A 56761-nucleotide genomic window follows, 5' to 3' on the forward strand; every position below is an offset into this window, starting at 1 on the left:
ATTTGGGCCGGTGGCAGCCCGCGCAGCCAAGATCGTGGAACAGCGCCTTGCCGCGCAGAACCGGCGGTGCCGCCGGATCGCGCCGTTCGGGCACGCCAAGGCTGCGGGTGTAATAGGTGACCAGATCTAGGCTTTCGGCATCCACCTCAAGCCCGTCGCGCAGGCCCGGGTCTTGCCCGTGCGGCGCGGCGCGGCACTGCGCCTGCGCCGGGGTGCAATCGCCCCAGGGGGCGGGGCGCAGGGGGTTTGACAGGCCCAGATCGTTTCCGAAGGCATCAGCCGCCTGTTCGCGCAAGGTCGGCATCGCGGCCTTCCAGCCGAAGCGGCCCAGCATGGGCGCCCCGGTTTCCGCCGAAGGCACGATCTGCGCGCGCCCCGAAATGCCGTCGCCATCGGCATCGTCGGGGTCGGCCCCGGCCAGGATGTCGGCCTCGGGGATGGCTTCCAGCAGGCCCAGCCCGATCATCTGCGGCGCCACCCGCGCTGAGAGCATCAGGCCGGGCGACAGCGGCCCGTAGGCGGGGGCGCCGATGGCATAGGAAGGTTTGCGCAGCGAGATCCCGGTGCCGTCGGCCAGTGTCACCGGCACCTCGTCATAGGCAATCTCCAGCCGCCCTTCGGCCGGGTGCCCCGGTGCGGCCAGATCCTGCAACTGGCGGCCATAGGCCGGGTCGGGCCGGGTGGCCAGCCAGTCGGCAATTCCTTCCGGCCCGGCGCCGCCCGGCAGCGACAGGCGCAGAACCATCGACACGCGGCCATCGTCCGGCGCTTCGGGCGGGTGGCCGCGCCCGTCGCGGATGTGGCAGTCGCGGCAGGCGCGGGCGTTGTAAAGCGGACCCAGCCCGTCAGAGGCGCGGGTTGATGACGGCGCGGCGACCCAGAGCTTGCCGAACAGCGCGTCGCCCAGTTCGAAGCGCATCCGGTCTTCAAAGCCCAGCGTGGCCGAGGGCAGGCCGAAGGCATCGGCACCGGGAAGGGCGGGCACCGTGGCCGCGCCGGCGGGGCGGGCCTCGAACGGTTCGGGTCTGGTGAAATCGGTTACCGGCGCCAGCACCGCCGCCACCTTGGCCGCATCTTCCGGGCTGCGGGCGGGGGCGTCCGGTCCGCCGGCCAGCACCGCGCTGCCACCCAGCACAAGGGTGGCCAGCAGCAGCGGGCGCGGTGAACAGCGGCGGATGGGCTTGGCAGGTCCGGTCATTTCTTCCGCCGTGCAGGGCGATGCGGCCCGCAGGGGCCGGTTGCCCCTGTAATCCGACAGTTTTTGTCGGGTGTAAAGCCCCGCCTCAGCCCGCCGCGTTCACGGGGCCGAGATGCGGGGACAGCAGCGCCCGGCAGGCTGCGCGTGCCATCGCGGCGGTCATCAGTTGCGGCTCGACGCAAAGCTGCACCCCGATGCCGTCCATCAGGCAGATGAAGGCGGCCGCCAGCGCCTCGGCATCAATGGTTCGCCCGTTGCGCGCGGCTTCATCCCGCAGGGCCGCCGCCACCGTGGCGCGGTATTCGCCGTAAAGCGCCCGATGCGCGGCGGTCAGCACCGGATTGGTCGCCACCTCGCCCCAGAGCGTCAGCCAGATGCCTTGCACCGCGCGATCGAACTGCGGCGGGGTCAGCAGCGCCTCAATCAGCGCCTCCAGCGGTGACAGGCCGGGGCGGGGCACCGCCAGCGCGGCGATCGAGTCGCGATACATCCGCGTGTAGACGGCGACCAGCAGCCCATCCATCGAGCCGAAGTGATGCAGGATCAGCCCGCGCGACACGCCGGCCTCGGCCATGACCTTGTCCACGGTGAAGGCGCGGATGCCGCCGCGCGCGATGCAGGCACAGGCCGCCTCTTCCAGCGCCGCGCGCCGGGCGTCGGGTGTCAGACGCACCCGTGTCTTGTCGGAGGGGTCGCGTGTCATCAGTTCATCGGAGCCCCGCCTTCGGCCTTGCGGCGGGCGACATAATCCGACAGCGCCTCATCCACCGCCGGGTCAAGGGCGGGGTCTTCGGCCTCGGCCAGCATCTGCTTCCAGACCGCATTGGCCCGTTCCCGCGCGGTGATGCCGCCCTTGTCCAGCCAGGAGGTGTGATTGTCCCAATTTGCGACCATCGGATTGTGGAAAGCCTTTTCATAACGCGCCATGGTATGCGCCGTTCCGAAGAAATGCCCGCCCGCGCCGGCTTCGGCAATGGCCTCAAGCGCCAGATCGTCCGGCCCGGTGGGGAAGGGTTCGAAATAGGCTTCCATCATCTGCAGCATCTCGGCATCGAGGATCAGCTTTTCGAAACTGGCGGTCAGCCCGCCGTGCAGCCAGCCCGCCGCATGTTCCAGAAGATGCGCGCCGCCGGTCAGCGCGCCCCAGAGCGCCATCTGCGATTCCCAGGCCGCCTGCGCATCCACCTCATTCGCCGCGGTCACGTTCGATGACCGGAACGGCACCCCGATATGGCGGGCCAGTTGGCCCGAGACCTGCGCCGCGCGGGTATATTCCGGCGTGCCGAAGGCAGGGCTGCCCGAGCGCATGTCGACGTTCGAGGTGAAGCCGCCATACATCACCGGCACCCCCGGCCGCACGATCTGGGTCAGCACGATACCGGCCAGCGCCTCGGCATGTTGCAGCACCAGCGCGCCCGCCAGCGTGACCGGCGCCATGGCCCCGGCCAGCGTGAAGGGGGTGATGACGTTCACCTGCCCATGCGCCGCCATGGTGATCAGCCCTTCGGCCATGGGCACATCCAGTTGCAGGGGCGAGTTGGTGTTGATGATGCCCAGCAGCACCGGCCGCCCGGCCAGCGCGTCGGGCGTGGTGTCCAGCATGATCGCCGCCATGGCGATGCCGTCCAGCGTGCGGGCGCGGCCCAGCGTCTGGGTCTGCCAGCTTTTGTCCAGATGGCGGATCTGGGCGTGGAAGATGTCCAGATGCCGGGTATGGGCGGGCAGGTCCATCGGTTCGAAGGGGCAGCCGCCTTCCTGATGGATCACGTTCAGCGATTGCACCAGACGCAGGAAATCGACCATCTCGGCAAAGGTGCCGTCCCGGCGGCCACGGTCATTGTCCATCACATAGGCCGGCCCGCCGACCGAGGCATAGATGCAGAAACCGCCGCCCAGTTTCAGCGATTTCGCGGGATTGCGCGCCTCCAGCGTGAAGCGGGCGGGCACGGTGGCCAGACGTTCGGCCACAAGGCCGGGGTCCAGCCGAACCGTCTGATCCTCGACCCGTGCCCCGGCAGCGGCATAAAGCGCCTGCGCTTCGGGCGACAGGACACGCATCCCTTGCGTTGCCAGCAGCGTCAGCGCCGCGTCGTGGATGGCCGCGACCTGATCGTCGGAGATCACCCGCGCCGGGGCGAAGGTCCGTTCGACCTGGCCAAAGGGGCGCTGCGGCACGCCCTGCGCGGCGCCCCGCCGCCGCCCGCCCGGCCGGCTCATTCCGCGGCCTCAAGGCCCGGCGGGGCAAAGGGGGCGTCGCGGCGGGGCAGGGCGGCCTGCCCGCCCAGTTCGCGCGCGGTGCGGTGGCCGCTGTAGACGGCATGGACAATCGCCCCCGGGGCCAGAGCATCGCCGGTCAGGTGCAGCCGGTCGGGGGGCATGTCCTCCCTCAGCGCCTCGAACAGGGCGCTGCCGCTTTCGCGGGCGCCGACGATCACCACCGACCGCGCCTCGATCCGGCGTTCTTCCCCGGAAAACACCTGCGCCAGCCGCAATTCGGCCCCGTCGAAGCCGGTCACACGTTCCAGCGTGCGCAGGGCAATGCCCTTGGCGGCGAAGGACTGGTGCACCAGCGGCTGTTCGTTGGTCATGATCCCCCATCCTGCCGCCGCGCCGGCCGGGGTGACATAGGTCACGGCCAGCCCCTTCAGCGCCAGATGTTCTGCAATCGCCGATCCCAGATAGTAGCTGTCATAGTCGAACACCGCGACCGGCCCTTCGGGCAGCACGCCCGCCGCAATGTCCTGCGGGGTGTAGACCCGCGGCGCCAGCAGCGGCCCGGTCGGCAGTTCGCCGGCGCCCAGCAGATGCGGCAGCCAGCGCGCGCCGGTCGCCACCACCACATGATCGGCGCCGAAATCGCGCACATCCGCCGCCGACAGGTCGCTTTCCGGGTAAAGCGCCACATTCGGCAGCTTGCGCAACTGGCCCAGCCGGTAATCCACCACGCGGAACCACTGGTTCAGCCCCGGCAGGGCAGATTCCCACCGCAGCCGCCCGCCAAAATCACGCGCGCGGTCGGCCAGCGCCACCTCATGCCCGCGCCGGGCCAGCGTCAGCGCCGCCTCCAGCCCCGCCGGCCCGCCGCCCACCACCAGCACGCGGCCGGTTCCGTCCTTGCGCAGCACCTCGGGGTGCCAGCCGCGCCGCCATTCCTCGCCCGCGGTGGGGTTCTGCGTGCAGCGCACCCAGACGCCATCATGCCAGCTTGAGATGCACAGGTTGCAGCCGATACATTCGCGGATGTCCTCGACCCGGCCTTCCTCGATCTTTCGCGGCAGGAAGGGATCGGCGATCGAGGGGCGCGCGCCGCCGATCAGGTCCAGCACGCCGCGCCGGATCATTGACACCATCGTGTCGGGGCTGGTGAAGCGGCCCACGCCGACCACGGGCTTGTCGGTCAGGGATTTCACGAAATCCACCACCGGCTCATGGCTGCCTTCGGGCGTGTAGCGGCTGGCGGCGCAGTCGCTGGCCGAGGTGTCCATCTTCACATCGAACAGGTCTGGTGCATCGCGCAGCAGGCTGATCACCTCATGCGCCTCGGACGGGGCCACGTCGGACAGTTTCGCCCGCAATTCCTGCAACGAGATCCGCAGCGCCACCGCGCAGCGCCCGCCGGTCGCCTCGCGCACAGCGTCGATCAGTTCCTCGGTCAGCCGCACCCGGTTGCGCACCGATCCGCCATAGGCATCGGTGCGGCGGTTGGTCTCGGACAGCAGGAACTGATGCGGCAGGTAGCCCATGCCGGAATAGACATAGAGGATGTCGAACCCCGCCTGTTCGGCCCGCACCGCCGCCTCGGCGTGCCAGCGGATCAGGTCGCGGATGTCGCCCGCATCCATCACCTTGGGCCGGGCCGAGGACATGAAGCCCGGATGGCCCGGCATCCAGGCCACGCCCGATGGCGACAGGGGGGCGTGGCGGGTGGTGCGGTTCACCGTGACCGCGCCGCCGTGCCACAGTTCGACCGCGGCCAGCGCGCCGTGGCGGTGCGCGGCTTCGGTCATCAGCGCGTGCGCCCGCACATCCGCCGTGTCCCACAGCGTTGCGCAGGGGAAGGGGCTGTCATCCGAGGACGGGTGCACCGAACAGGCCCCGGTGGACACCACCGCCCAGCCGCCCTCGGCCTTGGTTTCGCGGAAGGCGGCCCGCACATGCGGCGCGGCATTGGTCATGCCCGAGGCGTGCGGAACCTGGAAGAAGCGGTTGCGGGCGGTCTTCGGCCCGATCTGCACCGGCTGGAACAGGATGTCATAGCGGGGATCGCGGGGCATGGTCGCTCCTTGCTGAACGACCGTATAGTAGCAGGGGCGGCGATTCGGGCAAGCCGGCGTTTCCGGCGGGGGGGGACGGCGCCACGAAAAAGCCCCGGAACAGACCGGGGCCAAGTCTTGGGGCCAAGTTCGGGGCCAGGTTTGGGGACGCGCGGGGGGCGAGGGCGGTCAGACGGTCAGGCGGATCGTGGTGTCCTGAAGTTCGGCCACCAGCCGGCGGCCCTGCGCGCGCAATTCCTCGGGCACCAGGGCGAAATGCACCTGGGCGGCCCCGATTTCAGCCGGGGGGTGGCGTTCACTCAGCATCTCCCACAGGGCGGGGTCGATCTTCAGCCGCGCGGCTTCGGCCTGCATCCGCCAGCCGCTGTCGCCCCGTTCGATCCGCACCTTGCCGCCATAGGGCATGGCGGTTTCCAGGCATTGCAGCAGCAGGAACACCAGCTTGACCTCGCGCCGCGCCATTTCGCCGGGGCTTTGCCAGTCGATCACCAGCCGCCCGCCGCGCGTCATGTCATTCAGGATGGAAACCACCTCGCCGCGCGCGATCCGCTGGTCGCCGCCGGCGGCCCCGAAGGCCACCCGGAAATAGCGGATGCGGGCATTGGCATGGGCCACGCTTTCGGCGATCAGCGCCAGTTCCGGGCTTGCCGCCGCGCTGCGCTCCATCATCATCAGTTCGACCCCATTGCCGATGGCGCCGATCGGGCTGATAAGGTCGTGGCAGATGCGCGAGCCGATCAGGGCGGCAAGGTCGGGTTTTTCCTGCATGTCTTTGGGGCCTTTGTCAGGGGACGTTTCGATGAACTCGCTCTTGGAACCCGGCATGTTCGTGCGCCATCCGGACAGGCCGGACTGGGGCCTTGGGCAGGTGCAATCGAACATCGGCGGCCGTGTGACGGTGAACTTCGAACATGCCGGCAAGGTTGTGATCGACAGCAGACACATCACGCTTCAGCCTGACTTCGGCGCCTGACACGCATAGTGGGTATCGCTTCGAGAAATGCAACCGCAAGCTGCATCGCGCGTGCAACGGGTCCGGTTGCAACCGTTGCATTGCGGTCGCAGTCTGTCTAAGTCCTGACCGTCGGCCGCACGCCTTGCTGCCGCCGCCCGATTGTGCGCCCGGAAAGAAGATGCTGGACGAAGACCCGATCTATGCCCTGCGCCTGGCCACCGACGCCAATGACCTGCGGGCCGCGCAGCGCCTGCGCTATCGTGTCTTCGTGCAGGAACTGGGGGCCGATGGCCCGCTGGTCGATCATGCGCAGGGGCTTGAGCGCGACGAATTCGATCCGCTGTTCGATCATCTCATCCTTGTGGACCAGCGTCTTGACCCGGCCGGGGGCAACCATGTCGTCGGGGCCTACCGTCTGTTGCCGTCAACCCGGCTTGGCCCGGACGGGCGGTTCTATTCCGAGGCCGAATATGACCTGACGCGCCTGCGCGCCTCGGGGCGGCGGCTGGTGGAACTGGGGCGGTCCTGCGTGGACCCCGACCACCGGGGCGGCACCGGCATGTTCCACCTTTGGAACGGTCTGGCCGAATATGTGCTGGAGCGCGGGATCGAGATCCTGTTCGGCGTCGCGTCCTTCCACGGCACCGACGTGCCCGCGCTGGCGCCGCAGCTTGCCTGGCTGCACCACAACCATCTGGCCCCGCCCGACATGCGCGTGACCGCCCGCCCGCCGGGGCGGGTGGACATGAACCTGATCCCGGTCAACCGGCTGGACCGCAAGGCGGCGATGGCCGGGATGCCGGCGCTGATTAAGGCCTATCTCCGCCTTGGCGGCTGCGTCGGCGACGGGGCCTATCTGGACCGGCCCTTCAACACCACCGATGTCTGTCTGGTGATGGACACCGGGCGCATGTCGGCCAAGCACCGTGATTTCTACCTGCGCAAGAAAGGCCCGGCGTGACCGACGACTGGATGACCGCGCCCGCGCTGCACCGCCCCATCGGCGCGATGGGCTGGCTGCGCATTGCCGCGAAGGGCGGGCTGCTGGCGCTGGTGACCTTTGGCTGTTTTGCCGTCTTTCTGCTGGTCCGGCTGGTCGAGGCGCCGCTTCACCGCCCGTCGCGGCCCTGGACGCCCGTCATCACCCAGTTCGTCTGCCGGTCGGCGCTGGCGATCATCGGGCTGCGCTACCGGCGGGTCGGGACACCGATGCACGACCTGGGCGCCGTGGTGGCCAACCATTCGTCCTGGCTTGACATCTTCAGCCTGAATGCAGGGCAGCGCATCTATTTCGTCTCGAAGGCCGAGGTGTCAGACTGGCCTGCCATCGGCTGGCTGGCCCGGGCCACCGGCACGGTCTTCATCACCCGCAAGGGGGCCGAGGCGAAGCGGCAGCAGGAGGTGTTCGAGGACCGGCTGCGCGCGGGCCACCAGTTGCTGTTCTTTCCCGAAGGCACCAGCACCGATGCCGTGCGGGTGCTGCCCTTCAAGTCCACCCTGTTCCAGGCCTTCTACACCCACGGGCTGGAACGGGTGATGCACATCCAGCCGGTCACGGTGATCTATCACGCCCCGCCGGGCGAAGATCCGCGCTTCTATGGCTGGTGGGGCGACATGGGCTTTGCCCCGCATCTGCTGGAAATCCTGGCCGCGCCCCGTCAGGGCGCGGTCGAGGTGATCTATCACGCCCCGGTGCCGGTGGACGGCTTTCCCGGGCGCAAGGAACTGTCGCAATACTGCGAGCGGGTCATCCGCACTTCGCATCGGCTGGCCGAGGCCTGAGCACCGCGGCGGTGCCGGCCCCGGCCGCTGCGGCCGGCGTCAGCCGCCCAGGATGCCGGGCAGCCGCAGGTCCATGGCCCGGGCGTGGTCGCGGGCGATGGGATAGCCCGCGTCGGCGTGGCGCATGACGCCGGTCGCCGGGTCGTTCCACAGCACGCGCTCCAGCCGGCGGGCGGCATCTTCGGTGCCGTCCGCGACGATGACCATGCCCGAATGTTGGCTGAACCCCATGCCCACGCCGCCGCCGTGATGCAGGCTGACCCAGGTTGCCCCCGAGGCGGTGTTCAGCAGCGCGTTCAGCAGCGGCCAGTCGCTGACCGCATCCGATCCGTCCTGCATCGCCTCGGTTTCCCGGTTGGGGCTGGCGACCGAACCTGAATCGAGATGGTCGCGCCCGATCACGATGGGCGCCTTCAACTCTCCGCTGGCCACCATCTCGTTGAACATCAGCCCGGCACGGTGCCGGTCGCCAAGGCCGATCCAGCAGATGCGGGCGGGCAGGCCCTGGAAGGCGATCCGCTCGCGCGCCATGTCCAGCCAGCGGTGCAGGTGGGCGTTGTCCGGGAACAGCCGCTTCATCGCGGCGTCGGTCTTGTAGATGTCTTCGGGGTCACCCGACAGCGCACACCAGCGGAACGGGCCGATCCCCTTGCAGAACAGCGGGCGGATATAGGCCGGCACGAAGCCCGGGAAGGCGAAGGCATTGTCGAAGCCTTCGTCCTGCGCCACCTGCCGGATGTTGTTGCCGTAATCCAGCGTCGGAACGCCGGCGTTCCAGAAGCCGACCATCGCCTCGACCTGCGCCCGCATCGAGGCCTTGGCGGCGGTTTCCACCGCTTGCGGATCGGTTTCGCGCCTTGCGCGGTGTTCTGCCACGGTCCAGCCCGCCGGCACATAGCCGTTGAGCGGGTCATGCGCCGAGGTCTGGTCGGTCACGATGTCGGGGCGCGGGCCGCCGGCCTTCATCCGGGCCAGCAGTTCGGGAAACACCTCGGCCGCGTTGCCCAGAAGCCCGACCGATTTCGCCTCGCCCTTCGCGGTCCAGTCGGCGATCAGGGCAAGGGCTTCGCCCAGGGTGCGGGCCTTGGCGTCGAGGTAGCGGGTGCGGATGCGGAAGTCGATCCGGGTCTCGTCCACCTCGACCGCCAGGCAGCAGGCGCCCGCCATCACGGCCGCGAGCGGCTGCGCGCCCCCCATGCCGCCCAGGCCCCCGGTCAGAATCCAGCGCCCCTTGAGATCGCCGCCGTAGTGCTGGCGGCCGGCTTCGGCGAAGGTCTCGTAGGTGCCCTGCACGATGCCCTGGGTGCCGATGTAGATCCAGCTTCCGGCGGTCATCTGGCCGTACATCATCAGGCCCTTGCGGTCCAACTCGTTGAAATGCGCCCAGGTGGCCCAGTGCGGCACGAGGTTCGAGTTGGCGATCAGCACGCGGGGCGCGTCCTTGTGGGTGCGGAAGATGCCGACCGGCTTGCCCGATTGCACCATCAGCGTCTCGTCGGCCTCAAGATCCTTGAGCGCGGCGACGATGCGGTCGAAATCCTGCCAGGTCCGGGCGGCGCGGCCGATGCCGCCATAAACCACCAGTTCATGCGGGTTTTCGGCCACGTCGGGATGCAGGTTGTTCATCAGCATCCGCATCGCGGCCTCGGTCAGCCAGCTTTTGGCGGTGATCTCGGGGCCGGTGGGGGGGAAGATGTCGCGGCTGTTGTGGCGCGGGTCGGTCATGGCGGGGCTCCTTGTTCGGGCTGCGGCGCCGGGGGTTTTGCACCCCCGGACCCCCGCAGGGTATTTGGGCCAAGATGAAGGTCAGAGGGTGGGCAGGTTCAGGGTGCTGGCGCGGGACAGGGCGCCGCCGGCCACAAGGCGCGCGGCGGCGGCAAGATCGGGGGCGAGATAGCGGTCATCGCCCAGCGGCGCGATTTCCGTCCGCAGCGCGGCAAGGGCGGCCTGCAACGGGGCCGAGGTTTTCAGTGGCGCGCGGAATTCGACGCCCTGCGCCGCACAGAGCGCCTCGACCCCGAGGATGACGTTCAGGTTCTGCACCATCCGGCCCAGCCGGCGCGCGCCATGGGCGGCCATCGACACATGGTCCTCCTGATTGGCGCTGGTGGGGGTGCTGTCGATCACCGTCGGATGGGCGAGGTGCTTGTTCTCGCTCATCAGGGCGGCGGTGGTGACCTCGGCGATCATCAGGCCCGAATTCAGGCCGGGTTTCGGCGTCAGGAAGGCGGGCAGGTCGAAGCTGAGCGTCGGGTCCACCATCAGCGCCACCCGGCGCTGCGCGATGGCGCCGATCTCGGCCACGGCCATGGCGATCATGTCGGCGGCAAATCCCACCGGCTCGGCATGGAAGTTCCCGCCCGAGACGATCTGGCCATCCGACAGCACCAGCGGATTGTCGGTGGCGGCATTCGCTTCGGTTTCCAGCGTGCGGGCGGCCATGCGCAGCACGTCCATCGCGGCGCCGGTCACCTGCGGCTGGCAGCGGATGCAATAGGGGTCCTGCACGCGGGTATCGCCGTCGCGGTGGCTTTCGCGGATTTCCGACCCGTCCAGCAGGGCGCGCATGGCGGCGGCGGTGGCGATCTGGCCGGGCTGGCCCCGCAGGGCGTGGATCTCGGCTTCCAGCGGGGCGGTGGAGCCCATGATCGCATCGGTCGAAAGGGCCGAGGTGACCAGCGCCTCGCGTGCGGCGGTCCAGGCCTGGAACAGGCCGGCCAGCGCATAGGCGGTGGAGAACTGGGTACCGTTGATCAGCGCGAGGCCCTCTTTCGGGCCAAGGATGACCGGGGTCAGACCGGCGGCGCGCAGGGCTTCGGCACCGGGAAGGCGCGTTCCGGCGTGCCAGGCCTCGCCATGGCCGATCATCACGGCGGTCATATGGGCCAGCGGGGCAAGATCGCCGCTGGCGCCGACAGACCCCTGGTCGGGGATCACGGGGGTCACGTCGCGGGCAAGCATCCCTTCGATCAGATCGACCACCGCCAGACGCACACCCGAGGCCCCGCGGCCCAGCGACAGCAGTTTCAGCGCCATCATCAGCCGGGCCGTGTCGCGCGGCATCGGGTCACCCACGCCGCAGCAATGACTGAGGATCAGGTTTTCCTGAAGTTTTGCGGTGTCTTGCGGTGCGATCTTCAGGCTTGCCAGCTTGCCGAAGCCCGTGTTGACGCCATAGACCGGCGTGGACCCGGCGGCGGCGGCGGCGATATGGGCGGCGGCGGCTTCGATGCGCGGGCGCGCGGCCGGGTCCAGCCGGGCGGGCAGACCCTCGCGCCACAGGCGTTCCAGATGGTCCAGCGGGGTCTGGCCGGGGATCAGGGTCAGGGTTTCAGACATCAAGGCGGCCTCCGAAGATGCGGGTGGCGAGCTTCGGCCCGCCGATGCGATAGGACAGTTCCGCGGGATGGCTGGCGTCCCACAGGCAAAGATCGGCGCGCTGGCCCGCCACGATCTGCCCGCGGTCGGACAGCCCGAGCGCGCGGGCGGCGTGGACGGTGGCCCCCAGAAGCGCCTCTTCCGGGGTCAGCCGGAACAGGGTGCAGGCCATGTTCATGGCCAGCGGCAGGCTGGCCATAGGCGAGGTGCCGGGGTTCAGGTCGGTGGCCACCGCCATGGCCACCCCGGCGCTGCGGAAGGCCGCGACCGGCGGAATCTGAGTTTCATGTAGGGTGTAGAAGGCGCCGGGCAGCAGCACGGCCACGGTGCCGGCTGCGGCCATGGCGGCCACCCCGTCGGGGCCGACATATTCGACATGATCGCAGGACAGCGCGCCATGGGCCGCGGCAAAGGCCGCGCCATGCTGGTCGGTCAGTTGTTCGGCGTGCAACTTGACCGGCAGGCCAAGCGCCTGTGCCTCGGCAAACAGCGGGGCAAGGTCGGTGGTGGAAAAGGCGATGCCTTCACAGAAGGCGTCAACCTGATCGACCAGCCCCTCGGCCCGGGCGGCGCGCAGCGAGGGCAGGGCCACATCGGCAATATAGGCGGCGTTGCGGCCGCGATATTCAGGCGGGGTCGCGTGGGCGGCCAGATGGGTGGTGACAACCTGCACGGGCCGGTGCCGTGGCAAGGCCCGGGCGGCGCGCAGCATCTTCAGTTCGTCTTCAACCGTCAGCCCGTAGCCGGATTTCACCTCGATCGTGGTCGCGCCGCCGGCGATCATCTGGTCCAGCCGCGGCAGGGCGGCGGCGACAAGATCGTCCTCGGTCGCCGCGCGGGTGGCCGCGACGGTTGAAAGGATGCCGCCGCCGGCGCGGGCGATCTGTTCATAGCTGGCCCCGTTCAACCGCGCCTCGAATTCGCCGGCGCGTGTGCCGGCCCAGATCGCATGGCTGTGACAGTCGATCAGGCCGGGGGTCAGCAGGCGGCCGCCGCAGGGGTGGCGGGGGAACCCCTGAAACTCTGTCGGAATGGCGTCTTGCGGGCCGACCCATGCGATGCGGCCCTGATGGATGGCGACCGCGCCGGGGGCGATCAGCCCATAGCCGCCCTGCATGGTGGCGATCACGGCATCGGTCAGAAGAATCGTCATTCCCGGCTTGCCTTTCCTCGTGCTCTCGGGTTAATATGTATATACATAATTACCGTGTCAAGCGAGGAACCGAATGCTGCTTCATGCCGATCAGGCGTTGCTTCCCGAAGGCTGGGCGCGCGATGTGCGGGTGCGGGTCGAGGGCGGGCGGATTGCCGAGGTGCTGCCCGGCGCCGCGCCGCAGGGCGAACGTGTGGCCTGCCTGCTGCCTGCGCCGGCAAACCTTCATTCCCACACGTTCCAGCGTGCCATGGCCGGCATGACCGAGGCGCGCAGCGCCGGGCAGGACAGTTTCTGGACCTGGCGCGCGCTGATGTATCGCTTTCTGGATCGGCTGACGCCCGAAGACGTGCAGGCGATTGCCGCGCAGGTGATGGTCGAGATGGCGGAGGCGGGCTTCGCCTCGGTGGCCGAGTTCCACTACCTGCACCACGCGCCGGACGGCACGCCCTATGCCGACCGGGCCGAGATGGCCGGGCGCATTGCGGCGGCGGCGGCCGAGACCGGGCTGGGGCTGACGCTTCTGCCGGTGATCTATGAGCGCGGCGGCTGTGACGGGCGTGCGCTGGGGCCGGGACAGCGGCGGTTCGGCAATGATCCTGACGGATTCGCGGCGCTGATGGCGGCGGCCGAGGGGCTGTTGAAGGTGCTGCCCGGCGATACGGTTCTGGGCGTGGCCCCCCATTCGCTGCGGGCCGTCACCCCCGAGACGCTGGCGCGGGTGCCCGGCATGACCGCCGGCCCGCTGCACATGCATCTGGCCGAACAGCAGGCCGAGGTGGACGAGGTGCTGGCGGCAACGGGTGCGCGGCCGGTGGAATGGGCGCTGGCAAACCTGCCGCTGGACGGGCGCTGGTGCCTGATCCACTGCACCCAGATGACCGAGGGCGAGACCACCCGCCTTGCGACCAGTGGCGCCGTGGCTGGCCTGTGTCCGATCACCGAGGCAAACCTTGGCGACGGCATCTTCCCGGCCACCGGCTGGCGGGCGGCGGGCGGGGCTTGGGGGGTGGGATCGGACAGCAACGTCCTGATTTCGCTGGCCGAGGAATTGCGGGTGCTGGAGTATTCGCAACGTCTGCGCGACCGGGCGCGGGCGGTTCTGGCCGAGCCCGGACTGTCTGTCGGGCGCGTCTTGTGGCAAGAGGCGGCGCGGGGGGGCGCGCAGGCGGCAGGGCGCGGGGCCGGGGCGATTGCCGTGGGGGCCTGGGCCGACCTTCTGGCGCCCGACATGGAGGCGACCGTGCTTTACGGCCGGCAGGGCGATGAGGTGCTGGATGCCTTTGCCTTCTGCGGAACAGCGGGGCTGGTGAACCGGCTGTGGTCGGCGGGGCGGCCGCTGGTGCGCGACGGGCGGCATGTGTCGCGCGACGGTGTTACCCGCCGTTTCCGCAGCACGCTGGCCGCGCTGAAGGCGCGGGCATGATTCGCGGCTGGGAAGAGCTGCGGGCCGACCTTCTGGCCCGCATCCGGGCGCGGGAATGGCCGCCCGGCGGCCTTGTTCCCGGCGAGGAACAACTGGCCCATGACTATGGCGTGGCCCGGGCCACCGTGAACCGCGCGCTTCAGGCGCTGGCCGAGGCGGGGGTGGTCGAGCGGCGCAAGCGCGCGGGCACGCGGGTGGCCGCCCTGCCGGTGCGCAAGGCGCGTCTCGACATTCCGGTGATCCGGCGCGAGGTCGAGGCGCGGGGACAGGTCTATTCGCATGTCGTGCTGGCGCAGCAGGTTGTGGCGTTGCCGGCGGGCGCTGCGGCGCGGATGGGGCTGGCCGCGGGCAGCCCCGCCGTCTGGCTGGAAACGCTGCATCGGGCGGACGGGCAGCCCTTCGCCCATGAAACGCGCTGGCTGAACCTTGCCGCGCTGCCAGACCCGGTGCCCGATTTCGGCACGGTGTCGGCCAATGAATGGCTGGTGGCGAACCTGCCCTTCGTTTCTGGCGACATGAGCTTTGCCGCCGAGGCCGCAGGGCCGGCCGAGGCGAGGGCGCTGGAGATCGCCGAAGGCACGCCGCTGATGGTGATCGAACGGTTGACCCAAGGGTTGTCCGGCCCGATCACCTTTGTCCGGCTGTGCCACCCGCCGGGGCATCGTGTCGTGCTCAGCCTTTGAAGCCCAACTGGCGCGAGACGATCCGCGTCAGGCGGCGGTGCAGCCGGGCGGTGCGGTTGCGCAGGTGCATCGCGGCATACACCGGCTGGGCCAGCACAGGCGCATCTTCCACCAGCCGGAAGCGCCCGCCGGCCACCATGGCGCGCGCGGCCGGGTCCAGCACATAGCCCGCGCCGCCCATGGCTTCGAGCAGCGACACGACGGCGGCAGTCTGGCCGACCGACAGCGGCGCCTCGGACAGGTGCGGCAGGGCTTCGCGATGCGCGCGTTCGAAGGCGGGCGAGAAATGGGCAAAGACCGTCCGGTCGGGTGTGACGCCGGCCAGATGGGCGGTGTCGGAACTGACCATGCGGTAGGCCAGTTCGCCCACGGTCTGGAAATACAGGTCCGGGTGCGGTTTCGGCGTGTAGAGCAGCGCGAAATCCAGCGCGCCCGAGACCAGATCCAGACACATCTGCGCCGAATAATCCGGCTCGATGTAGAAGGCGGTCTGCGGCAGGGTGCGGCGAAATTCGGCCACCAGCGGGCCGAGATGGGCCGAGGTCAGGTCGTTCTGGATGCCCATCCGCAGGGTCAGCGCCGCCTCGCCCGAGGGGGAAACGGCGCGGCGGGCGGCGGTCCATTCCTGCCGCAGCATCCGCGCATGGGTTTCGAACCGCAGCCCTTCGGTCGTCAGGTCGGTGCCCGAGCGCGACCGCTGGAACAACCGGGCTTCCAGCGCCTGTTCCAGCGCCTTGACCCGCGCCGAGACGGTGGATTGCGTCACCCCCATGCGGTCGGCGGTGCGGTTGAAGCTCTTGGTTTCGATCAGGTCGAGGAAGGTGTCGATAAGGTCGATCTGCATCCGGTTACCGTTGCGATTGGGGGGCGGGCCGGGGCGCTGCCCCGGACCCCGGGGTATTTGGACCAAGATGAAGCCCTGATCGGATTATCCGATCAATAGGTGGGCTTCAGCCGAATTGAAAGCGGGAAGATTTCATCGCTATTGTTCATTTGAGCAAGGGAGGACCGCATGGCGGAATTTGCAAGCGCGCGGGTGGCGATCATTGGCGGCGGGGCGGTCGGCGTCTCGGCGCTGTATCATCTGGCCAAGGCGGGCTGGCAGGATGCGATCCTTCTGGAAAAGAACGAGCTGACCGCCGGGTCCACATGGCACGCGGCGGGCAATGTGCCGACGTTTTCGGCAAGCTGGTCGATCATGAACATGCAGCGCTATTCGGCCCAGCTTTACCGTGGCCTGGGCGCGGCGGTGGATTATCCGATGAACTACCATGTCACCGGATCGCTGCGGATCGGCCATACCGCCGACCGGCTGCTGGAATTCAAGCGCGTCGTCGGGATGGGGCGCTATCAGGGCATGGATCTGGCGATCATGGGCCCGGATGAGATGAGGAAGGTCTATCCCTTCCTTGAAACGCATGACCTGACCGGCGCGCTGTATGATCCCTATGACGGCGACATCGACCCCGCGCAACTGACGCAGGCGCTGGCCAAGGGCGCGCGCCAGATGGGCGCGCGGATCGAACGGTTCTGCCCGGTGACGGCGGTGCGCTGGACGGGGGCGGAATGGATCCTCTCGACGCCGAAGGGCGAGGTGCGGGCGGAATATGTGGTGAACGCCTCGGGCTATTATGCCCGCGAGGTGGGGCGGATGTTCGGCCGCGACATTCCGATGGTGTCGATGAGCCATCAATACATGCTGTTCGACACGGTGCCGGAAGTGGCCGCCTGGTCGGCCGAGGTGGGCCACAAGCTGCCTCTCTTGCGCGATGTGGACAGCAGCTATTACCTGCGGCAGGAAAAGGGCGGCTTCAACCTGGGGCCTTACGAGCGCCAGCCCAAGGCGCATTGGATCACCCCGGATGACCCGTTCCCCGAGGATTTCAGCTTCCAGCTTTATCCCGACGATCTGGACCGGCTGAGCTTCGAGATTGGCGAGGCGATGGGGCGGGTGCCGCTGCTGGAAAAGGCGGCGCTGGTCAAGACCATCAACGGCCCGATCCCCTATACCCCCGATGGCAACCCGCTGATCGGGCCGATGCCCGGTGTGCCCAATGCCTTTGAGGCCTGCGTGTTCACCTTCGGCATCTGTCAGGCCGGGGGGGCGGGCAAGGTGCTGGCCGAATGGGTGACCGAGGGCGCGACCGAATGGGACATGTGGTCCTGCGACCCGCGCCGGTTCACCGGGTTCGAGGACCGCGACTATGCCATCACCAAGGGCATCGAGGTCTATGCCCATGAATATGACATCCTTTACCCCAGGCGGGTCTGGCCCGATGGCCGGATGAAGAAACTGTCGCCAGTGCATGACCGCACCGCCGCGCTGGGGGCGCAATATGGCGCCTATAACGGCTGGGAGCGGGCGTTGTGGTATGCGCGGCCGGGCGACGACACGTCGGAAAAGGCCAGCCACACCTGGGCGCGGCAGGGGCCCTGGGCCGGGGCGATTGCCGAGGAATGTGCGGCGGTGCGCGATGCGGCGGGAATCCTCGATCTGCCGGGATTTTCGCGCTATCGGCTGGCGGGGCCGGGGGCTGCGGACTGGCTGTCGCGCCAGATCACCGGCAAGGTGCCGGGCGTGGGCCGGCTGGGCCTGTGTTATTTCGCCGATGACAAGGGCCGCATCGTGACCGAGATGTCGGCGGCGCGGCTGGCCGGGGATGAGTTCTGGCTGATCACCGCGGCCACGGCGCAAAGCCATGACAGGGAATGGCTGTTGCGGCATCTGGAGCCGGGCCTGACGCTGGGGGACGAGACCGAGGGCTGGTCCACCCAGATCCTGACCGGGCCGAAAGCGCGCGATGTGCTGGCCGGGGTGGCAGAGGCCGATCTGTCGCTGCCCTGGCTGACCTGGCAATGGGCCACCATCGCCGGGGCGAAGGTCATGCTGATGCGCGTGTCGTTCGCGGGCGAATTGGGCTGGGAAATCCATTCGCAGGTGGCCGACACCGCCAAGGTCTGGGATGCGGTGATGGCGGCGGGGCAGGGCCACGGGCTGAAACCCTTTGGCATGTATGCGCTGGACAGCCTGCGGCTGGAAAAGGGTTATCGGGCGTGGAAGGGCGATCTGTCCACCGATTACACCGTGCTGACCGGCGGGCTGGGCCGCTTTGTCGACTGGGCAAAGCCCGAGTTCCGGGGCCGCGCGGCGCTGGCGGCCGAGAAACAGGCCGGGTCGAAGAAGCAGTTTGCCGTGCTGCGGATCGAGGCCGGGGCCTATGACCCGACCTATATGGCGACCGTCTGGCAGGGCGACCGGATCGTCGGCGAGCTGACCTCGGCCGGCTGGGGCCACCGGGTCGGGGCCTGCATCGGGCTTGGCTGCGTGGCGACCGAGGCCGCGGTGCCCGGCACGGCGCTGGAGGTCGAGATCTTCGGCGAGCGCGTGGCGGCGGTGGTGACTGGCGACGGCGCGCTGTGGGACGCGAAGAACGAGCGCATCCGCGCGTGACGGGTCGAGGGCCGGGGGCCAGCCCCCGGACCCCCGGGATATTTTCAGACAGATGAAATGGGCAGGATGATGGTCGGGATTCCCAACAAGGCGCGGGCGGTGGTGATCGGCGGGGGCGTGTCCGGCTGTTCTGTGGCCTATCATCTGGCCAAGGCGGGCTGGACCGATGTGGTGCTGCTGGAACGCAAGCGGCTGACCTGCGGCACCACCTGGCACGCGGCGGGCCTGATCGGGCAGTTGCGGGCCAACCAGAACATGACGCGGCTGGCGAAGTACTCGGCCGAGCTTTACTATCGGCTGGAGGCGGAAACCGGCGTCTCGACCGGCATGAAGCGGGTGGGGTCGATGACGGTCGCGCTGACCGAGGCGCGGATGGAGGAAATCCAGCGTCAGGCTACCATCGCCGGCATCTTCGGGGTCGAGGTGCACCGCATCACCCCAGAGGAGGTGAAGGCGCTGTATCCGCTGCTGAACACCGATGGCGTGGTGGGGGGCGTGCATCTGCCGAATGACGGGCAATGCGACCCGGCCAATATCGCCATGGCGCTGGCCAAGGGCGCGCGGATGGCGGGGGCGACCATTGCCGAAGGGGTGAAGGTGACGCGCGTCACCGAAGGCGCCGCGCCGGGCGGCAACCGCCGGGTGACGGGCGTCGATTACATCGGTCCCGACGGGCCGGGCCATATTGAGGCCGATGTGGTGGTGAACTGCGGCGGCATGTGGGGCCGCGATCTGGCGGCGCAGAACGGGGTGACGGTGCCTCTGCACGCGGCCGAGCATTTCTATCTGGTGACCGAGCCCGTGCCGGGCCTGGGCGACATGCCGGTGCTGCGGCTGGTGGACGAATGTGCCTATTACAAGTCGGACGCCGGCAAGATGATGATCGGCGCCTTCGAACCCAAGGCGAAACCCTGGGGCATGGGCGGCATCCGCGAGGATTTCGAGTTCGACACGCTGCCAGAGGACTGGGAGCATTTCTCGCCCATCCTGGAAATGGCGATGAACCGGATGCCGCTGTTCCAGACCACCGGCATCCACACCTTCTTCAACGGGCCGGAGAGCTTTACCCCCGACGACCGCTATTATCTGGGGCCGGCGCCGGAACTGGGCGGTTACTGGGTGGCGGCGGGCTACAACTCGATCGGGATCATCTCGTCCGGCGGGGCCGGGATGGCGCTGGCCGAATGGATCACCACCGGCGAGCCGCCCTTTGATTTGTGGGATGTGGACATCCGCCGCGCCCAGCCGTTCCAGAAGAACCGCCGCTACCTGAAGGACCGCGTGACCGAGACGCTGGGGCTGCTTTACGCCGACCATTTCCCCTATCGGCAGGTGGAAACCAGCCGGGGAGTGCGGCGGTCGCCGCTGCATGACCATCTGAAGGCGCGCGGCGCGGTCTTTGGCGAGGTGGCGGGCTGGGAGCGCGCCAACTGGTTTGCCAATGAGGGGCAGGAGCGGGAATACCGTTATTCCTGGGGCCGGCAGAACTGGTTTGACAACCAGAAGGCCGAGCATCTGGCGGTGCGCACCGGCGTGGGCCTGTTCGACATGACCAGCTTTGGCAAGATCCGGGTTGAGGGGCGCGATGCGACGGCCTTCCTGAACCGGGTCTGTTCGGCCGAGATGGACGTGGCCGAGGGTCGCGTTGTCTATACCATGCTGCTGAACGACCGTGGCGGGATCGAGGCTGACCTGACCGTCACCCGCCTGTCGGAACGCGCCTACATGCTGGTGGTGCCGGGGGCGACGCTGCAGCGCAACCTTGCCTGGCTGCGCGCCCATGTCGGCGAGGATTTCGCCACCATCACCGATGTGACGGCCGCCGAGGCGGTGCTGTGCGTGATGGGCCCCAAGGCGCGCGAACTGATGCAGGCGGTCAGCCCGGACGATTTTTCCAACGCTGCGCATCCCTTCGGCACCGCGCGCGAGATCGAGATCGGCTATGGCATCGCCCGCGCGCAGCGGGTGACCTATGTCGGCGAGCTGGGGTGGGAGATCTACCCGAGCGCCGATCAGGCCGCGCATGTGTTCGAGACGCTGGTCGAGGCGGGGGCGGGGCTGGGGCTGAAACTTTGCGGCCTGCACGCGCTGGATTCCTGCCGGATCGAAAAGGCCTATCGCCACTGGGGCCATGACATCACCGATGAGGATCATGTGCTGGAGGCGGGGCTTGGCTTTGCCGTCAGCCGGAAGAAACCCGCTTTCCTGGGCCGCGATGCGGTGCTGCACAAGCAGGATGCCGGGCTGACGCGCCGCCTGTTGCAGTTCCGGCTGAAAGACCCGCAGCCGCTGCTGTTCCACAACGAGGCGGTGGTGCGCGATGGCCGCATCGTCGGGCCGGTGACCAGCGCGAATTATGGTCATTTCCTGGGGGGCGCCATCGGCATGGGCTATGTGCCCTGCGAGGGGCAGTCCGAGGCCGAGGTTCTGGCCTCGACCTATGAGATCGAGGTGGCGGGCCGGCGCCATGCGGCCGAGGCCAGCCTTGTGCCGATGTATGATCCGAAATCCGAACGGGTGCGGCAGTGACGGGGCACCGGGGTCACTGACCCCGGAACCCCGAGACCTTTGCAGACAGATGAAAGAGGACAAGATGAGCGACATCGGCGAAGTCTGCGAACCGGCACGGTCCCGGCGGTCTGGCGGCAGGTCGGCACGGGTGGCCATGCGGGCGGCCCCGCTGGCCGAGGACGTGCGGCCGATCCGGGGCGGAATGCCGGGCGGGCGCTACAAGCCGCTGGATGATGCCGGGGTGGCGAAGATCCACGCCTCGGCGCTGGAGGCGCTTGAGGTGATCGGCCTGTCGAACGCGCCCGCGAGCGGGGTGGAAATCCTGACCGGCGCCGGGGCGGTTCTGGGCGACGATGGCCGCATCCGGTTTCCCCGCGCGCTGGTCGAGGACATGCTGGCCAAGGCCGGGCGCAACATCACCCTGCACGCCCGCGACCCCAAGCACGACCTGCACCTGTCGGGCAGCAACGTGCATTTCGGCACCGCCGGGGCGGCGGTGCATGTGGTGGACCTTGAGCGGAACGAATACCGCGACAGCACCGCGCAAGACCTGTATGACGCGGCCCGCATCGTGCAGAACCTTGACAATGTTCACTTCTACCAGCGGACCATGGTCTGCCGCGATGTGGTGGACAACAAGGAGATGGATCTCAACACCCTTTATGCCTGTCTTGCCGGCACATCGAAACATGTCGGCACCAGCATCTTCGATCCGGCCCATGTGGCCGACTGTTTCGAGATGCTGCACATGGTGGCCGGGGGCGAGGACAAGTGGCGCGAACGGCCCTTCGTCAGCAACTCGAACTGCTTTGTCGTGCCGCCGATGAAGTTCGCCGAGGAATCCTGCAAGGTGATGGAGGATTGCATCCGCCGCGGGATGCCGATGCTGCTCTTGTCAGCCGGGCAGGCGGGGGCCACCGCGCCCGCGCCGATTGCGCTGGCCATCGTGCAGGCGGTGGCGGAATGTCTGGCGGGCGTGGTCTATGTCAATGCGATCCGCCCCGGCGCCCCGGCCATCTTCGGCACCTGGCCCTTCGTCAGCGACCTGCGGACCGGCGCCATGTCGGGCGGCAGCGCGGAACAGGCCCTTCTGACCGCCGGTTGCGCCCAGATGCACCGTTTCTATGACCTGCCGGGGGGCGCGGCGAGCGGCATTTCCGACAGCAAGCTGCCCGACATGCAGGCCGGCTGGGAACAGGCGATCACCAATTCGCTGGCCGGCCTTGCCGGGCTGAACATGTGCTATGAGGCGGTCGGGATGCACGCCTCGCTTCTGGGGTTCAGCCTGGAAAGCCTTGTGCTGGGGGATGACATTCTGGGGCAGGTGCTGCGCCTGGTGCGCGGCATTGACGTGACCGAGGATTCCACCAGCATCGAGGCGATGAAAGAGGTCTGCCTGGGCGGCCCGGGGCATTATCTGGGCAGCGACCAGACCCTGCGCCTGATGCAGACGGAATATGTCTATCCCGCCCTTGGCAACCGGATGAGCCCGAAGGAATGGGTCGAGGCGGGCAAGCCGCAGCTTCTGGACAAGGCCATTGCCCGCAAGAACGAAATTCTTGCCAAGGCCGGGTGCATGGTGGACGCTGAGATAGATCGCGCGATCCGCGAACGGTTCAACATCTACTTCAAGTGAGGCGGCCATGATCCCGAAGAACATGACAAAATTCTACATCGACGGCGCCTGGGTCGAACCTTTGTCGAAAGAGCGCGTCGGTGTCGAGAACCCCGCGACCGAAGAGATTGTCTGCGAGGTGGCGCTTGGCAATACGGCCGATGCCGACCGCGCCATTGCCGCCGCCCGCGCCGCCTTTGACGGCTGGACGGTCACGCCGCTGGCCGAACGGATCGCCCTGGTGAAGCGGATTCTCGAGGTTTACAACGCCCGGGCCGAAGACTTTGCGCAGGCCATGTCCACCGAGATGGGCGCCCCCATCACTTGGGCGCGCGAGGCGCAGGTCTGGGCGGGCCAGGTGCATATCGAAAGCACCATCAAGGCCGCGGAAGAGATGACCTGGGAATACATGCGCGGCGATACCCGCATCGTGCATGAAGGCATCGGCGTCTGCGCGCTGATCACGCCTTGGAACTGGCCGATGAACCAGATCGCCTGCAAGGTGGCCCCGGCGCTGATCGCGGGCTGCACCATGGTGCTGAAGCCCAGCGAGATTGCGCCACTGTCGGGCGTTCTGTTCGCGGAAGTCTGCCATGAGGCCGGGGTGCCGAAGGGGGTGTTCAACCTGGTGAACGGCACCGGCCCGGGGGTGGGGGCGCATCTCTCTGCGCATCCGCAGGTGGATATGGTCAGCTTCACCGGATCAACCCGCGCCGGCACGGCGGTGGCGGCGGCGGCGGCACCCACGGTCAAGCGGGTGGCGCAGGAACTGGGTGGCAAGTCGGCCAATATCATCCTGCCCACGGCCGACCTTGAGGCGGCGGTGCGGGGTGGTGTCGAGGGCTGCTTTGGCAATACGGGCCAAAGCTGCGACGCGCCGACCCGGATGTTCGTGCACCGCAGCCAGCATGACGCGGCGCTGGACATCGCGCGGGCCACGGCCGAGGCGGTGGTGGTGGGCGATCCGCAGGACGAAGGCACCACGATGGGGCCGCTGATCAGCCGGTTGCAGTTCGACAAGGTGCAGCGGCTGATCCAGGCCGGCATCGACGAAGGGGCGGTTCTGGTTGCGGGCGGCGTGGGCCGCCCGGCGGGGCTGAACCGGGGCTGGTTCGTGAAGCCCACCATCTTTGGCGGCGTCACCAATGACATGACCATCTCGCGCGAGGAAATCTTCGGGCCGGTGCTGTCGATCCTGCCCTATGATTCGCTGGATGAGGCGATCACCATGGCGAATGACACGCCCTATGGGCTGGCGGCCTATATCGCCGGCCCGGTCGAGGAGGCGCGCGCCGTGGCGCGGCGGCTGCGGGCGGGCACGGTGAACCTGAATTACCCGGCCTGGGACACCTTCGCCCCCTTCGGCGGCTACAAGCAGTCGGGCAATGGCCGCGAATATGCCGACTGGGGCATCCATGATTTCTGCGAAGTGAAGGGCATTGTCGGATGGGGGGCGTGAGATACGGCTATGTCGGCCTTGGCAATCTGGGCGGGCATCTGGCCGCCAGCCTGATCCGGGCCGGCCATTCCGTGACCGTCTATGACCGCGACCCGGCGCTGGCCGCCCGGCACCGCGATCTGGGGGCCGGGGTGGCGGGGTCGGTGGCCGAACTGGCGGGGCAGGTGGACCATGTGTTTACCTGTCTGCCGCACCCGGCAGCTTCCGAGGCGGTGCTGGCCGAGTTGATGACCGGCCTGAAACCCGGCGCGACCTGGATCGAGAATTCGACCCTTGGCCGTGACGATGTGCTGCGGCTGGCGGGGCTGGCGCGGACCTGCGGCGTGCGGATGCTGGAGGCGCCGGTGACCGGCGGCGTGCATCTGGCGGCGCGGGGCGAGATCACCGTGCTGGTGGGGGGCGAGCAGGAGCTTTACGACCTGCACCGCCCGGCCTTGCAGGCGATCGGCAGCCGCATCTTCCACATGGGGCCTTTGGGCAGCGCGGCGGTGATCAAGGTCATCACCAACATGCTGGCCTTCATCCATCTGGTTGCCGATGGCGAGGCGCTGATGCTGGCCAAGCGCGGCGGGCTGGACCTCAAGACCGCGTGGGAGGCGATTGCGGCCTCGTCCGGCACCAGCTTCGTGCATGAAACCGAAGGCCAGTTGATCCTGAACGGCAGCTACGACATCGCCTTCACCATGGATCTGGCGCTGAAGGATCTGGGCTTTGCCATGGGATTTGGCCGCGAATTCGGGGTGCCGCTGGATCTGGCCTCGATCACCAGCCAGACCTTTCTGAAGGGCAAGGCGGTCTATGGCGGGGCCGCGCAATCGACCCAGATCGTCAAGCTTTTGGAAGATGCCCTGGGCACCGACCTGCGGGCCGAGGGGTTCCCGGCGCGGCTGGAGTGAGCGTTGCGCGGCAGGGCGGGCATCGGCGGAGCAAAATCAAAAGGTTGCGCGGGCGGGTGGGGCATCCGTTAAGGGTTGCGCCCGCGCGCCCGGCGGGGAACAGTCGGGCGACATTCGGCCTGTGAACGAGGTTTGCCCATGACCGATTCCCCCGATCAGCGGATTGCGCGGCTGCTGCACCACCGCAAGGCCGGCTTGCGGCAGGGTGATCCGGTGGTGCCGCCGATCACGGCATCGGCCACCTTTCACCTGCCGCATGTTCAGGCGGGCGGGCATTTCTACGGCCGCAACGGCACGCCGACCTGGGATGCGGTCGAGGCGCAGCTTGCGATCCTTGAAGACGCAGAGACGGTCAGCTTTCCCAGCGGCATGGCGGCCATTGCGGCGGCGCTGTTTGCCACGCTCAAGGCCGGCGACCGGCTGGTGATCCCTTCGGATGGCTATTACGTCACCCGCGTGCTGTCAGAGGGGTTTCTCAAGCCGCTGGGGGTGACGGTCAGCCCGTTGCCGACACGCGATTATGCGACGGCGGATTTCACCGGCGTTGCGGTGGTCTATCTGGAAACACCGTCCAATCCGGGGCTTGATGTGGTGGACATCGCTGCCGTGGCCGCGCGGGCGCGGGCGGCGGGGGCCGTGGTGATTGCCGACAACACCACGATGACGCCACTGTTGCAGCGGCCGCTGTATCTGGGCTGCGATCTGGTGGTGGCGGCGGATACCAAGGCACCGGCCGGACATTCGGACGTGCTGTTCGGCCATGTGGCGGGCCGGGACGCGGCGCTGATGGCGCGGGTGCGCGACTGGCGGCGGATGGCGGGGGCGATTCCGGGGCCGTTCGAGGCGTTCCTGGTGCATCGCGGGCTTGAGACGCTGGAACTGCGGCTGTCGCGGATGTGTGCCTCGGCGCAGGTGATTGCCGAACGGCTGGCCGCGCATCCGGCGGTAACCGGGCTGCGGTTCCCGGGCCTGCCGGGCGATGCCTCTTATGCGGTGGCGCGGCGGCAGATGGTGAATGGCGGGTTCCTGATCAGCTTCGAGCTGGCCGATGCGGCGGCGGCCGAGGGGTTCCTGTCGCGCTGCCCGCTGATCGCGCAGACCACCAGCTTTGGCGGCACCCATACGGCCGGCGAACGCCGGGCCCGCTGGGGCGATGCGGTGGCCGAAGGCTTCGTGCGCCTGTCGGTCGGGATCGAGCCGGTCGAGGTGCTGTGGGAGGCCATGGCGGCGGCGCTGGAGGGGTAGGGGCGCACATCTGGCCGGGCGGATCAGGAAACGCATTGCGTTTCCCCGCCCGCAGCACAGCGGCGCGGCAAGACCGGTTCCGCAAGACGTGACAGAGGCCAGCGCCCGTCCCGGCGGGCGAGAAGCGCCCGCCATGGGCGGGGCGGGCGCTGGCCGGGTGCTTTGGGCACCCGGCCCGAAGCGGAGGCGTTTCGAGGTGGCGGCGACAATGGTCGCCGCCAATTCCTCCGGTCACACCGCCTGTTTCCACCCCGCCCGGCGGGGCACGCGCACGGCGATCATCGGTTTCAGCCAGGGTGAGCGGAAACGGTCAAGGTCCAGCGCCTCATGCACGCCGGTGGTTTCCTCGCCGAACAGCCGCGTTGTCACCTGTGAGCGGGAATAGAACGGCGCATCCAGCATCGGGGCGGCCTGTCGGGGCGTGAAGCCCGGATCGGCGCGGGTCTCGCGATGCACCCGCCAGCCCGAGGGTTTGAACGGGGTCAGCGGCGGCGGGTCGATCTGGTTCACCGTGCCATCGGCCAGAACCTCGACCCCCAGCGCCAGCGTGCTGCCGTCGCGGCGGGTGGCGTCGTAGAAGCACAGCGCCCGGTCCTTCATCGGGAAGCGGCCCCAGGTCCAGAAGCTGAAATCGGCCTCCAGCGCGGCCTGGCCGGCATTGGCGTCGAAATAGCCGTGCCCTTCCCAGCGGTGGCCGGGCGAGATGTCCACCTTGATCCGCGCCGTCGGGGCGAAGGGCCGCCAGGTGTGGCGGCCGTCCGGTGTCAGCAGCACCTCGGTCGAGGTCACCGCCTGCGGCGTCAACGTGATGGTGCCGCGCACCGGCCCCACCTTAGGCAAGGCGCCGATCTCGTTCACCTCGACCACCAGTTCGCGCCCTGTCCAGGTCATGGACGAAGGGCCGATGGTCAGGCGGTGGTCTTCCTGCCGCAACGCGGCACGCCCCCGGTCGGTCATGGTGAACCGGCCGGAGGGGCCATAGGTTGCCACGTTCAGGCAGACGTGGTTCTGCGGCGAGGTGCGTCCCGCCCAGGCGTACCAGGGCGAGAACACCGAGCCGATGAAGGCGATTACCGAGACGGCGCGCTGCCCGTCGTCGGAGACGCCGTCGAGGTACCACCAGGCGTAGCCGTCGGGCGCGACGTACGGACGGAACCAAGGTCCGAGACCATCGCGTCGGCCGCGAACTTCCCGGAGCGGGTTGCCATCGGCACCCCCGCCCCCGGATGCGCCCCGCCGCCCGCCAGATACAGGCCCTTCAACTGGCTGCGGGCCTGCGGCTTGGCGAAGGCCGCCAATGTCCCTTCCGGACTGCGGCCGTAGATCGCCCCCTGGCTGGCCGGGAACAGCTCTTCCAGCGTGGTCGGCGTGGTCAGCATGTTCGCGCCCGGCGGCGGGTCGAAGGTCAGACCCATCTCGGCCAGTTTCGGGAAGGTTCTCAGCGCACATGCCTTGGCCTCATCAGGTTCGACGTGCCCAGCCGGGGCGTTGACGATGATTTCGAACCGTTCCAGCGCGCGTGGCGGCTTGCCGATGGCGCGATCCTCGGCGCAGACGTAAAGCGTCGGGTCGTCCTGCGGCTTGCCCGACAGCAGCGGGTCGAACTCGGCCTCGGGGCGTTTCGAGAAGAACAGGTTGTGATGCCCCAGCTTCGCGGCCAGCGGCCCCTTGGGGGTGGCCGCAAAGGCCCAGACCTGCGCCGACAGGCTGCGCGGCCCCACCGCCTTGGGCGGCACAGCGTTCTTGACCTGCGGGCCAAGGTAGCCTTCGGCCAGCGCGGCCGGGTCGCCGTTGAAGATCACGGCCTTTCCGGTCAGCGTCTCGCCCGTTTCCAGGGTCACCGACATGGTGTTGTCGGTCGGGTCGCGTTCGATCTTGCTGGCCTTGGTGCCATAGCGGAACGTCACGCCGTTGCGTTGGGCCAGTTTGGCTACCGCCTTGGCCAGCGCCGACATGCCGCCGTCGATTCCCCAGACGCCATTCGCCTCGGCCTGCCAGATCAGCGACATGACGGCCGGCGTCTTCTGCGGACGGCCGCCGACATAGGTGGCGTAGCGTCCGAAAAGCTGGATCAGGCGCGGGTCCTTGAAATGCGCCTTCAGCAGCGAGGGAAGCGAGCGGCCGGGCACCAGTGCCGACCACAGCTTGGGCGACTTGAGCGCCGCCTTGGCGACCGAGGGGATCTCGGGGCTGGACGACTGCATGACGGGGGCGCGGAAGGTTTTGTAAAGCCCCGAGGTGAGTTGATAGAACTTGCGGAAGCCCGAAGCCTCGTCCTCACCGGCGAACTTCTTGATGGCTTTCTCGGTCATGTCCGGGTCGGCGAACAGGTCGAGCGTCGATCCGTCGGGCCAGAAATGCCGCGCCAGAACGGTTTGCGGCACCAGCCGGACGTGATCGTCCAGCTTTTCGCCGAAGCGTTCGAACAGTTCGTCGAATTCGTTGCGGAAGGTCAGGACGGTGGGTCCGGTGTCAACCGGGCCTGCCACGGTGCGCAGGGTGCGGGCTTTGCCGCCGGGGGCATCGGCCGCCTCGACGACGGTCACGTTCCAGCCCCTTGAGCGCGCGGAAAGGGCAGCGGCGAGGCCACCAAATCCGGCGCCGATGATGATGACGCGAGGGATGTTTTCCATGGCCCCGAGTCTAGGCAAGGGGGCTGTGTTGTCTATAGCGAATTACATGTGTGTGTAAGTTTTGATTTACACTTCCGGCCTTCAGGTGCACAGTGAGCGCCATTCGGCCGAGGCGGCCTGAGAGAGGTGGTCATGGGGATTTCCGAGCGGATCGAAGCGGCGATGGCAGCGGCCATCCGGCTGGGTCAGGGGCAGGGCGAGGCCCCCGCCAGATTGGCGCAAGCCTTGGATTATGCTGTAACTCCTGGCGGTGCGCGCATCCGTCCGACCATCTGCCTGTCGGTCGCGCTGGCCTGCGGAGACGACCGCCCCGCGCTGTCGGATGCGGCCGCGGTGGCACTGGAACTGATCCATTGCGGCAGTCTAGTTCACGACGATCTGCCCTGCTTTGACGACGCCGACATCCGCCGCGGCAAAGCGACGCTGCACCGCGCCTACAGCGAGCCGCTGGCCGTTCTGGCGGGCGACAGCCTGATCACGCTGGCCTTCGAAGTGCTGGCCCGCGCGGGGGGTGTCGCCCCCGACCGCGCGTTGCGGCTGGTGACGGAACTGGCGCAGCGCACCGGAATGCCGGGCGGGATCTGTGCCGGACAGGGCTGGGAATCGGAACCGAAGGTCGATCTGGCCGCCTATCACCGCGCCAAGACCGGCGCGCTGTTCATCGCGGCCACGCGCATGGGCGCGCTGGCGGCAGGACAAGACCCCGAGGCCTGGGAAGAGCTGGGTGACCGGATCGGTGCCGCCTTTCAGGTGGCCGACGATCTGAAGGATGCGCTGGAAAGCCCCGAATCCATCGGCAAGCCCGCCGGGCAGGACGTGGCCCATGGCCGCCCCAATGCTGTGACGGAAATGGGCGTGGCCGGGGCGATTGCCCATCTGAAGGACATTCTGTCCGGGGCCATCGCCTCGATCCCGGCCTGTCCGGGCGAGGCGATGCTGGCCGGCATGGTGCGCGCCTATGCCGAACGCATGACGCCCGTTCACCACCGGACGGCCGCAAGGTGAGCGAGGGCGCGCTGCCGGCGGGCCAGGGCGCGGCGCCGAATCAGGGGCCTGCCACCGCGCAGCCGCTGGACGTGCGCCTTGCCCTGTCGCCACAGTTCCACAAGCTGAGCGTCAAGGTGCCGGGGCTGAAGCATGTCGCCCGCGCCGAGGGCCGGGCTCTGTTCGACCTGATTCAGGGATTCGTGCAAAGCCAGGTGCTGATGGCGCTGGTGGGCACCGGCGCGCTGACGGCCCTGGCCGAGGGCCCGGCCGACAGCCCGCGGCTGGCACGGCTGACCGGCCTGCCGCCCGACCGTGCCGAGGTGCTGTTCCGCGCCGCCGCCGGGCTGAAGCTGATCCGCCGCCGGGCGGGGTGCTGGCAGTTGACACCGCGCGGGGCGGCGTTCCTGGCCGTTCCGGGGCTTGAGGCGATGGTGCGCCATCATACGGCGCTCTATCGCGATCTGGCCGATCCGGTGGCCTTTTTCCGGGGTGAAACCGAAACGGAACTGGCGAAGTTCTGGCCCTATGTCTTTGGGGCCGGGGCCGCCGCCGACCCCGGTCTGGCCGAACGCTATTCGCAACTGATGACCGACAGCATGGGTCCGGTGGCGGAAGACACCCTGCAACTGGTTGATTTCCGTGGCATCACCGAGCTGATGGATGTGGGCGGCGGCAGCGGGGCCTTTCTGGCCGCGGTGGGGGCGGCCTATCCGCAGTTGAAGCTGGCGCTGTTCGACCTGCCCGCCGTGGTGCCCGCCGCCGAGGCGCGGTTCCGCGACGCCGGGATGGCCGACCGGGTGCGTTTGCTGCCCGGATCGTTCCGCGATGATCCGCTGCCGCGCGGGGCCGATGCGATCAGTCTGGTCCGCGTGCTGTTCGACCATTCCGACGATACGGTGGCCAGCCTTCTGCGTGCCGTTCACGTTGCCTTGCCCCCCGGCGGGCGGCTGATCGTGTCCGAAGCAATGGGCGGGGGGAAGGCCCCGGATCGGCATACCGATGTGTACATGGCGGTTTACACCCTGGCCATGCAAACAGGTCGCACCCGCTCGGCCGAGGAAATTGCCGGGATTCTGGCCTCTCTTGGCTATGTCGATGTGAAAATTCACAAGGGATTTCGGGCATTTGTGACTTCGGTGGTCGAGGCGCGGCGCGTCTGACGCGTTTGTGAAGAAAAATGTCCAATCCGTTTGACACTGACGAATGTAAGGCTAGACTTACACCTAAGCAAAAACCGGACGCCTCCCCGAGTCTTGGGGCCGCCCGGGCCAAGAGGGAACCACCGTGAGAACGACTGCCGTCATCCTTGAGGGACCGCGCAAGCTGGGGCTTGAAAGCCTTGGGCTGGTGACGCCCGGACCGGACGACCTGGTGGTCGAGGTGTCCCATTCCGGCATTTCGACCGGCACCGAAAAGCTGTTCTACACCGGCACGATGCCGCCCTTCCCGGGCATGGGCTATCCGCTGGTTCCCGGCTATGAAGCCGCGGGCGAGGTGGTGGAAGCCGGCGCCGATACCGGCTTTCGCGTGGGCGAACGGGTGTTCGTGCCGGGCGCCAACTGCTTTACCGACAATGTGAAGGGCCTGTTCGGGGGCGCGAGCCGCCGGCTGGTGACCAAGGCATCCCGCGTGGCCCGGATCGACGCCGGTCTTGGCGCCGAAGGGGCGCTGCTGGCACTGGCGGCCACGGCCCGTCATGCGCTGGCCGGCTTCAACACCGCGCTGCCCGACCTGATTGTCGGCCATGGCACGCTGGGCCGTTTGCTGGCCCGCCTGACCCTTGCCGCCGGTGCGCCGGCGCCGACGGTCTGGGACACGAACCCCGCCCGCCGCGAGGGCGCGCAGGGCTATGCCTGCATCGCGCCGGAAGACGATCCGCGCCGCGATTACAAGGCGATCTATGATGCTTCGGGCGCCAAGGGCCTGCTGGACCAGTTGGTCATGCGGCTGGCCAAGGGCGGCGAGGTGGTGCTGGCCGGGTTCTATACCGAACCCGTGGCCTTTGCCTTCCCGCCGGCCTTCATGAAGGAAGCCCGCATCCGCATTGCCAGCGAATGGCAGCCTGACGACTTGGTGGCGACGCGGGCGCTGATCGAATCCGGTGCGCTGTCGCTCAAGGGGCTGATCACGCACACCCGTCCTGCCGCGCAGGCGGCCGAGGCCTATGAGACCGCCTTTGGCGACCCGGCCTGCCTGAAGATGATTCTCGACTGGAGTGGCACCGCATGACCCTGGACGTACCGAACCTCAAGGATTTCGACGCCCGTCTGCGCGCCGAGGCCGCAGAAGAACCGACGCTGGAAATCCCGCAAGACCCGCCGTCGAAGAAGACGCAGATCATTGCGATCTATGGCAAGGGCGGGATCGGCAAGTCGTTCACGCTGGCCAACCTCAGCCACATGATGGCCGAGATGGGCAAGCGGGTGCTGCTGATCGGCTGCGACCCGAAGTCCGACACCACCAGCCTGCTGTTCGGCGGCAAGGCCTGCCCGACGATCATCGAAACCTCGACCCGCAAGAAGCTGGCCGGGGAAGAGGTGAAGGTGGGCGATGTCTGCTTCAAGCGCGGCGGTGTCTACGCGATGGAGCTTGGCGGGCCGGAAGTGGGCCGCGGTTGCGGCGGGCGCGGCATTATCCACGGGTTTGAAACGCTGGAGAAGCTGGGCTTCCACGACTGGGATTTCGACTATGTGCTGCTCGACTTTCTGGGCGACGTGGTTTGCGGCGGCTTCGGCCTGCCGATCGCCCGCGACATGGCGCAGAAGGTGATCGTGGTCGGCTCGAACGACCTGCAATCGCTGTATGTGGCGAACAACGTCTGCTCGGCGGTGGAGTACTTCCGCAAGCTGGGCGGCAATGTCGGCGTGGCGGGCCTTGTGATCAACAAGGATGACGGCACGGGCGAGGCCAAGGCCTTTGCCGAAGCGGTGGGGATTCCGATCCTTGCCAGCATTCCCGCCGATGACGATCTGCGGCGGAAATCGGCGAATTACCTGATTGTCGGCAGCCATGCCACCCAATGGGGGCCGCTGTTCGAGGAGCTGGCGATCAATGTAGCCGACGCCCCGCCGCTGCGCCCCCGCCCGTTGAGCCAGGACGGCCTTCTGGGCCTGTTCTCGGCCGAGACGACCGGCGCCGATTTCGTTCTGGAACCGGCCACCGACGAAGACATGCGCGGCAAATACGCGGGCCAGAAGGTCTCGCTGGAAGTGGTGTATGACAATGCTTGATCTCGACGCCCTGACACGTCTGGAAGAAGCCCTGAAACTGCTGGGAACGCGGGGGGTACGGAAGTGACCGACCTGCGCACCGACGTGATGGCCGAAGGCCCCGTCCTGACCGGGGGGGCGTCTGACGCGGCCCTTGGCACGGATGGCCTGGGTTGCCACGCGGGCGCATCGGCGCTGGAGGCTGCGGCCCGTGCGGCGGGCAATTCGGAATTGCTGGACCAGTTCGCCAAGGATTATCCGGCCGGCCCGCATGACAAGCCGCAAAGCATGTGCCCGGCGTTCGGGAGCCTGCGGGTGGGGCTGCGGATGCGGCGGGTGGCGACGGTGCTGTCGGGCAGCGCCTGCTGCGTTTACGGCCTGTCCTTCATCAGCCATTTCTACGGTGCCCGCCGGTCTGTCGGCTATGTGCCGTTCAGCAGCGAAACGCTGGTGACCGGCAAGCTGTTCGAGGACATCCGCGACGCGGTGCATGAACTGGCCGACCCCGACCGCTATGATGCGGTGGTGGTGACCAACCTGTGCGTGCCGACCGCCAGCGGCGTGCCGCTGCGGCTGTTGCCGAATGAAATCAACGGGGTACGCATCGTTGGCATTGACGTGCCGGGGTTCGGTGTGCCCACCCATGCCGAGGCCAAGGACGTGCTGGCCGGCGCCATGCTGAAATATGCCCGGCATGAAATCATGGCCGGCCCGGTGCCGGCGCCTGTGTCGGGGCGCAGCGACCGGCCGACCGTCACCCTGCTGGGCGAGATGTTCCCGGCCGATCCGATGATGATCGGCGCGATGCTGGCGCCCATGGGGCTGGCCGTGGGGCCGACGGTGCCCTGCCGCGACTGGCGCGAGCTTTATGCCGCGCTGGACAGCAAGGTGATTGCCGCGATTCACCCGTTCTACAGCGCCTCGATCCGCGAGTTTCAGGCGGCGGGCCGTGCCATCGTGGGCAGCGCCCCCGTGGGCCATGACGGCACGATGGAGTGGCTGGCAAACGTCGGCGCTGCGTATGATGTAGATGCAGCAAAGGTAGGCGCGGCGCAGAACGCCTTTGGCGCCGCCATCAAGGCCGCGCTGGCCAATGCGCCGATCAAGGGCCGCATCACCCTGTCGGGGTATGAGGGCAGCGAACTGCTGGTGGCCCGGCTGCTGATCGAAAGCGGCGCGGATGTGCCCTATGTCGGCACCGCCTGCGGCCGCACCGAATGGAGCGCGGCGGATCGCGACTGGCTGGAAGCGCGCGGCGTGGTGGTCAAGTACCGCGCCAGCCTGGAAGACGACCTGACCGCGATGGAGGCCTTCAAGCCCGATCTTGCCATCGGCACGACGCCGGTGGTCCAGAAGGCCAAGGAAAAGGCCATTCCGGCGCTGTATTTCACCAACCTGATCTCGGCCCGCCCGCTGATGGGGCCGGCCGGGGCCGGCAGTCTGGCGCAGGTGGTGAATGCCGCCATGGCCGGCAAGGCCCGCATGGCCGGAATGAAAGCCTTTTTCGAAGGCGTCGGCACCGGCGATACGACCGGCATCTGGGAAGGTGCGCCGAACCTGCGCCCCGATTTCCGCGCGATCCACCAGCGCAAGCTGGACAAGGCCGCCAAGGCGGCCAAAGCGCAGGAGATGATCTGATGCTGTTGCAGGATCATGATCGCGCCGGCGGCTACTGGGGGGCAGTCTATGCCTTCTGCGCCGTCAAGGGATTGCAGGTGGTGATCGACGGCCCGGTGGGCTGCGAGAACCTGCCGGTGACCAGCGTGCTGCATTACACCGATGCGCTGCCGCCGCATGAGCTGCCCATCGTGGTGACGGGCCTGGGCGAGGAAGAACTGGGCCGCGAAGGCACCGAAGGCGCGATGAAACGCGCCTGGAAGGTGCTGGACCCGGCGCTGCCGGCGGTGGTCGTCACCGGCAGCATCGCCGAGATGATCGGCGGCGGCGTCACGCCGCAGGGCACCAACATCCAGCGCTTCCTGCCGCGCACCATCGACGAAGACCAGTGGCAATGCGCCGACCGGGCGATGACCTGGATCTTCACCGAATTCGGCATGACCAAGGGCCGGATGCCGCCCGAGGCCGACCGGCCGGACGGGGCAAAGCCCCGCGTCAACATCCTGGGGCCGATGTACGGCACCTTCAACATGGCGTCCGACCTGCACGAGATCCGCCGCCTGGTGGAAGGCATCGGCGCCGAGGTCAACATGGTGATGCCCATGGGCGCCCATCTGGCCGAGATGCGCAACCTGGTGAACGCCGACGCCAATGTCGTGATGTATCGCGAGTTTGGCCGCGGCCTGGCCGAGGTGCTGGGCAAGCCTTACCTACAGGCGCCGATCGGGCTGGAATCGACCACGCTGTTCCTGCGCAAGCTGGGCGAGATGCTGGAGCTGGACCCCGAACCGTTCATCGAGCGGGAAAAACATTCGACGCTGAAGCCGCTGTGGGATCTGTGGCGTTCTGTCACGCAGGATTTCTTTGCCACCGCCAGCTTCGGCATTGTGGCGAACGAGACCTATACCCGGGGCATCCGCCACTATCTGGAAGACGATCTTGGCTTCCCCTGCGCCTTTGCCGTGGCCCGCAAGGCCGGGCAAAAGACCAATAACGAAGAGGTTCGGGCGCTTTTGCGGCAGCACCGGCCGCTGATCGTGATGGGGTCGATCAACGAGAAGATCTACATGGCCGAGATGAAGGGCGGGCACGGTCCTGCGCCCAGTTTCATTCCGGCCAGCTTCCCGGGTGCGGCTATCCGGCGCGCTACAGGCACACCCGTTATGGGATATGCTGGCGCCGTGTACATGTTGCAGGAAGTGTGTAACGGCCTGTTCGATGCGCTGTTCCACATCCTGCCACTGGCATCCGAGATGGACAGTGCGGCGGCCACGCCCACGACGCTTCGGCGCGACATGCCCTGGGACATCGACGCCCAGGCCGCGCTGGACCGGATCGTGGCCGAGCACCCGGTTCTGACCCGCATCTCGGCGGCGAAATCCCTGCGGGACGCGGCCGAGAAGGCCGCCCTCGACCAGGGCGCCGAGCGGGTGGTGTTGGAGGTAGTCGAGGCCCTGCGCGGAGAATCCGCGGGCAGGGGCCCCAGCAAGGGACAAGGAGGGACGGCATGAGTGACCAGACCGCCGGCGAGACCGTCGTGCATCATGCGCAACGCACGCCGAAAACCGAGTTCTACATCTATTTCACCCTGATCTTCGTGGTCGCGATCCCGATCGCCATCGTGAACTGGGTGTTCCGGCTGATTGCCGACCGCCGCCTGCCGGCACAGGGCCCCCTGGCCCGTGCCTGGCGCGAGGCCGGGTCGATCACGCCGGCGATCTTCCGGCCCTAGCGGCCGGAACCCTTCTGCCCCGGGCCCGGAAAGCCAGGACAGAAGCTCGATCTTCCCCGGCCGAAGCGCCCAAGGCCGGGGCAATCGCTCGCCGTATCCCGGATGATCCGGGGTGCGGGGAAACTCGGGGAGGCATCCTGCCGAACCGTGAACCCAGCCGCAGGGGATGCGGTGTCAGTCTGACCATCCGGAGGATAGAATGGCTGATAAATCCGACCTGAGCTTCACAGGTCTTTCTGACGAGCAGGCGCAGGAACTGCACTCCGTGTATATGAGCGGGCTCTGGCTCTTCGTGACCATTGCCGTCATCGCCCATATCGCCGTGTACATCTGGCGTCCGTGGCTCTGAGGAGGAGCAAGCAATGTCCAAATTCTACAAGATCTGGCAAGTGTTCGACCCCCGTCGCGTCTTCGTGGCGCAGGGCGTCTTCCTCTTCCTGCTGGCCGTGATGATTCACCTCATCCTGCTCAGCAAGCCCGACTACAACTGGCTTGACGTCGGTACGGCCAAGTACGGCCGCGGCGAAGCCGCTGCGGTCGTCACCCCGTAAGGGACCGGCCTCTGTTGCGGGCGGCAAGCTGATGGGCCTGCCGCCCGCGACGATACGCGCGATTTCACACGGAGAAGCTGCTTCCATGCGCCAGGGAGGCAGGAATATCCGGCAAAAGCGGAGAGGGAAGCATGGCACTGCTCAGCTTCGAACGAAAATACCGCGTGCCGGGAGGCACGCTGGTCGGCGGGAATCTGTTCGACTTCTGGGTCGGCCCTTTCTACGTCGGCTTCTTCGGCGTCACGACATTCTTTTTCGCGGCGCTTGGCACACTTCTGATTCTTTACGGAACGGCGATGGAGGGGGTCTGGAACCCTCAGCTCATCTCGATCGAACCGCCGTCGGTTGAGAACGGCCTGGCCTTCGCGCCGCTTGCTGAAGGCGGCCTTTGGCAGTTGATCACGATCTGCGCGCTGGGGGCCTTCATCAGTTGGGCGCTTCGCGAGGTCGAGATCTGCCGCAAGCTTGGCATCGGGCTTCACATCCCCTTCGCCTTCAGCTTCGCGATCCTGGCCTATGCGGTTCTGGTCGTGTTCCGGCCGCTGCTGATGGGCTCATGGGGCTATGCGTTCCCCTACGGGATCTGGACGCACCTCGATTGGGTCTCGAACACCGGCTACACCTACGGCAACTTCCACTACAACCCGGCGCACATGCTGGGGATCAGCTTCTTCTTCACCACGGCGCTGGCTCTGGCGCTGCACGGTGCCCTGGTTCTGTCGGCCGCCAACCCTGAAAAGGGCCAGGAAATGAAAACGGCCGACCACGAGGACACGTTCTTCCGCGATCTGGTCGGCTATTCGATCGGGACGCTGGGCATCCACCGTCTGGGCCTGCTTCTGGCGCTGATGGCGGTGTTCTGGTCCGCGGTCTGCATGATCATCACGGGCACGATCTGGTTCGATCAGTGGAGCAACTGGTGGTACTGGTGGGTTGAGCTGCCCTGGTGGGTCGACATTCCGGGAGGCGTAAATGGCTGAGTATCAAAACATCTTCACGCAAGTCCAAGTCGGCGGCGCACCCGAAATGGGTCTGGTCGAAGGCGTGGACCTGTCAAACCGGACCAAGGGCACCACGAACTGGACGCTGCTTGGCTGGTTCGGCAACGCCCAGATCGGACCGATCTATCTTGGCGGCTGGGGCACTGTCTCGCTCATCTCGGGCGTGCTGTGGTTCATGACCATCGGGGCCTGGTTCTGGTACGAGGCGGGCTTCAACCCGGCCGTGTTCATGCGCGATCTGTTCTATCTGTCGCTTGACGCGCCGGATGCCAAATACGGCCTGGGTGTGCCCAGGGACGCGGAAGGCATCATGTGGTTCATCGCCTCGTTCTTCATGTTCGTGGCGGTCTGGTCCTGGTGGATCCGCACCTATACCCGGGCTGCGGCCCTGGGCATGGGCAAGCACACCGCCTGGGCCTTCCTGTCGGCGATCTGGCTCTGGATGGTGCTGGGCTTCATCCGCCCGATCCTGATGGGAAGCTGGTCGGAAGCCGTGCCTTACGGCATCTTCACCCACCTCGACTGGACCAACAACTTCAGCCTGACCTACGGCAACCTGTTCTACAACCCCTTCCACGGCCTGAGCATCGCCTTCCTCTACGGATCGGCCCTGCTGTTCGCCATGCACGGGGCGACCATTCTGGCGGTCTCGCGCTTCGGCGGCGACCGCGAGCTGGAACAGATCGTTGACCGCGGGACGGCGGCCGAACGTGCGGCGCTGTTCTGGCGCTGGACCATGGGCTTCAACGCCACGATGGAAGGTATCCACCGTTGGGCGTGGTGGTTCGGGGTTCTGGTCACCCTGACCGGCGGTATCGGCATCCTGCTGAGCGGCACGGTTGTGGACAACTGGTATGTCTGGGCGCAAGTCCACGGCTACGCCCCGGTCAACTGAGGAGCGGATCATGGCTGAGTACAACTACTCTCACGAGCCGAATGCGGTGATCAACCTGCGCGTCTGGGCCCTTGGTCAGATGGTGTGGGGGGCCTTCCTGGCCGCCGTCGGTGTTGTCGTGGTGATCTGCCTGCTGGTCGGCACCTATCTTGCTGGTCTGCTGTTGCCCGAGCAAAGCAAGCAGGCACCTTCGCCTTATGGCGCGCTCGAGATCGTTCAGACCATCGACGTTGCCTGATGAAATCTGCGGGTGGGCGGCTCCGGTTCCGGGACGCCGCCCCCCGCTTCCGCCGTTCGGGCCATTTCGCCGGCCCGGATCCGGGGCGCAACCACAGCCCGGTTCCCTTCCTGTTGGCGACAGGGACCTGGTGCCGTGTGGTTCTTCCACACGGCACTTTTTTCATTCATGCCCCTGACAGGGGCGGCTCATTGGAGGACGCAACCATGAGCGCGACACCGACCCCGAAACCGATCCTTGACCGGGTTGCCAGCCCGAGCGACATGAAATCGCTGACCGACGCCGAGCTTGGCCGCCTGGCCGAGGAGCTGCGGCGCGAGACCATAGAGGTGGTCAGCCAGACCGGCGGGCATCTGGGGTCATCTCTGGGCGTGGTCGAACTGACGGTGGCAATTCATGCCGTGTTCGACACGCCGCGCGACAAGCTGGTCTGGGACGTGGGCCACCAGTGCTATCCGCACAAGATTCTGACCGGGCGGCGCGACCGGATGCTGACGCTGCGGCAGGCGAACGGGCTGTCGGGGTTCACCAAACGGTCGGAATCGGAATATGACCCGTTCGGGGCCGCCCATTCCTCGACCTCGATCAGCGCGGCGCTTGGCTTTGCCGTGGGGCGTGAGCTGGGGATGCCGGTCGGCGATACCATCGCGGTCATCGGCGACGGGTCGATCACCGCCGGCATGGCCTATGAGGCGCTGAACCACGCCGGCCACCTGAAAAGCCGGATGTTCGTGATCCTGAACGACAATGACATGTCGATTGCCCCGCCGGTGGGGGCGCTGTCGCGCTATCTGAACGATATTGCCGCCAAGGGCCCCTTTGCCATGCTGAAGGCCGCCGCCGAGGGGATCGAGGCGCATCTGCCCGGCCCGGTGCGCGAAGGCGCCCGCCGCGCCCGGCAAATGGTGACGGGGATGCCCGGCGGCGGCACGCTGTTTGAAGAGCTGGGCTTTGAATATGTCGGCCCGATTGACGGCCATGACATGGAGCAGTTGCTGGGCACGCTGCGGGCGGCGCGGGCACGGGCGCGCGGGCCGGTGCTGATTCATGCGGTCACGGTCAAGGGCAAGGGCTATGCCCCGGCCGAGGGGGCCGACGACAAGTATCATGGCGTGGCGAAATTCGACATTGCGACCGGCGCGCAGGTGAAATCGAAGTCGAACGCGCCGTCCTATACCTCGGTCTTCGGCAATACGCTGACGGAAGAGGCCGCGCGCGATCCGCGCATCGTGGCGATCACCGCCGCCATGCCGGGCGGCACCGGGCTGGACATCATGGCGCGGCGCTTTCCGGCGCGGGTGTTCGATGTGGGCATTGCCGAACAGCATGGCGTGACCTTTGCCGCCGGTCTGGCCGCGGCGGGGATGCGGCCCTTCTGCGCGATCTATTCCAGCTTCCTTCAACGTGGCTATGACCAGATCGTGCATGACGTGGCCTTGCAGAACCTGCCGGTGCGGTTCGCCATCGACCGGGCCGGTCTGGTGGGGCAGGACGGCGCCACCCATGCCGGTGCGTTTGACACCGCGATGCTGGCCAACCTGCCGAACATGGTGGTCATGGCCTGCGGAGACGAGGCCGAGCTGGTGCATATGGTCGCCACGGCGGTGGAGTTCGACGCCGGTCCCATCGCCTTCCGCTATCCGCGCGGCGAAGGGGCGGGGGTCGAGATGCCGTCACGCGGCACGCCGCTGGAGATTGGCCGGGGCCGGGTGGTGCGCGAGGGGACCGATGCCGCGATCCTGTCTTTCGGGGCGCATCTGTCCGAGGCGCTGGCCGCCGCCGAGATGCTGGAGGCGGAGGGGATTTCGCTGACCGTGGCCGATGCGCGCTTTGCCAAGCCGCTGGACACGGCGCTGATCGACCGGCTGATCGACAGCCATGCCGGGCTGTTCACGCTGGAACAGGGGTCTTCGGGCGGGTTCGGGGCGCAGGTGCTGCACCATCTGGCGGCGACCGGCGGGCTGGACCGGGGCCGGGTGGTGCGCACGCTGATGCTGCCGGACAAGTTCATTGACCAGGCCAGCCCGGCGCAGATGTATGCCTGGGCCGGGCTGACGGCGGCGGACATCGCGGCCTCGGTCCGGGGGGCGCTGGCGCGGGACAAGGTGGCGCGGATGCCAAGCCGCCCCCGCGCCGTCTGACGCGCCGTCTGACCGGAGCGTCCGGAGTTCTGGACAAAAGACCGGGGCCGTCGCAGGCTTTTCGGGATTTGATCCGATTCTTGAGGCGCAGATGTGGGATTTCAGTATCGGCCAGGCTCTGGCCCTGATGGCGCGCACCGCGCCTTTCGTCCTGTTCCGGGTGCTGGTCTATTTCGCGGTCTCTGCCGCCTTCGTGGTGGTGACGGGCACCGGGGCGGGCATCGGCTATGGCGTGGGCCTGTTCGGGGATGAGGACTTCCGAACCTCGGCCACGGTTTACGGCGCCATCAGCGGCTTCGGCCTGACGGCGGGCGTGATCTTCTTCCTGCGCGACTATCTGCTGTATCTGGTCAAGGCCGGGCATCTGGCGGTGATGGTCGAGCTGATGGAGGGCCGCGAGGTGCCGGGCGGGCAGGGGCAGGTGGCCTGGGCGCAGGGCGTGGTGCGCGAACGCTTTGGCACCGCCAGCGCGCTGTTCGGGCTGGATGTGCTGATCCGCGGCGTGGTGGGGGCGGTGACGGGGCTGTTGCAGGGCATCCTGTCCTTCCTGCCGATTCCGGGGCTGGACCGGCTGGCCGCGGCGCTGCGCGCCTATCTGAAGATCGCCGCCGGGCTGATTGACGAGGTGATCCTGGCGCAGATCCTGCGCACGCGGTCGGACAATCCGTGGAAGACCGGGCAGGAGGCGCTGGTGCTGTATGCCCAGAACGCCCGGCCGCTTCTGGTGAATGCGGCCTGGCTGACGCTGATTGTCTGGGTGCTGTCGCTGCTGGTGTTCCTGGTCATGCTGGCGCCGGCGGCCGCGGTGGTCTGGCTGATCCCCGGCCCGGCGACCGGCGGGATGATGGTCTTTGCCATCCTGTTCGCCTGGGCGGTGAAGGCGGCGCTGATTGAACCTTTCGCGCTGGCCTGCATGTTGCAGGTGTATTTCAAGGTGACGGAAGGGCAGCAGCCCGACCCGGACTGGACCGCCCGGCTGTCGCAGGCTTCGGACAAGTTCCGCAGCATGGGCGAAAAGGCCGCCGGTTGGGTCACGGGGCGCCGGTCCGCGCCGCCGGCGGCCTGATCCGCCGCGCCTTGCGGATCACAGCTTTGCGCAAATCGCGGCTGGGGGGCTGGCATATTTGCTTGCCCTGCGTCAGAAAGGCCGCGAAGGCGGTTGCCGCCCCCTTGGGGTTGTGGCAGATATTCATTAGGCGCAATCTAAACCGAAGGGTTCAGAATGACCGACTATGCTGAGCGGCGCGTGACGATGGTGGACACCCAGGTCCGCCCTTCGGACGTGACCAAGTTTCCGATCATCGACGCCATGCTGTCGGTCCCGCGCGAGGTTTATGTGCCCGCTGACCGGCGCGAGGCCGCCTATATCGGCGACAATGTGGACATCGCGCCGGGCCGGGTGGTGCTGGACCCGCGCGTTCTGGCCAAGATCCTGGACGCGCTGGATATTCAGCCCGACGAGATGGTTCTCGATCTGGGCTGCGGGCTGGGCTATTCGGCGGCGGTGATCGCCCGGCTGGCCGAGACCGTGATCGCGGTCGAGGAGGATGAGGCGCTGGCCGCCGAGGCGCAGCGCATCCTGTCGGAGCAGGGCGTGGACAATGCCGTGGTCTTTGCCGGCCCGCTGGCCGCAGGCGCGGCGAAGCACGGCCCCTATGACGCGATCACCCTGCAAGGCGGCATCGAGGAATTGCCCGAGGCGCTGGCGGCCCAGCTCAAGGAAGGGGGCCGGATCGCGGCCATCATCCTGGAAGGGGCGCTTGGCACCGTGAAGATCGGCTTCAAGCGTGATGGCGTGATTGCCTGGCGTTTTGCCTTCAATGCCACCGCCCCGCTGCTGCCCGGCTTTGCCGCGCAGCGGGCTTTTGCCCTGTAATAAAGGCGCGGGCCGTCCCGGCCCGCCGACCCGGAAAGACCGGCCCCGCGCGGGGCGCGCAGGAAGGACAGTCGTGATGCGGATGTGGTTGAAGGCCCTTGTTCTTGGATCGGCATCGCTGACGATGACCTTGCCGGCCGCGGCGGAAACGCTGGCCGATGCGCTGACGGCGGCCTATCGCAATTCGCACCTGCTGGACCAGAACGAAGCCGTGCTGCGGGCCGCCGATGAAGATGTGGCGGTGGCGGTGTCGTCGCTGCGCCCGGTGGTCAGCTATGTGGTGAACTGGGGCAAGAGCTATGCCAATTACACCACCGCCGGGGTGCATGTTTCGGGCGACACGCTGGCCACGTCGGTTTCGCTGTCGCTGGACCTGATGGTGTTCGACTTTGGCCGCACCAAGGCCCAGATCGCGATTGCCGAGGAAAGCGTGAAGGCCACGCGGCAGGCGCTGGTGGGGGTTGAGCAGGATGTGCTGCTGGCCGCCGTGCAGGCCTATGTGGATGTGAAGCTGGCCGAAGAGATTGTCGCGCTGCGGCAATCGAACGTGCGGCTGATCACGCAGGAATTGCGCGCCGCGCAGGACAGGTTCGAGGTGGGCGAGATCACCCGCACCGACGTTTCCATCGCCGAAGCGCGGCTGGCGGCTTCGCGCGCCTCGCTGGCGGCGGCCGAAGGCACGCTGATGGTGGCACGCGAATCCTACAAGGCGGCGACGGGGGCCTATCCGGGCCGTCTGGCCGCGCTGCCGCCCAGCCCGAAGATTGGCAAGACCATTGACGAGGCGCGGTCGGTTGCGATGAAGACGCACCCCGCCATCCGGCAGGCGCAGCATCAGGTGACGATCGCCGACCGCTCGGTCGAACTGGCCGAAGCGTCGATGAAGCCGTCGATCGGGCTTGGCGTTTCGATCAGCAATACCACGGTGCAGGACCGCTTTTCCGCCGATGCCGGGTTGCAGATGAGCCAGACGTTGTATGCGGGCGGCAAGCTGTCGGCGCTGTATCGCAAGTCGCTGGCGCAGAAGGAAGGCGCGCGGTCGGCGCTGAAGCAGACCGTGGTGCAAATCGAACAGAACCTTGGCAATGCCTGGGCCAACCTTGCGGTCTATGGCGCGTCGATCAAGGCGACGACGGCGCAGATCGAAGCGGCGCAATCGGCCTTTGACGGCGTGCGCGAGGAAGCCAGCCTTGGCGCCCGCACCACGCTGGACGTGCTGGATGCCGAACAGGAACTGCTGGACGCCCGCGCCTCGCGGCTGGAGGCCGAGGCGAACCGCTATGTGGCGGTTTATCGGGTGCTGGCGGCGATGGGTCTGCTGACCGTTGATCACCTGAAGCTGGGCATTCCGACCTATGACCCGGATGCCTATTACGATGCGGTGAAACGGGCCCCGGCCACGTCTTCGCGCGGCAAGAAGCTGGATGCGATCATGGAGAAGGTCGGGCGCTGATCCGGCCCCGCACCGCAGCCTGTGACATGTCTTTGCGGCCGCCCTTGGGGCGGCCGTATTGCTTTGTTAACGTGGAACCCGACGGTTCCTTGTGCCAGAGCCCGGTTCTGGCTAGACTGGCCGCCACGGGAACGCAGAAGACCAACAGGCAGAGCAGAATGGCCGACTCCATGAAAACGCAGGAAATTGAGGATGTTCTGACCTCGATCCGGCGTCTGGTTTCAGAAGACCTGCGGCCGGCGCCCCGGCCGCTGACGCGCCCTGCGGGCAGGCTGGTGCTGACCCCGGCGCTGCGGGTCGAGGCGCCGGTGGCATCGCCCGGCGTGCTGCGGCTGACCGGCGCGGCGCTGGTGCGCCCGCCTTCGGGCGGCGATGCCGGTTATGTGGAAGAGATCGAGACCCCGCCCGCGCCGGCACCCGAGGTGCGCGGCCACTGGACGGCGGAAACCATGCCCGAGGTGACCTGGCTGGCCGGGGAAGAACCGTGGGAGCCGTCCGAGCCGCTTGCCTTCGTGGCGCATCGCCGTGTGTCCGCAACGCCGGTGCCTCAGGCCGATGACACCGGCAAGGCTGAGATGATCCGCCAGCTTGCCGCCGAGGCATTGCTGGAGGAAGCCGCGGAAGATCCGGCGGCGCCGTCGGGGCAGGGGGCCACGCCGGATGTGCTGGTGCTGACCGACCCCGCGTTGCCGATGGATGAGGGCTTGCGTGACATGGTGCGCCAGATCATCCGCGATGAGCTGGCCGGCCCGCTGGGCGAGCGGATCACCCGCAACGTGCGCAAGCTCGTGCGCATCGAACTGCGCCGCGCATTGGCGTCGCGCGACTTCGAATAACCGCCATCAAAGGCCAGAAATGCAAAAGGCGCGCCCGGGGCGCGCCTTGCATGGGTCTGTCTGGCAGACGGCGGTCAGGCCGCTTCGGCGTGGTCGGCGTCCAGCGCCGCCCGGCGTTCCGATTCCTCACGGCTGAGGGCGACGGAGGTCCGGATGCCCTTGGACACGAATTCCATCAGGCCTTTCACCACACGCTCGTTCGGGTCAATCCCGGCACAGGACAGCACTTCACGGCCATCGCGCGACCGTGCCCAGCGGGCGATCTGCTCGGGGCCGTTGCCGTATTTCTTGTCATCGGCAATCGCATCGTCCAGGGCAGCCAGAACGACCGCAGCGAAAAGCTTGCGCGCCCGCGCACCCTGTTCGAAGTTGAAAGCCGTGCTGTCGATGGAGTCCAGCATCACAGGTTCCTTGAATTCCGGTCTTGTTCTTGTCTTTTACCGCGCCTTGCGCTTGTAACGACTTGATTACGATTCTGGGCTTCCAGTTTGGAATGACAGCCATGTGCTAAGTGCATGGCTTGCCGGGGTGCCACATCATCTAGTCGTCACCTTGCGGGCGGGAAAACCAGATATGGGACACCTGTCGAGTCTGTCAACCGTTTGGTAAGGTTTTTCAGGTTTTCCGGGGTTATTCGGGGAAAACCCCGGATGAGCCGGCCAGAAGGGGGCCTTCGGCCTGATCGTGGCGCAGATAGGCCAGCGCCCGGTCGCCGGCGACGGTGCCAAGACGGCCGACCACCCGGTCGCCCGCCATGACCGGCGTGCCGGGGGCGGAGGGGCCGTCCAGCCGCACCTGCCGCAGACCCTTGCGCAGTTCGGTCTTGTGTTTCATCCGCGCGGTGACTTCCTGGCCGACATAGCAGCCCTTGCGGAAGTTCACGCCGTTCAGCCGCTCGAACCCCATTTCCAGGATGTAGCTGTCATCTGGCAGCAGATCGTCGGGGTATTCCGGCACGCCCGCCGCCACCCGCAGCGCCGCCCAGTCGGTAACGGCGGGGCCGCCCGTGTCGGGGCCATAGGCCCGCCAGCCCAGTGAGGGGGCGCGCGGGTCGGGCAGGGCGCCCGCCGGGGCGGGGCCGGTGCCACGGGTGACGTGCAGACCATCTGCCGGGGCGATCTGCACATCGGCGCGCAGGCGATACATCGTCAGCCGTTTCAGTGTGCTGGCCGCCAGCGGTTCGGGAATGTCGATCAGAAAGCTGTCGTCGTCACCTTCGCGGCGGATCACGAAGAAATCGGCCAGATACTTGCCTTGCGGCGTGAGGAACCCGGTCCAGACCAGCCCCGGCCCGCGCCCCAGCGGCAGCACGTCATTGGTGACCAGCCCTTGCAGGAAGGTCAGCACATCCTTGCCGGTCAGCCGCCAGAGGGTGCGCCCCGCGATGCCTTCGCCCGCCATGTCTTGACCTGTCATCCGAACACTCCTTTCCCGCAGATATAGGGCGGGCGGGGCGGCGGGCGAAAGGGTCAGTCGCGGAATTGCAGCGCGTGCAGGCTGGCGTAGGTGCCGTTGCGGGCGATCAACTGGTCATGGGTGCCTTGTTCCACCACCCGGCCCCGGTCCAGCACCACGATCTTGTCGGCATCGCGCACGGTGGCCAGACGGTGGGCGATGACCAGCGTGGTGCGGCCCTGCTGCGCCTGGGCCAGCGCCGCTGTCACGGCGGTTTCCGAAGCCGCATCCAAGGCCGAGGTCGCCTCGTCCAGCAGCAGGACCGGCGCATCGGCCAGAAGCGCCCGCGCAATGGCGATGCGCTGCCGCTGCCCGCCCGAGAGCGACGATCCGCGCGGGCCGGCGGGGCTGTCCACGCCAGAGGGGAGGGCTGCGATGAATTCCATCGCATGGGCATCGCGCAGGGCCTGCCGCATACGCGGCTCGTCAATGCCGTCGCGGCCCAGAACAAGGTTCTCGCGCAGGGTTTCATCAAAGAGCGCGGCTTCCTGCGTGACGGCGGCAAACAGGCGGCGCTGGTCGGGCAGGGTCATCCCCGCCGCATCGGCGCCGCCGATCACGATGCGCCCCGAGGACGGATCGGCCAGCCCGGTCAGCAGATGGAACACGGTCGTCTTGCCCGCGCCCGAGGCGCCGACCAGCGCCGTCACCTTGCCGGCTTCGGCGGTGAAGGTCAGGCCCTGCAGGACCGGCTGGTCGTCATAGGCAAAGCGCACGTCATCGAACACGATTTCCGGCGGCACCTGCGCCGGCAGGGCGCGGCTTTGTGCCGGGCGCGTGGTGGCGGGCCGGGTGTCGAACAGTTCATACAGCCGCTCCAGCGAGGCGCGGGCGATCTGCCAGCTTCCGGCAAGGTCCGAGATGCGGCGGATCGGCTGGAAGGTCAGCGCCATGGCGGTGAAGAAGGCCATGAACTCGCCGGTGGTGCGTTCGCCCGCAACCACCTGCGAGCCGCCCAGCATCAGCACCGCGAAAAAGCCGATGCCGGTGACGATATCCACCAGCGCCGGCATCGCCGCGCGTCCGACGGCCGATTTCACCTCGGCCCGGACGATGCGCGCCACGATCTGCGAGAAGCGCCCGGTCTGGTAGCTTTCCATCCGGTTCAGCTTGACCTGCTGGATGCCGTGGAACACCTCGTCCAGCCGGGTAGAGCGCAGGCCGGACTGCACCCGCATGTGCAGGGTCTTGCGCCGGACATAGCGTTGCAGCACCAGCGCCGGCAGCAACAAGAGCGGCGCCCCGACCAGCGCGGCCAGCGTCCAGACCACATCAATCCGCAGGGCCACCACCAGCAGGCCCAGAAGCGACACCGCATCGCGCGCGACGCCCACAAGCACCATCTGCGCCGCCCCCTGCGCGGCCGAGGTATCGGCCTGCACCCGGTCGATCAGCGTGCCGGGCGGGTTCTTCTGGAAGAACGCGCCATCCAGCGTCAGCAGATGGCCCAGGAGCGCCACCTGCATTTCGGCGGCCGTTTCATTGTTGACCCGCGCGATCAGCCAGCGGCCCAGGATCGAGGTGACGGCCCGCAGGACGAACAGCGCCAGAATCCCGCCGCCGACCAGTGTCAGCGCCGACATGGACTTGGCGGCGAACACATCGTCGAACAGCGGTTGCAAGAGCCAGGACAAGAGCCCCAGCGTTGACCCTTCGATCACCGACAGCAGCATTGCCAGCAGCAGAAGCCCCAGCCGCTTGCGCAGGAAGCTGCGCCAGTAGCGGCGGAAAAGCTGCGGGGAAGGGGGCGGTTCGGCCAAGGCATTGTCCCGTCTGGGTTGTCTGACGCGTGTAGCCCATGCGGGGCCCTGGCTCAAGCGGCACGGGGGCGGCGGCAGTGGCCGGGCCGTTGACGATGCGGGGGCGGGGGGCTAGCCATGACCCGACGCCGCGTCTGCGATCCCCCAAGGAGTTTCCCCGAATGAGCCTTGCCCACGGCCACCCCTATCTGGCCATTCCCGGCCCCTCGACCATGCCCGACCGGGTGCTGCGGGCAATGCACCGGGGCAGCCCGAACATCTATGAAGGGCCGCTGGTCGAGATGGTTGCCGGGATCTGGCCCGATCTGCGGGCCGTTGCGGGCACCACCCAGCATGTCGCGGCCTATATCGGCAATGGTCATGCCGGGTGGGAAGCGGCGAATTCCAACCTGTTCTCGCGCGGGGAAACCGCGCTGGTGCTGGCCTGCGGGCAGTTCGGCCAATCCTGGGCGGCCCATGCCCGCGCCATGGGCATCGAGGTGCAGGTCGAGGATTTCGGGCGCCAGTCGCCCGCCGATCCGGCCCGGCTGGAACAGATCCTGCGCGCCGACCGCGAGCACCGCATCAAGGCGGTGCTGACGACGCATGTCGATACCGCCACCACGCTGCGCAACGACATTCCCGCCCTGCGCGCCGCGATTGATGCCGCCGGTCATCCGGCGCTGTTCGCGGTGGATTGCATCGCCTCGATGGGCTGCGATGAATACCGGATGGACGACTGGGGCGTCGATGTCACCGTGGCGGCCAGCCAGAAGGGGCTGATGACGCCGCCCGGTCTAGCCTTCGTCTGGTTCTCGGAAGCGGCGAAACAGCGCTGCGGGCAGGGCGACATGGCGTCGCCCTACTGGCGCTGGGGGCCGCGGGCGGAACCGGCCGAGTTCTGGCAATACTGGGACGGCACCGCGCCGACGCATCACCTGTTTGGCCTGCGCGAGGCGCTGACCATGCTGCTGCATGAAGAGGGGCTGGCGCAGGTCTGGGCCCGTCACGATGCGCTGGCCCGCACCGTCTGGGCCGCGTTCGAGGCCTGGGGCGCGGGCAACCCTGCCATTGCGCTGAACGTGGGCCAGCCCGACTGGCGCGGCCGTTCGGTCACGGCGGCGCGGTTCGGCGGCGATGCGGCCACCCGGCTGCGCCGCTGGTGCGAGACCCGCGCCGGGGTGACGCTGGGCATCGGCCTTGGCGCCGGCACGCCGGAAGACCCCAACGCCGATGGCGCGCTGCGCGTGGCGCATATGGGCCATGTGAACGCCCATATGACGCTGGGCGTGCTGGCGGTGATGGAGGCCGGGCTGAAGGCGCTGGGCATCCCGCATGGCAAGGGCGCGCTGGAGGCCGCCGCGCAGGTGGTGGCCGACCGGGCCTGAGGGGCCCCGTGCTGCTGTCAGAAGGGAGATGCTCTGGCCGGGTTGAGAGCGGCGTCAGCCGCCCCGGCCAGCGCCCGACCGCCCCATGGGCGGGCGCTTTTGCGCTGTCGGTTCTTCGTTCGGTTGGTGGGAGAGGCCGCACCATAAAGCGCCGGCCTCGCGCCGTTGGAAACGCCCACCCGCGGTCGGGGGCTGGCCTGACGGTGTGGCAAGAGGAGGGGGCGCTGAACGGACGGTGCCAATAAGGCGCCCTGTCTCCCCCGTCAGAACAGAAGTCCCGGCCGGGTTAACAGCCGCGAAGCGGCCCCGGCCAGCGCCCGACCGCCCCCGGGCGGGCGCTTTTGCGCTGTGGGTTCTTCGTACAGCCCGTAGGAGAGGCCGCCCATAAAGCGCCGGCGTCGCGCCGTTGGAAGCGCCTACCCACGGTCGGGGGCAGGCCTGACGGTGTGGCAGGAACGGTGGGCGGCTTTGAGCCCATAGCAGTCACTTACAAGGCTCGCTAAGGTACTGGCCTGCGCGTGCGAACCTGTCCTTTGAGAAAGCCGGTCATGGCCGAAAACACTTACACAGTCGTCAAACGAACCCCCACTGTTGCGGAATATATGCAACTTCGCGCCGCGGCGGGCTTGAGCCCATTTTCCGAAGAGGCTGCCGCGAAAGGCCTGGCAGGCACGATCTTTGCCATAGTGCTTGAGCAGGGGGATCGCGTCGTGGGGATGGGCAGGCTGATCGGAGATGGTGGGTGCTTTTTCCAGATCGTTGATATTGCCGTGAACCCCTCGGATCAGGGGCTGGGGCTGGGCAAGACGATCATGCGAGAGCTTATGGAGTTCGTCACAACCCAACTTCCGGCATCAGCGTATGTCAGTCTCATAGCAGACGTGCCGGCCAATCAGCTCTACAAGAAGTTCGGCTTCGTCGAGACTGCACCCAGATCTCTCGGGATGGCTCGCCGAGCGCGGTAGCCGAACCTCCGCTCCGCCCCGCACAGCAACCGCCGGCCCGCCATTGCGGCCTGACCGGCGGTTGCGGGAATTGTCTGCGGATCAGGCGCCGCGGGAGAGGGCGGCGACGCCGGTGCGGGCCAGTTCGCGCAGGCCCAGCGGGCGCAGCAGTTCGGCCAGGGCGTCGATCTTTTCCGGGGTGCCGGTGATTTCGAAGATGAAGCTTTCCAGCGTCGAATCCACCACCTTGGCGCGGAAGATCTCGGCCAGGCGCAGGGCCTCGATCCGGGCGTCGCCCTTGCCGGCCACCTTGAACAGCGCCAGTTCGCGCTGCACGCTGGGGCCTTCGACCGTCAGGTCGTGCACGGCGTGAACCGGAACCATCCGGCTGAGCTGCGCCTCGATCTGGTCGATCACCGCCGGCGTGCCGCGGGTGACGATGGTGATGCGCGAGCGGTGGCCGGTGTGGTCGACCTCGGCCACGGTCAGGCTGTCGATGTTGTAGCCACGGCCCGAGAACAGGCCGATCACGCGGGCCAGCACGCCCGGTTCGTTTTCGACGATCACAGCCAGGGTGTGGCTTTCCTCGACCTCGACATGGCTGTCGCGTAGGTCATAGGCGGAATGGCTGGAAGCGCCCTTCTTGATGTTCAAGGCCGACATGCGGCTTTCCCTTCTGCAAATATTCCACGGGGGGCCGGGGGCGCGACGCCCCCGGTTCCGACATCTCAGACCAGAGCCGCGCCGGCCTTGAAGGCCTCGGCATCGGCCGAGAGCAGCATTTCGTTATGCGGCTTGCCCGACGGGATCATCGGGAAGCAGTTCTCGTGCTTCTCGACCAGGCAATCAAAGATCACCGGCCCGTCATAGCGGATCATTTCCAGGATCGCGTCGTCCAGATCCTTGGGATCGCTGCACTTGATGCCCTTGCAGCCGAAAGCCTCGGCCAGCTTGACGAAATCGGGCAGGCTCTCGCTCCAGCTTTGCGAATAGCGTTCGCCATGCAAGAGTTCCTGCCACTGGCGCACCATGCCCAGGCGTTCGTTGTTCAGGATGAACTGCTTGACCGGCGCGCGGAACTGCATCGCCGTGCCCATTTCCTGCATGTTCATCAGCCAGGACGCCTCGCCGGCGACGTTGATCACCAGCGCCTGCGGGTGGGCGATCTGCACGCCGATGCTGGCGGGCAGGCCATAGCCCATGGTGCCAAGGCCGCCCGAGGTCATCCAGCGGTTGGGGTCTTCGAAGCCAAGGAACTGCGCCGCCCACATCTGGTGCTGGCCCACTTCGGTGGTGATGTAGCGGTCCATGCCCTTGGTCAGCGCCTCAAGCCGCTGCAGGGCGTATTGCGGCTTGATGGTGGTCTTGCTGGGCTCATAGGCCAGGCAGTTGATCTTCTTCCAGTCGTTGATCTGCGCCCACCAGCGGGCGATGCCGTCCTTGTTGACCTTGCGGCCGCGCGCCTTCCACACCTTCAGCACGTCTTCCAGCACATGGCCGACATCGCCGATCACCGGCAGGTCAACCCGGATCACCTTGTTCACCGAGGACGGGTCGATGTCGATCTGCACCTTGGTCGAGTTCGGACTGAAATCCTTGACGCGGCCGGTGATCCGGTCGTCGAAGCGCGCGCCGACCGCGATCATCAGGTCGCAGCCGTGCATGGCGAGGTTGGCTTCATAAAGGCCGTGCATCCCCAGCATCCCCAGCCACGACTTGCCGCTGGCCGGATAGGCGCCCAGGCCCATCAGGGTGGAGGTGATCGGGATGCCCGTCGCATCGACCAGTTCGCGCAGCAACTGGCTGGCGCCCTTGCCGGAATTGATGACCCCGCCGCCGGTGTAGAATACCGGGCGTTCGGCGGTTTCCAGCATCTCGACCAGCCGGGTGATGGCGTCGATGTCGCCCTTGACGCGCGGCTGGTAATGGTCGGGCTTCATCCGTTCCGGCCCGGTGTATTCGGCCTGGGCGAACTGCACATCCTTGGGGATGTCGATCAGCACCGGCCCCGGCCGGCCCGACCGGGCCACATGGAAGGCGCGGTGAATGGTTTCGGGCAGCCTGGCGCTGTCCTTCACCAGCCAGTTCATCTTGGTGCAGGGGCGGGTGATGCCCACGGTATCGGCTTCCTGGAAACCGTCGGTGCCGATCATGAAGGTCGGCACCTGGCCGGTCAGCACCACGATCGGGATCGAATCCATCAGCGCATCGGTCAGGCCGGTCACCGCATTGGTGGCCCCCGGGCCGCTGGTCACCAGCGCCACGCCCACCTTGCCGGTGGACCGGGCATAGCCCTCGGCCATGTGGATCGCGCCCTGTTCATGGCGGACCAGAACATGCCGGATGTCGTTTTGCAGGAAAATCTCGTCATAGATCGGAAGGACGGCGCCGCCGGGATAACCGAAGACAACCTCGACCCCCTGATCCTTGAGAGCCTGCACCACCATCTTCGCGCCGGTCATCGACCTTGTCATCGCTTGCATCCCTTGCCGTCCGAACCAAGAAAAAGCCCCCGGGTGGGTTTCCCGAGGGCGCATGGTCACCATCATGGTGTGCCGTTACCGGCCCATGCGCCTGTCCCCAAGAACTACGAGAATGTCGGTCATCGCCGCCCTCATGCCTTTTCCGCGGCGGAAACTAGGCTGCGGCTGCAAGGGCGTCAACTGCAAAAGCGCATGGAAAATATCCCGGGGCCGCTGAAAATTGAACTTATCTTGCGTCTCGATGCCGCATCGGCGCAACTTTCGGGAATTCGTGCAGCAGCGCAGCCCCCTTTGTGCGGGGCTGAGTCGCGGTTGCCCCTTCTGCCGGCGCCCGCATCTGCGCTATCACGTCACCATCCGCCGCGGTGGTCGCGGCGAGGAGGGGTTGCAGATGAAGCTTTACTATTCGCCCGGGGCCTGTTCGCTGGCATCGCATATCGTGCTTGAGGAGGCCGGTGTCGCCTACAGCGCCGAAAAGGTGAACCTGCGGGAAAAGCAGACCGAAAGCGGCGCGGACTATCTGGCGATCACCCCGCGCGGGGCGGTGCCCGCGCTGGCGCTGGACGGCGGCGAGGTGCTGACCGAAGGCGTTGCCATCATGCAATATGTGATGGACAGCGCGAAGCCGGGGGCGCTGCCGGCGGCCGGCACGCTGGGCCGCGCCCGGCTGCAAGAGGCGCTGAACTATGTGGCGACCGAGGTTCACAAGACCTATTCGCCGCTGTTCCGTGGCCTTGAGGGGGCCGCGAAGGAGGCGCAGCTTGCGCTGCTGGATGCGCGGCTGAAGGTGATCGAGGACCGGCTGGCCGATGGCCGCGCCTTCCTGACCGGGGCCGCGTTCACCCCCGCCGATGCCTATCTGTTCACCGTGACCAACTGGTCGCGCCCGATGGGGCATGATCTGTCGCGCTTTCCGCGGATCGAGGCGCTGCGCGCCCGCATTGCGGAACGCCCCTCGGTGCAGGCGGCGATGAAGGCCGAAGGTCTGCTCAAGTGACAGGCATCTGCCTTGCAGATGGGCGGTGCGGCACGGGCCGCGCCGCCTGACGCAGGGTCAGCCGCTTGCGCCGCGATCAATTCGGCGCAAGCTTTTCGCCCCACATGAAAAACCGGTTTGCAAGCCGCGACTTGCTGGCTAGGGTTCCGTCATCGACCTGCGCCGGCAAAGCACAGGGCCGCTGACACATGTGGAGGAGAATTCATGGATCGTCGTTCCTTTCTGACGAAGGCCGCCGTTGGCGGCACGATGGCGGCAGGTGCCACCGCCCTGGCCGCGCCGGCCATCGCGCAGACCGCCCCCAAGGTGACCTGGCGTGTCACCTCGTCGTTCCCGAAGTCGCTCGACACCATCTTCGGCGCGGCCGAGACCATGTCGAAATACGTCTCGGAAATGACCGACGGCAACTTCACCCTGCAGGTGTTCCCGGCGGGCGAACTGGTGCCCGGCCTTGAGGCCGCCGATGCCGTTTCTGCCGGCACGGTCGAAGCCTGCCACACCGTTCCCTATTACTTCTGGGGCAAAGACCCGACCTATGCGCTGGGCGCCGCCGTGCCCTTCGGGCTGAACGCCCGGATGATGAACGCCTGGTTCTACTATGGCGGCGGCATCGACATGATGAACGAGTTCTACGCTACGCAGAACCTGATCGCCTTCCCGGCCGGCAATACCGGCGTGCAGATGGCGGGCTGGTATCGCAAGGAGATCAACTCGGTCGAAGACCTGAAGGGTCTGAAGATGCGGATCGGCGGCTTCGCCGGCAAGGTGATCGAGAAGCTGGGTGTGGTTCCGCAGCAGATTGCCGGCGGCGACATCTATCCGTCGCTGGAAAAGGGCACCATCGACGCGACCGAATGGGTCGGGCCGTATGACGATGAAAAGCTCGGCTTCTACAAGGTCGCGCCCTACTACTACTATCCCGGCTGGTGGGAAGGTGGCCCGGCCATCGCGACCATGATCAACCTGGCCAAATGGGCCGAACTGCCGCCGGCCTATCAGGCGGCGCTCAAGGCGGGCTGCGTGGTGGCCAACACCGACATGCTGGCCAGCTATGACTGGAAGAACCCCACGGCGCTGAAGTCGCTGGTGGCCAACGGCGCGCAACTGCGCCCGCTGCCGCAAGACGTGCTGCTGGCGGCCTTCGAAGCGGCCAACCAGACCTACGCCGAAGTGTCGGCCGGCAACGCCACCTTCAAGAAGATCAAGGAATCGCAGGATGCCTTCCGTCGCGATGCCTACCTGAATGCGCAGATCGCGGAATACAACTACGACGTGTTCATGATGTCGCAACAGCAGGCCGGCAAGCTCTGACCCTTGCCTGACCTTTGAACTTGCGGCCCCGGAGAACCTTCTTCGGGGCCGTTTTCATTTGGCCCGCGCGGGTGCGGCTGCCCACTGGCGCGGCGGCGCGCAACTGTGCATCCTGCGGGCAGGGGCCGCGCGGCGATGGTCGCAGCGACGGGCGGAGGAGACATGCTGAAGGGAATCGACAACCGGCTGAATGCCGAGGTGCTGGGCTGCCTGCGCGCCATGGGGCATGGCGATGTGCTGATCCTGGCCGATACCAACTTTCCGGCCGAGGCGGTGGCCCGGGCCACGGTGACGGGCCGGGTGCTGCGGATGGAGAACCTGACCGCCGCCGAGGCGGCGAAGGCGATCCTGTCGGTGCTGCCGCTGGACACGTTCGTCGAGGATTTCGCCGGCCGGATGGAAGTGGTGGGGGCGCCCGATCAGGTGCCTGCGGTGCAGGGCGAGGTGCAGGCCGAGATCGACCGCGCCGAAGGCCGGCCACGGCCTATGGTTGCGGTCGAACGCTTTGCCTTTTACGACTTGGCCCGGCAGTCCTTCGCCGTGATCCAGACCGGGGAGCGGCGGTTCTACGGCTGCTTCATGTTCCGCAAGGGCGTGATCCCGCCTGACGCCTGATACCCGAGACCCAAGCCCGATACCGGAGTGCTGTGCCCATGAAACCCATCGTCATCCTTGGCATCTTCGTGGCCGATACGGCCTTTCGCGCGGACCGGCAGCCGAAGATGGGCGAAACCCTGCTGGGCCATAGCTTCGCGCTGGGGCCGGGGGGCAAGGGGTCGAACCAGGCGGTGGCGGCGGCCATGGCGGGGGGCAAGGTGCATTTCATCACCCGCCTCGGCCGTGACGATTTCGCCGCCATCGCGCGGACGACCTGGGCCAAGGCCGGGGTCCACCCCGAGGTGACCGAGGATGCCGAAAGCTATACCGGGGCGGCCTTCGTCTTTCTTGAGGCGGCCACCGGCAACAATGCCATCATCGTGGCGCCGGGGGCTGCCGCCCGCATCACGCCCGAGGATCTGGAGACGCGGGCCGATCTGATCCGCGGCGCCTCGGTCTTTGTCGCCCAGTTGGAACAATCGGTCGCGGCGGCGCGGCGCGGGCTGGAAATCGCGCGGGCGGCGGGGGTGCGGACGATCCTGAACCCCGCACCGGCGGCGACGCTGGACGATGCCATGCTGGCGCTGTGCGATTTCATCACCCCGAACGAAAGCGAGGCCGAGGCGCTGACCGGCATCCCGGTCGTCACCGT

50 protein-coding genes (1 of these 50 cut by a window edge) are annotated in these 56761 nt (G+C 67.5%); 34 read left to right on the plus strand and 16 right to left on the minus strand.

Annotated features, from left to right (window positions below; genetic code table 11):
• The 5 genes from C5F44_RS07590 to C5F44_RS07610 form a co-directional block, all read right to left on the minus strand.
• Positions 1-1198, minus strand: a 1198-nt coding sequence (locus C5F44_RS07590; protein ID WP_107672927.1) for a di-heme oxidoredictase family protein, incomplete at its 3' end; no start/stop codon positions are given.
• An 85-nt stretch (positions 1199-1283) separates the two neighbouring features.
• Entirely contained in the window at positions 1284-1901 is a 618-nt protein-coding gene (locus tag C5F44_RS07595) for a TetR/AcrR family transcriptional regulator (RefSeq protein ID WP_107672928.1), read from the minus strand.
• Positions 1901-3415, minus strand: a complete 1515-nt coding sequence (locus C5F44_RS07600; protein ID WP_107672929.1) for a trimethylamine methyltransferase family protein — start codon at positions 3413-3415, stop codon at positions 1901-1903. The genes C5F44_RS07595 and C5F44_RS07600 overlap by 1 nt, the downstream gene beginning before the upstream one ends.
• Positions 3412-5472 (minus strand): oxidoreductase, encoded by a 2061-nt coding sequence (locus C5F44_RS07605; protein ID WP_107672930.1) that lies wholly within the window; start codon positions 5470-5472, stop codon positions 3412-3414. The genes C5F44_RS07600 and C5F44_RS07605 overlap by 4 nt, the downstream gene beginning before the upstream one ends.
• A 168-nt stretch (positions 5473-5640) precedes the next feature.
• Positions 5641-6240, minus strand: coding sequence for a histidine phosphotransferase family protein (locus C5F44_RS07610; RefSeq protein WP_107672931.1), 600 nt, complete (start codon positions 6238-6240; stop codon positions 5641-5643).
• Positions 6241-6271: 31 nt separating this feature from the next.
• Here C5F44_RS07610 and C5F44_RS07615 point away from each other — a divergent pair, with 31 nt between their 5' ends.
• The 3 genes from C5F44_RS07615 to olsA all read left to right on the plus strand — a co-directional run bounded on the left by C5F44_RS07615 (position 6272) and on the right by olsA (position 8209).
• Positions 6272-6445 carry a DUF3553 domain-containing protein gene (locus tag C5F44_RS07615; protein ID WP_107672932.1) on the plus strand — a complete coding sequence of 58 codons (174 nt, stop codon included), beginning with the start codon at positions 6272-6274 and terminating at the stop codon, positions 6443-6445.
• 160 nt (positions 6446-6605) lie between these two features.
• Positions 6606-7388 (plus strand): L-ornithine N(alpha)-acyltransferase, encoded by a 783-nt coding sequence (gene olsB, locus C5F44_RS07620; RefSeq protein ID WP_107673107.1) that lies wholly within the window; start codon positions 6606-6608, stop codon positions 7386-7388.
• An 11-nt stretch (positions 7389-7399) separates the two neighbouring features.
• Complete coding sequence (olsA, locus tag C5F44_RS07625; RefSeq protein ID WP_235822572.1) at positions 7400-8209, plus strand: lyso-ornithine lipid O-acyltransferase; 810 nt, start codon at positions 7400-7402, stop codon at positions 8207-8209.
• A gap of 39 nt (positions 8210-8248) precedes the next feature.
• Here olsA and hutU read toward each other — a convergent pair whose 3' ends face one another.
• The 3 genes from hutU to hutI form a co-directional block, all read right to left on the minus strand.
• Positions 8249-9934, minus strand: coding sequence for a urocanate hydratase (gene hutU, locus C5F44_RS07630; RefSeq protein ID WP_107672933.1), 1686 nt, complete (start codon positions 9932-9934; stop codon positions 8249-8251).
• A gap of 81 nt (positions 9935-10015) precedes the next feature.
• Complete coding sequence (gene hutH / locus C5F44_RS07635; protein WP_107672934.1) at positions 10016-11548, minus strand: histidine ammonia-lyase; 1533 nt, start codon at positions 11546-11548, stop codon at positions 10016-10018.
• Positions 11541-12740 (minus strand): imidazolonepropionase, encoded by a 1200-nt coding sequence (hutI, locus tag C5F44_RS07640; protein ID WP_107672935.1) that lies wholly within the window; start codon positions 12738-12740, stop codon positions 11541-11543. The genes hutH and hutI overlap by 8 nt, the downstream gene beginning before the upstream one ends.
• A gap of 73 nt (positions 12741-12813) precedes the next feature.
• Here hutI and C5F44_RS07645 point away from each other — a divergent pair, with 73 nt between their 5' ends.
• Together C5F44_RS07645 and C5F44_RS07650 are read left to right on the plus strand one after the other, a co-directional pair.
• Positions 12814-14166 carry a formimidoylglutamate deiminase gene (locus C5F44_RS07645; RefSeq protein WP_107672936.1) on the plus strand — a complete coding sequence of 451 codons (1353 nt, stop codon included), beginning with the start codon at positions 12814-12816 and terminating at the stop codon, positions 14164-14166.
• Positions 14163-14849 (plus strand): GntR family transcriptional regulator, encoded by a 687-nt coding sequence (locus C5F44_RS07650; RefSeq protein ID WP_107672937.1) that lies wholly within the window; start codon positions 14163-14165, stop codon positions 14847-14849. Before C5F44_RS07645 ends, C5F44_RS07650 begins: the two co-directional genes overlap by 4 nt.
• Here C5F44_RS07650 and C5F44_RS07655 read toward each other — a convergent pair.
• Positions 14839-15693: a LysR family transcriptional regulator gene (locus C5F44_RS07655; protein ID WP_107672938.1), complete on the minus strand. Its 855-nt coding sequence runs from the start codon at positions 15691-15693 to the stop codon at positions 14839-14841. The two genes, C5F44_RS07650 and C5F44_RS07655, sit on opposite strands and share 11 nt — an antisense overlap.
• A 168-nt stretch (positions 15694-15861) precedes the next feature.
• Here C5F44_RS07655 and C5F44_RS07660 point away from each other — a divergent pair, with 168 nt between their 5' ends.
• From C5F44_RS07660 to C5F44_RS07685, 6 genes are all read left to right on the plus strand, one after another.
• Positions 15862-18300, plus strand: coding sequence for a GcvT family protein (locus C5F44_RS07660; protein ID WP_107672939.1), 2439 nt, complete (start codon positions 15862-15864; stop codon positions 18298-18300).
• 69 nt (positions 18301-18369) lie between these two features.
• Entirely contained in the window at positions 18370-20829 is a 2460-nt protein-coding gene (locus tag C5F44_RS07665; protein ID WP_219908669.1) for a GcvT family protein, read from the plus strand.
• A 64-nt stretch (positions 20830-20893) separates the two neighbouring features.
• Entirely contained in the window at positions 20894-22447 is a 1554-nt protein-coding gene (locus C5F44_RS07670; RefSeq protein ID WP_107673109.1) for a trimethylamine methyltransferase family protein, read from the plus strand.
• Between the two features lie 7 nt (positions 22448-22454).
• Positions 22455-23885 (plus strand): aldehyde dehydrogenase family protein, encoded by a 1431-nt coding sequence (locus tag C5F44_RS07675; protein WP_107672941.1) that lies wholly within the window; start codon positions 22455-22457, stop codon positions 23883-23885.
• Positions 23873-24781, plus strand: coding sequence for an NAD(P)-dependent oxidoreductase (locus C5F44_RS07680; protein WP_181318216.1), 909 nt, complete (start codon positions 23873-23875; stop codon positions 24779-24781). Before C5F44_RS07675 ends, C5F44_RS07680 begins: the two co-directional genes overlap by 13 nt.
• Positions 24782-24919: 138 nt before the next feature.
• Positions 24920-26026, plus strand: a complete 1107-nt coding sequence (locus tag C5F44_RS07685; RefSeq protein WP_107672942.1) for a cystathionine gamma-lyase — start codon at positions 24920-24922, stop codon at positions 26024-26026.
• A gap of 231 nt (positions 26027-26257) precedes the next feature.
• Here C5F44_RS07685 and crtC read toward each other — a convergent pair whose 3' ends face one another.
• Together crtC and crtD are read right to left on the minus strand one after the other, a co-directional pair.
• The gene (gene crtC / locus C5F44_RS07690) at positions 26258-27079 is read right to left on the minus strand and encodes a carotenoid 1,2-hydratase (RefSeq protein WP_328588478.1); all 822 of its coding nucleotides are present in this window, start codon (positions 27077-27079) and stop codon (positions 26258-26260) included.
• 17 nt (positions 27080-27096) lie between these two features.
• Positions 27097-28659: a 1-hydroxycarotenoid 3,4-desaturase CrtD gene (gene crtD, locus C5F44_RS07695; protein ID WP_107672943.1), complete on the minus strand. Its 1563-nt coding sequence runs from the start codon at positions 28657-28659 to the stop codon at positions 27097-27099.
• Between the two features lie 132 nt (positions 28660-28791).
• Here crtD and C5F44_RS07700 point away from each other — a divergent pair, with 132 nt between their 5' ends.
• The 17 genes from C5F44_RS07700 to C5F44_RS07780 all read left to right on the plus strand — a co-directional run bounded on the left by C5F44_RS07700 (position 28792) and on the right by C5F44_RS07780 (position 45195).
• Positions 28792-29664 carry a polyprenyl synthetase family protein gene (locus C5F44_RS07700; RefSeq protein WP_164681846.1) on the plus strand — a complete coding sequence of 291 codons (873 nt, stop codon included), beginning with the start codon at positions 28792-28794 and terminating at the stop codon, positions 29662-29664.
• Positions 29661-30806, plus strand: a complete 1146-nt coding sequence (locus tag C5F44_RS07705; RefSeq protein WP_235822568.1) for an acetylserotonin O-methyltransferase — start codon at positions 29661-29663, stop codon at positions 30804-30806. Before C5F44_RS07700 ends, C5F44_RS07705 begins: the two co-directional genes overlap by 4 nt.
• Positions 30807-30930: 124 nt before the next feature.
• A complete protein-coding gene (gene bchC, locus C5F44_RS07710) occupies positions 30931-31875 on the plus strand; it encodes a chlorophyll synthesis pathway protein BchC (RefSeq protein ID WP_107672944.1) in 945 nt (314 codons plus the stop codon).
• Positions 31872-32876, plus strand: a complete 1005-nt coding sequence (locus C5F44_RS07715) for a chlorophyllide a reductase iron protein subunit X (protein WP_107672945.1) — start codon at positions 31872-31874, stop codon at positions 32874-32876. The genes bchC and C5F44_RS07715 overlap by 4 nt, the downstream gene beginning before the upstream one ends.
• An 87-nt stretch (positions 32877-32963) precedes the next feature.
• Positions 32964-34493 carry a chlorophyllide a reductase subunit Y gene (gene bchY / locus C5F44_RS07720; protein WP_107673114.1) on the plus strand — a complete coding sequence of 510 codons (1530 nt, stop codon included), beginning with the start codon at positions 32964-32966 and terminating at the stop codon, positions 34491-34493.
• The gene (gene bchZ, locus C5F44_RS07725) at positions 34493-35983 is read left to right on the plus strand and encodes a chlorophyllide a reductase subunit Z (protein ID WP_107672946.1); all 1491 of its coding nucleotides are present in this window, start codon (positions 34493-34495) and stop codon (positions 35981-35983) included. The genes bchY and bchZ overlap by 1 nt, the downstream gene beginning before the upstream one ends.
• Entirely contained in the window at positions 35980-36204 is a 225-nt protein-coding gene (gene pufQ / locus C5F44_RS07730) for a cytochrome PufQ (RefSeq protein WP_107672947.1), read from the plus strand. The genes bchZ and pufQ overlap by 4 nt, the downstream gene beginning before the upstream one ends.
• A 199-nt stretch (positions 36205-36403) precedes the next feature.
• Positions 36404-36553, plus strand: coding sequence for a light-harvesting antenna LH1, beta subunit (pufB, locus tag C5F44_RS07735; RefSeq protein ID WP_107673115.1), 150 nt, complete (start codon positions 36404-36406; stop codon positions 36551-36553).
• Positions 36554-36566: 13 nt separating this feature from the next.
• The gene (pufA, locus tag C5F44_RS07740; protein ID WP_107672948.1) at positions 36567-36755 is read left to right on the plus strand and encodes a light-harvesting antenna LH1, alpha subunit; all 189 of its coding nucleotides are present in this window, start codon (positions 36567-36569) and stop codon (positions 36753-36755) included.
• 131 nt (positions 36756-36886) lie between these two features.
• Positions 36887-37735 (plus strand): photosynthetic reaction center subunit L, encoded by an 849-nt coding sequence (pufL, locus tag C5F44_RS07745; protein WP_107672949.1) that lies wholly within the window; start codon positions 36887-36889, stop codon positions 37733-37735.
• Positions 37728-38651, plus strand: a complete 924-nt coding sequence (pufM, locus tag C5F44_RS07750) for a photosynthetic reaction center subunit M (RefSeq protein WP_107672950.1) — start codon at positions 37728-37730, stop codon at positions 38649-38651. The genes pufL and pufM overlap by 8 nt, the downstream gene beginning before the upstream one ends.
• Before the next feature lie 10 nt (positions 38652-38661).
• Entirely contained in the window at positions 38662-38889 is a 228-nt protein-coding gene (gene pufX, locus C5F44_RS07755) for an RC-LH1 core complex protein PufX (protein ID WP_181318217.1), read from the plus strand.
• 206 nt (positions 38890-39095) lie between these two features.
• Positions 39096-41030: a 1-deoxy-D-xylulose-5-phosphate synthase gene (dxs, locus tag C5F44_RS07760; protein ID WP_107672952.1), complete on the plus strand. Its 1935-nt coding sequence runs from the start codon at positions 39096-39098 to the stop codon at positions 41028-41030.
• A gap of 91 nt (positions 41031-41121) precedes the next feature.
• Positions 41122-42096 carry a hypothetical protein gene (locus C5F44_RS07765; protein WP_107672953.1) on the plus strand — a complete coding sequence of 325 codons (975 nt, stop codon included), beginning with the start codon at positions 41122-41124 and terminating at the stop codon, positions 42094-42096.
• A 156-nt stretch (positions 42097-42252) separates the two neighbouring features.
• Positions 42253-42906 (plus strand): protein-L-isoaspartate O-methyltransferase family protein, encoded by a 654-nt coding sequence (locus C5F44_RS07770; protein ID WP_107672954.1) that lies wholly within the window; start codon positions 42253-42255, stop codon positions 42904-42906.
• A gap of 76 nt (positions 42907-42982) precedes the next feature.
• A complete protein-coding gene (locus tag C5F44_RS07775) occupies positions 42983-44359 on the plus strand; it encodes a TolC family outer membrane protein (RefSeq protein ID WP_181318218.1) in 1377 nt (458 codons plus the stop codon).
• Positions 44360-44529: 170 nt separating this feature from the next.
• Positions 44530-45195: a hypothetical protein gene (locus C5F44_RS07780; RefSeq protein WP_107672955.1), complete on the plus strand. Its 666-nt coding sequence runs from the start codon at positions 44530-44532 to the stop codon at positions 45193-45195.
• A 74-nt stretch (positions 45196-45269) separates the two neighbouring features.
• Here C5F44_RS07780 and C5F44_RS07785 read toward each other — a convergent pair whose 3' ends face one another.
• The 3 genes from C5F44_RS07785 to C5F44_RS07795 all read right to left on the minus strand — a co-directional run bounded on the left by C5F44_RS07785 (position 45270) and on the right by C5F44_RS07795 (position 48323).
• Entirely contained in the window at positions 45270-45596 is a 327-nt protein-coding gene (locus tag C5F44_RS07785; RefSeq protein ID WP_107672956.1) for a DUF6280 family protein, read from the minus strand.
• A gap of 229 nt (positions 45597-45825) precedes the next feature.
• Positions 45826-46596, minus strand: coding sequence for a CAF17-like 4Fe-4S cluster assembly/insertion protein YgfZ (ygfZ, locus tag C5F44_RS07790; protein ID WP_107672957.1), 771 nt, complete (start codon positions 46594-46596; stop codon positions 45826-45828).
• A gap of 68 nt (positions 46597-46664) precedes the next feature.
• On the minus strand, positions 46665-48323 hold the full coding sequence (locus C5F44_RS07795) for an ABC transporter ATP-binding protein (protein WP_107673117.1): 1659 nt from the start codon (positions 48321-48323) through the stop codon (positions 46665-46667).
• A 248-nt stretch (positions 48324-48571) separates the two neighbouring features.
• Here C5F44_RS07795 and C5F44_RS07800 point away from each other — a divergent pair, with 248 nt between their 5' ends.
• Both C5F44_RS07800 and C5F44_RS07805 read left to right on the plus strand, forming a co-directional pair.
• Positions 48572-49777, plus strand: a complete 1206-nt coding sequence (locus tag C5F44_RS07800; RefSeq protein WP_107672958.1) for a pyridoxal-phosphate-dependent aminotransferase family protein — start codon at positions 48572-48574, stop codon at positions 49775-49777.
• Between the two features lie 548 nt (positions 49778-50325).
• Positions 50326-50742: a GNAT family N-acetyltransferase gene (locus C5F44_RS07805; RefSeq protein ID WP_219908668.1), complete on the plus strand. Its 417-nt coding sequence runs from the start codon at positions 50326-50328 to the stop codon at positions 50740-50742.
• Between the two features lie 81 nt (positions 50743-50823).
• On the opposite strand, the gene ilvN is transcribed toward C5F44_RS07805, so the two are convergent.
• Positions 50824-51384: an acetolactate synthase small subunit gene (gene ilvN, locus C5F44_RS07810; protein ID WP_107672959.1), complete on the minus strand. Its 561-nt coding sequence runs from the start codon at positions 51382-51384 to the stop codon at positions 50824-50826.
• A 65-nt stretch (positions 51385-51449) separates the two neighbouring features.
• Positions 51450-53195, minus strand: a complete 1746-nt coding sequence (locus C5F44_RS07815) for an acetolactate synthase 3 large subunit (RefSeq protein WP_107673119.1) — start codon at positions 53193-53195, stop codon at positions 51450-51452.
• Positions 53196-53595: 400 nt separating this feature from the next.
• On the opposite strand from C5F44_RS07815, the gene gstA reads away from it, so the two are divergent.
• From gstA to C5F44_RS07840, 4 genes are all read left to right on the plus strand, one after another.
• Complete coding sequence (gstA, locus tag C5F44_RS07825) at positions 53596-54201, plus strand: glutathione transferase GstA (protein WP_107673120.1); 606 nt, start codon at positions 53596-53598, stop codon at positions 54199-54201.
• Positions 54202-54405: 204 nt separating this feature from the next.
• Entirely contained in the window at positions 54406-55512 is a 1107-nt protein-coding gene (locus C5F44_RS07830) for a TRAP transporter substrate-binding protein (RefSeq protein WP_107672961.1), read from the plus strand.
• A 162-nt stretch (positions 55513-55674) separates the two neighbouring features.
• Positions 55675-56127: an RbsD/FucU family protein gene (locus C5F44_RS07835; RefSeq protein ID WP_107672962.1), complete on the plus strand. Its 453-nt coding sequence runs from the start codon at positions 55675-55677 to the stop codon at positions 56125-56127.
• Positions 56128-56165: 38 nt separating this feature from the next.
• A protein-coding gene (locus C5F44_RS07840; protein WP_107672963.1) for a ribokinase crosses the window boundary here: on the plus strand, positions 56166-56761 show its 5' portion. 328 nt of this gene lie beyond the right edge of the window; only the first 596 of its 924 coding nucleotides appear in the window; the start codon lies at positions 56166-56168; the stop codon falls past the right edge of the window.

It is taken from the genome of Fuscovulum blasticum DSM 2131, assembly GCF_003034965.1.
GTDB lineage: Bacteria > Pseudomonadota > Alphaproteobacteria > Rhodobacterales > Rhodobacteraceae > Pseudogemmobacter > Pseudogemmobacter blasticus.

Coding starts and splice junctions, on each gene's coding strand:
- C5F44_RS07595 (WP_107672928.1), bottom strand. CDS start 1,901: ATGACACGCGACCCCTCCGACAAGACACGGGTGCGTCTGACACCCGAC.
- C5F44_RS07600 (WP_107672929.1), bottom strand. CDS start 3,415: ATGAGCCGGCCGGGCGGGCGGCGGCGGGGCGCCGCGCAGGGCGTGCCG.
- C5F44_RS07605 (WP_107672930.1), bottom strand. CDS start 5,472: ATGCCCCGCGATCCCCGCTATGACATCCTGTTCCAGCCGGTGCAGATC.
- C5F44_RS07610 (WP_107672931.1), bottom strand. CDS start 6,240: ATGCAGGAAAAACCCGACCTTGCCGCCCTGATCGGCTCGCGCATCTGC.
- C5F44_RS07615 (WP_107672932.1), top strand. CDS start 6,272: ATGAACTCGCTCTTGGAACCCGGCATGTTCGTGCGCCATCCGGACAGG.
- olsB (WP_107673107.1), top strand. CDS start 6,606: ATGCTGGACGAAGACCCGATCTATGCCCTGCGCCTGGCCACCGACGCC.
- olsA (WP_235822572.1), top strand. CDS start 7,400: ATGACCGCGCCCGCGCTGCACCGCCCCATCGGCGCGATGGGCTGGCTG.
- hutU (WP_107672933.1), bottom strand. CDS start 9,934: ATGACCGACCCGCGCCACAACAGCCGCGACATCTTCCCCCCCACCGGC.
- hutH (WP_107672934.1), bottom strand. CDS start 11,548: ATGTCTGAAACCCTGACCCTGATCCCCGGCCAGACCCCGCTGGACCAT.
- hutI (WP_107672935.1), bottom strand. CDS start 12,740: ATGACGATTCTTCTGACCGATGCCGTGATCGCCACCATGCAGGGCGGC.
- C5F44_RS07645 (WP_107672936.1), top strand. CDS start 12,814: ATGCTGCTTCATGCCGATCAGGCGTTGCTTCCCGAAGGCTGGGCGCGC.
- C5F44_RS07650 (WP_107672937.1), top strand. CDS start 14,163: ATGATTCGCGGCTGGGAAGAGCTGCGGGCCGACCTTCTGGCCCGCATC.
- C5F44_RS07655 (WP_107672938.1), bottom strand. CDS start 15,693: ATGCAGATCGACCTTATCGACACCTTCCTCGACCTGATCGAAACCAAG.
- C5F44_RS07660 (WP_107672939.1), top strand. CDS start 15,862: ATGGCGGAATTTGCAAGCGCGCGGGTGGCGATCATTGGCGGCGGGGCG.
- C5F44_RS07665 (WP_219908669.1), top strand. CDS start 18,370: ATGGTCGGGATTCCCAACAAGGCGCGGGCGGTGGTGATCGGCGGGGGC.
- C5F44_RS07670 (WP_107673109.1), top strand. CDS start 20,894: ATGAGCGACATCGGCGAAGTCTGCGAACCGGCACGGTCCCGGCGGTCT.
- C5F44_RS07675 (WP_107672941.1), top strand. CDS start 22,455: ATGATCCCGAAGAACATGACAAAATTCTACATCGACGGCGCCTGGGTC.
- C5F44_RS07680 (WP_181318216.1), top strand. CDS start 23,873: ATGGGGGGCGTGAGATACGGCTATGTCGGCCTTGGCAATCTGGGCGGG.
- C5F44_RS07685 (WP_107672942.1), top strand. CDS start 24,920: ATGACCGATTCCCCCGATCAGCGGATTGCGCGGCTGCTGCACCACCGC.
- crtD (WP_107672943.1), bottom strand. CDS start 28,659: ATGGAAAACATCCCTCGCGTCATCATCATCGGCGCCGGATTTGGTGGC.
- C5F44_RS07700 (WP_164681846.1), top strand. CDS start 28,792: ATGGGGATTTCCGAGCGGATCGAAGCGGCGATGGCAGCGGCCATCCGG.
- C5F44_RS07715 (WP_107672945.1), top strand. CDS start 31,872: ATGACCCTGGACGTACCGAACCTCAAGGATTTCGACGCCCGTCTGCGC.
- bchY (WP_107673114.1), top strand. CDS start 32,964: ATGGCCGAAGGCCCCGTCCTGACCGGGGGGGCGTCTGACGCGGCCCTT.
- bchZ (WP_107672946.1), top strand. CDS start 34,493: ATGCTGTTGCAGGATCATGATCGCGCCGGCGGCTACTGGGGGGCAGTC.
- pufQ (WP_107672947.1), top strand. CDS start 35,980: ATGAGTGACCAGACCGCCGGCGAGACCGTCGTGCATCATGCGCAACGC.
- pufB (WP_107673115.1), top strand. CDS start 36,404: ATGGCTGATAAATCCGACCTGAGCTTCACAGGTCTTTCTGACGAGCAG.
- pufA (WP_107672948.1), top strand. CDS start 36,567: ATGTCCAAATTCTACAAGATCTGGCAAGTGTTCGACCCCCGTCGCGTC.
- pufL (WP_107672949.1), top strand. CDS start 36,887: ATGGCACTGCTCAGCTTCGAACGAAAATACCGCGTGCCGGGAGGCACG.
- pufM (WP_107672950.1), top strand. CDS start 37,728: ATGGCTGAGTATCAAAACATCTTCACGCAAGTCCAAGTCGGCGGCGCA.
- pufX (WP_181318217.1), top strand. CDS start 38,662: ATGGCTGAGTACAACTACTCTCACGAGCCGAATGCGGTGATCAACCTG.
- dxs (WP_107672952.1), top strand. CDS start 39,096: ATGAGCGCGACACCGACCCCGAAACCGATCCTTGACCGGGTTGCCAGC.
- C5F44_RS07765 (WP_107672953.1), top strand. CDS start 41,122: ATGTGGGATTTCAGTATCGGCCAGGCTCTGGCCCTGATGGCGCGCACC.
- C5F44_RS07770 (WP_107672954.1), top strand. CDS start 42,253: ATGACCGACTATGCTGAGCGGCGCGTGACGATGGTGGACACCCAGGTC.
- C5F44_RS07775 (WP_181318218.1), top strand. CDS start 42,983: ATGCGGATGTGGTTGAAGGCCCTTGTTCTTGGATCGGCATCGCTGACG.
- C5F44_RS07780 (WP_107672955.1), top strand. CDS start 44,530: ATGAAAACGCAGGAAATTGAGGATGTTCTGACCTCGATCCGGCGTCTG.
- C5F44_RS07785 (WP_107672956.1), bottom strand. CDS start 45,596: ATGCTGGACTCCATCGACAGCACGGCTTTCAACTTCGAACAGGGTGCG.
- ygfZ (WP_107672957.1), bottom strand. CDS start 46,596: ATGGCGGGCGAAGGCATCGCGGGGCGCACCCTCTGGCGGCTGACCGGC.
- C5F44_RS07795 (WP_107673117.1), bottom strand. CDS start 48,323: ATGCTGCTGTCGGTGATCGAAGGGTCAACGCTGGGGCTCTTGTCCTGG.
- C5F44_RS07800 (WP_107672958.1), top strand. CDS start 48,572: ATGAGCCTTGCCCACGGCCACCCCTATCTGGCCATTCCCGGCCCCTCG.
- C5F44_RS07805 (WP_219908668.1), top strand. CDS start 50,326: ATGGCCGAAAACACTTACACAGTCGTCAAACGAACCCCCACTGTTGCG.
- ilvN (WP_107672959.1), bottom strand. CDS start 51,384: ATGTCGGCCTTGAACATCAAGAAGGGCGCTTCCAGCCATTCCGCCTAT.
- C5F44_RS07815 (WP_107673119.1), bottom strand. CDS start 53,195: ATGACAAGGTCGATGACCGGCGCGAAGATGGTGGTGCAGGCTCTCAAG.
- gstA (WP_107673120.1), top strand. CDS start 53,596: ATGAAGCTTTACTATTCGCCCGGGGCCTGTTCGCTGGCATCGCATATC.
- C5F44_RS07830 (WP_107672961.1), top strand. CDS start 54,406: ATGGATCGTCGTTCCTTTCTGACGAAGGCCGCCGTTGGCGGCACGATG.
- C5F44_RS07835 (WP_107672962.1), top strand. CDS start 55,675: ATGCTGAAGGGAATCGACAACCGGCTGAATGCCGAGGTGCTGGGCTGC.